The organism is Achromobacter sp. B7, from assembly GCF_003600685.1.
Taxonomy (GTDB): Bacteria; Pseudomonadota; Gammaproteobacteria; order Burkholderiales; family Burkholderiaceae_B; genus Achromobacter; species Achromobacter spanius_B.
In genome coordinates this window covers 2,166,917-2,224,587 of the sequence record NZ_CP032084.1, presented here as the reverse complement: position 1 = coordinate 2,224,587, position 57,671 = coordinate 2,166,917, and the positions used below count along the sequence as shown (strand labels likewise).

Here is a 57,671-nt window from a genome sequence, read left to right as displayed (position 1 = left end):
CCATGCCGCGCCTGGCGCCCGTGCGCGCGTCGCGCTGGCGGCCCGTGTGGCGCTGGGGCGCGGCGGCGGCGGTGGTCTGGATTGCGGGATTGAATCTTTACGCCTCGCGGCTCAGCGCTGAAGCCGACGCGCTGACGGCGGGCATGCGTCAACAGGTGCTGGCCGCCTTTCCGGACCTGCCCGTCGTGCTGGACCCGGCGCGGCAGGCGCAGCAAGGCCTGGACGCGCTGCAAGCCAATCGCGGCGCGGCCAGCGCGGGGGACTTTCTGCCCCTGGCACGCGCCGCCGCCCAAACGCTGCCCTTTGCCGCCGACAAAGTCGCGCGGCTGACGTACGCCGATCAAGCGCTGACCCTGCAACTGGCCGACGCCGGTGCCGACGCGCAGCGCGTCTCCGAAACGCCCGCGCTGATCCAGCAAGCCGCGGCCCTGGGCTTGAAGCTGGAACGCGGCGACACCGATAACACCTGGCGCATCACGCGCAAACAACCATGACCGCCATTGAACGCCTGCATCGCCATTGGCAAACCGCCGCCGGGACGTTGCGCAAAACCGTCGACCCCACGCTGACCCGCGCGCGCCAGCGCTACCAGGCGCTGGCGCCGCGCGAGCGCCGGCTGGTCACTGTCGCGGGCGCGCTCGTCGGCGTCGCCGTGATCTTCGTCACGCTGATCGAACCGCCCCTGAAAACCGTGCGCAAGCTGCAAGCCGAGCTGCCCGCGCTGCGCGGCCAGGCCGCGACCGTGGCCGACTTGACGATGCAAGCCCGCGCCCTGCGGCAACGCTCGGCCACGCCGGTCGCCGTTGCCCCCACGCCCGCCGAATTAAGCGCCAGCCTGGAAGGCGCGGCGCTGCCGGCGGCGATGTGGTCGCTAGGCCAGCCCGAATCCGGCAAGGGCGTGCGCTTGACGTTGAACCAGGCGCCCTCGTCCGCGCTGCTGCGCTGGCTGGATGGTGCCGCGCGCGATTGGGGCCTGCAAACACAGCAAGTGGAATTGACGCGTGCGACCAATCCCAATGGCCGCCCACTGCCGGGCTTGGTCAATGGCCACATCACGTTAACCACCGCCGATGCGGGGGCAAGCCACTGATGCCGATCCTTTCATTTGCCATGCCGGGTGCCCGCTGATGGCGCGCATCCCTTTCAACAAGCGGACTGCCGGCCTGTGGCTGGCCGGCGGCGTGTGTTTCCTGGCGGCCGCCGCAAGCGTGCTGCCGGCACGTTGGCTGTTGGCGATGCAGCCGGATGACTCCCTGGTTTCGCTCGCGGATGCCAGCGGTACGTTGTGGCAAGGCAGCGCGTGGGTGGCGCTGGGGCCACCGGGGTCGCAGCGCGTGTTGCCGCAACCCGTGCAATGGCAGTGGCGCTGGGATGCGATGGCGTTGGACATCACGCACCCGTGGTTGCAAGGCCCGCTGCGCGCGCGCGTGGGTTGGGCCGGGGTGTCATTGCCCGCGCAATCGCTGCGTGTGCCAGCCACGGTGTTACCCGCGCTGGGTGCGCCCTGGAACACGCTGGCGCCCGACGGCATGCTGGAGATCAATTGGCAAGCGCTGCGCCTGGGCGGGGATTTGCCCGCGGGCAATATCGCGGACCTGCGCTGGCGCAACGCCGGCACCGCGCTGACCTCCATCAGCCCCGTGGGCACCTACCTGTTGCGTCTGCAAGGCGCGGGAAAGTCTGGCGCAACATTGGCGCTGACGACCGAAAGCGGGCTATTGACGGTAACGGGCCAGGGCACGGCCGGCCCACGCGGTGTGCGCTTCGATGGCAAGGCGACGTACGCGCCCGGGGCCACCGACGCTCAGCGCGCCGCGCTGGACGGCCTGATGTCCACCCTGGGCCGCCGTTCTGGCGATACGGTCGTCTTCAGCACGGGTAAATAGCAAAAAGCAAAAAGCAAAAAGCAAAAAGCGAAAGGCGCCATCAAGCGTCGCGCGTCACCCGCACGATTTCCTCGGGCGACGTCTGCCCGCTGTCGACCCAACGCTGGCCGTCTTGCCGCATCGTCCGCATGCCCGAGGCCATGGCGGCCTGGCGCAATTCGCGTTCGTCGCGGCCTTCGTGGATCAAACGGCGCGCGTCATCGTCCACCGTGAACAGTTCGTGGATGCCGGAACGGCCGCTGTAACCCGTGTGATTGCACGTCGGGCAACCCACAGGGTGAAACACGCGCACGCCATCCTGCATCGACGGCTTCTTGCATTCCGGACACAGCTTGCGCACCAGCCGCTGCGCCAGCACCCCCAGCAGCGACGAAGCCAGCAGAAAGGGTTCCACGCCCATGTCCGTCAGCCGCGTCACGGCCGAGACCGCGTCGTTGGTGTGCAGCGTCGCCAACACCAGGTGACCGGTCAGCGACGCCTGCACCGCGATCTGCGCGGTTTCCAGGTCGCGGATTTCGCCGATCATGATCACGTCCGGGTCCTGCCGCAAGATGGCGCGCAGCGCCAGCGCGAAGCTCATGTCGATCTTGGCGTTCACCTGCGTCTGGCTGATGCCCGACAAGTCGTATTCGATGGGGTCTTCCACCGTCAGGATATTGCTGGTGGCAGAATCCAGGCGGCTCAATGCCGCATACAGCGTGGTGGTCTTGCCGCTGCCCGTCGGCCCCGTCACCAGCACGATGCCGTGCGGCTGCCGGATCAAGCGGTCCAGCTGCGTCAGCACATCGGGGCACATGCCCAGGCGTTCCAGCTGCAAGCGCCCCGCCTCTTTGTCCAACAGGCGCAGCACCGCGCGTTCGCCGTGGCCCGTGGGCAAGGTCGACACCCGCACGTCAATCGGCCGGCCGCCCACGCGCAGCGCGATGCGCCCGTCTTGCGGCAAGCGCTTTTCGGCAATGTCCAGGTGCGCCATGATCTTGATGCGCGAAATCAAAGCCGCGTGCAGCGCCTTGCGCGGCGACACCACGTCGCGCAACGTGCCGTCCACGCGATAGCGCACCACCGAGTGCGTCTCGAAGGGTTCGATGTGGATATCGCTGGCGCCATCGCGCGCGGCCTGGGCGAACAGCGCGTTGATCATGCGGATCACCGGCGCATCGTCCTGCGCTTCCAGCAGGTCGGCCACTTCGGGCATGTCCTGCAACAGGCGGTCCAGGTCGATCTCGTTTTCCGCCACGCCCATGACGGACGCGGCATCCTCCGAATGGCTGTAAGCCGCCGTCAACAACGTTTCCAGCGCCTCGTCATCCACCTGCGCCAGCGCCACCTCGCCATGGCAACGGCGTATCTCGCGCACCGCCCATTCCGGCGTGCGCGGGCTGACGGTCAGCTGCGCCTGCCCCGCGCGCAGCGACAGCACGGCGCGCTGCGCCCGTGCCCAGGCATAGGGCAAGGGGTGCGCGCTCATAGCAACGACTCGGGGTCCACCGCCACGCTGTGCATCAGCGCGCCGGACACGCGGATCGGGCGCGCGGCATCGCGCGTGGGGTTCGCGCCGGGATACTGCCGCACGGCAAACGACTGCACCGTGGTGGGCGGCGGGCGGCGCAGCGTGTCGGCCTGTTGGTCGGGGCGCAGGTCATAGGCGTTGTTCGACACCGACGGCGCCGAGCCCGGCGGCGGCAACATCGGCGCCTGCATATCGGGCAGCGCCCAGTGCTGGCCCGGTTGCGCCGAACCCTGTGCGCGGCGCATGTAGTCGTAGCGGTCCATCGTGACGCTGGCGCTGCGGTTGGCGTCGCGCACCACGTAGGGGCGCAGGAACACCATCAGGTTGGTCTTGGTGCGCTTGCGCGTGTCGTAGCGGAACAGCGAACCGATCACCGGCAGCGAGCCCAGGCCGGGCACGCTGTTGGACGTCAACGTCACGTTGTCTTCCAGCAAGCCGCCCAGCACGATGATCTGGCCATCGTCGATCAGCACGCTGGTGTCGATGGCGCGCTTGTTGGTCACGATGCCCGTCGTGGCGTTCGAGCGGCTTTCGTCGATGCTGCTGACTTCCTGGTAGATGTCCAGCTTGACCGCGCCGCCTTCCGAAATCTGCGGGCGGATGTTCAGCTTCAAACCCACGTCTTCGCGTTCGATGGTCTGGAACGGATTCGAACTGCCGTTGCTGCCCGACGTGACATATTGGCCGGTCACGAACGGCACGGTCTTGCCCACCAGGATGCTGGCCGACTGGTTGTCCAGCGTCAGCAGGTTCGGCGTGGACAGGATGTTGGCTTCGCCCGTGTTCTGCATGGCGCGAGCCAGCACGCCCAGGTTGATGACCTGGTTGCCCAACACGTCCACCGTGCCCTTGACCACCCCCAGGCTCAGGCCGCTGCCCAGGGCGTCGATCGACGTGGGCCCGGTGCCCGTGATGCCGCTGCCGCCCAGGTTGGTGCCGCCGATAAAGCTGGTGCCGTTGCTGTTGATGTTGCCCGCGCCCGTCATCCACTGGATGCCGAATTCAGCGGCCTTTTGTTCGCTGACTTCAACGATCAGGCTTTCCACCAGCACTTGCGCGCGACGTTGGTCCAGCTGGTCGATGACTTCACGCAGGCTGCGGTACAGCGGTTCCGGCGCGGAGATGATCAGCGAATTGGTGGCGGGGTCGGCCTGGATGGTGGCGCCGCCGGCCGAATACGACACCGCTTGCGAGCTGTTGTCTTCCCGCGCGATGCGCTCTTGCTCGCCCGACAAGCCGCCCTTGGATGAGCCCGACATTGCCCCCATGCCCTGCCCCGCCGGCACGTTGCCGGCAGACGTGTTTTGCGCCCGCGCGCCGTTCTGCGCGCCGCCCGTGTTGCTGCTTGCCGCGCCGCCCGAGGCGCCGGGCGCCGCGTTGGCCTGTCCGGTCAGCAAGCCGCCCAACACTTCGGCGATGCGCGTGGCCTGCGCGTTGCGCATGTAGACCACGTGCAGATTGCCCGCGCGGTTTTGCTGCGCGTCCAGCTTCAGGATCAGGTCGCGCGCCAGCCGCGTGCGCGCCGGGCTGCCCGAGCGCACCAGCACGCTGTTGCTGCGCGGGTCGGCCACCACGGCGATGCGTTGCGTGGGGTCGCTGCTTTGCGTGTCCAGCAATTGCGAGGCCAGGATGGCGATGTCGGTGGCAATGCCGGACTGCACCGGCACCACATCGGTGTCGATGGAGCTGGGCACGTCGATGCGCGCGATGACTTGCGCGATGCGTTCCAGGTTGTCGGCGTAGTCGGTGACTACCAAGGTGTTGTTGCCCGGGTACGCGTTGATCGGGTTATTCGGCGGCACCATGGGGCGCAGCACCGGCACCAGGTTGGCGGCGTTTTCGTACTTCAGCGGGAACACGCGCGTCAGCATCTCGCCGCTGCTGCTCGAGCCCTTGGCGAACGCGGACACGGGCACCGGGCCACGCGCGGCGTTGCCGGCCGGCGCGCCTGCTGCCGCCTGTGCGGGACGCGCCTGAGCTTGCCGCGCCTGGGTCGGCGGCGTGTTGCCCACCACCGCGCTGCCTTGCAGCTTGGCGTCGGCTTCGGGCACCACGCGCGTCACGCCGTCCACATCCACGATCGCAAAGCCTTGCAGTCGTAGCGCACCGGTCAGCATGGCCAGCGCCTGTCCGCTATCCACGGGTCGGTCCGACACCAGCGTCAGTTTGCCCTTGACGCGAGGGTCCACCAGAAAGTTGCGCTGCGTGAACAACGACAGCGCGCGCAACACGGCGGGGATGTCGGTGTCGACGAAATTCAAGCTGACACGGTTGTCCGTTTGTTGAGCATGGGCCGTGCTGATCGCCGGTCCGATTTGGCTTGCGATGAGCAAGGCGGCAAGGCTGAATTGCGCGATGTGACGCATGACGAGATAGGTGCCTTCAGACGTGAATGCAAGTGTGAAAAAACGTGAAATCGCGTCGGAGTATACGGGGTGACAGTGCAACACTACGGTCATATTTGACATGCAACATACGGGCTGCAAACCCTTTAAATTCGGGGCTTTTGCGCGTTTTTGATTCGCGCGGCGCCCCCTGCTTTCGCCATGCCTTCCTATCGATACGAAGCCACCGACGCGCTGGGCAAAATCGTGCGCGGCACGATCGATGCCGACACCGAGCGCGGTGCCCGCAACCAGCTGCGCGGCCGGGGCTTGCTGCCCTTGTCCACCGCATCGGCGGCGCGCGCGCAAGGGCTGGGCGCCAGCTTGCGCACGCGTTTGTCGGATGCGGACCTGGCTTGGTTGACGCGCCAGTTGGCCAGCCTGCTGGCCGCGCGCCTGCCGCTGGACGCCGCGCTGTCGGCCACGCTTGAACAAGCCGAGAAAAAACACATCGCGGCCACGCTGGGCGCGGTGCGCGACGACGTGCGCGCCGGCCATCGCTTGTCTACCGCGCTGGCGGCGCGGCCGCGCGACTTTCCCGAGATCTATCGCGCGCTGATCGGCGCCGGTGAAGAATCCGGCGACCTGGCGCAAGTGATGGAAAAGCTGGCCGACTACATCGAGGAACGCAACACGCTGCGCAGCAAGGTGATGACGGCGTTCATCTACCCGGCCGTGGTCGCCAGCGTGTCGGTCATCATCGTGATCTTTCTGCTGGGCTATGTCGTGCCGCAAGTGGTGTCGGCGTTCAACCATGCCAAGCAGCAGCTGCCGATGCTGACCCGCGTGATGCTCGCGCTGTCGGACTACGTGCGTGAATGGGGTGCGGTGACGGGCGCGGTGCTGGTGGCCGCCATCGTGCTGTGGCGCTACACGCTGCGCGCGCCGGCCGCGCGCCGCGCCTGGCATGCCCGCGTGTTGCGGCTGCCGCTGGCGGGCCGCTTTGTGCTGGGCGTGAACGCCGCGCGCTTTGCGTCGACGTTGGCCATTCTGTGCGGCAGCGGCGTGGCCTTGTTGACGGCGCTGGAAGCGGCGCGCCGCACCTTGGGCAACGATGTGCTGCGGCTGGCGGTGGATGAGGCGTCGGCCCGCGTGCGCGAAGGCGCGGCGCTATCGGCCTCGTTGGGCGCGCAGAAGGTGTTCCCGTCGCTGCTGGTGCACCTGATCGCCAGCGGCGAGAAAACCGGCCGCTTGCCGGAATTGCTGGATCGCGGCGCGCAGAACCTCTCGCGCGACCTGGAGCGCCGAGCCATGGCGATGACGGCGTTGCTTGAGCCGGCGCTGATCCTGCTGATGGGCGGGTTCGTGCTGCTGATCGTGCTGGCGGTGATGATGCCGATCCTGGAAATGAACCAGCTGATCCGTTAAAAAAACAGAGGGCTAAAAAGACCAAGGCGCCCGCCCCGGTGATGGGGCGGGCGCCTTGGACGTTCAGCCGATGGCGGTCAACCGGCGGCGCGGATCACAATGCCTCTTCGTCGGCTTCGCCGGTACGGATGCGGATGGCTTGCTCGACGGGCGACACGAAGATCTTGCCGTCGCCGATCTTGCCGGTGCGCGCGGCCTTGACCACGGCTTCGATGGCGGCTTCGACCTGGTCGTCGGGCAGCACGACTTCAACACGGATCTTGGGCAGGAAGTCCACCACGTATTCCGCGCCCCGGTACAGTTCGGTGTGGCCCTTCTGGCGGCCGAAACCCTTGACTTCGGTGACGGTCAGGCCGCTGACGCCGACTTCGGCCAGCGCCTCGCGGACTTCGTCGAGCTTGAAGGGTTTGATGATGGCGGTGACTTGTTTCACGTTGGGCGTCCTGGGTTTTTGATGTGTTGCGGCGCCCTGCCCACCGCTTGCGAGGCAGCCAGGGCGCGATGAATAAGAGAATACCACCGGGGCCCGCCCTGCAAACGGGCGGCCGGCGTCATTGCGGGAGAACCCCGATCAGGCGTCGGGCGCGGCATCCGGGATGCGTTCGGCGTCGCGCATCCACACCACCGATTCCGAATCGCTGGGCGCGCGCCAGTCGCCGCGCGGCGACAAGGAGCCGCCCGAACCGACCTTGGGCGCATTGGGCACGCAGGTGCGCTTGAACTGGGTTGTACGGAAAAACCGGTCCAGGAAAATCTTCAGGTTGCGCTTGATGGCGGCCAGGTCGTACTGGTTGCGCGCCACGTGGCCGGCGTCCGGCCAGGCGCCCGCTTCGCGGTCACGCCAGGCGGCCAGCGACAGGAAGGCCACCTTCGTGGGCGCAAACCCATAGCGCAGCGTGTAGTACAGGTTGAAGTCCTGAAGCTCGTACGGGCCGATGGAGTCTTCGCTTTTCTGCACGGGCTTGTCGTCGGCGCCACCCGGCACCAATTCAGGGCTGACGTCGGTGCCCAGCACGTCCAGCAGCACGCCGGCGCCGTCATCGCCCAGCCGGCCGGATTCCGCCACCCAGCGCACCAGGTGCGTGATCAGGGTCTTGGGCACGCTGGCGTTGACGCTGTAGTGCGACATGTGATCGCCCACGCCGTACGTGCACCAACCCAGTGCAAGTTCGCTGAGGTCCCCGGTGCCGATGACGATGGCGTTGCTGAAGTTGGCGATGCGGAACAGGTGATTGGTGCGTTCGCCGGCCTGCACGTTTTCAAAGGTGATGTCGTAGACCGGCTTGCCTTCCGCGTACGGGTGGCCCAGGTCTTTGAGCATTTGCAGGCAGCTGGGGCGGATGTCGACTTCGGACGCGGTGCAGCCCACCACCGCCATCAGGCGGCGCGCCTGTTGCAGCGTGCGGGTGCTGGTGGCAAAGCCGGGCATCGTCACGGCCAGGATGTTGGACCGGGGCAGGCCCAGCGTGTCCATGGCCTGCGCGCACACCAGCAGCGCGTGGGTGGAATCGAGCCCGCCGGAAATGCCGATGACCACCTTGGACATCTTGCTGGCCGACAGGCGCTGGGCCAGGGCCTGCACCTGGATGCTATAGACCTCTTTGCAGCGGGCGTCGCGCTGTTGCGGATCGGCCGGCACATACGGAAAGCGCGCCACGCGGCGCTCAAGCGGCAGTTCGGCATCGTCCAGCGGCGGGTTTACCGGCACCGGCACCGAACGGAACTTGCGCACTTCGTCCTGATGGCGGCGCACGGACTGGCCGAACGTGGTCTGGCGCATGCGTTCGCGCGACAGGCGGTCCAGGTCCACATCGGAAAACAGCAGGTGCGAATGGTTCAGGAAGCGTTCGGATTCGCCCAGCAGTTCGCCGTTTTCATAGATGATTGCCTGGCCGTCCCAGGCCAGGTCGGTGGACGATTCGCCCCGGCCGGCCGACGTGTACATATAGGCCGACAGGCAGCGCGCGGACTGCTGCGCCACCAGCTGATGGCGGTATTGCGATTTGCCGACGACGATATTGGACGCCGACAGATTCACCAGCACGGTGGCGCCGGCCAGCGCGGCGAACGAGGACGGCGGGATCGGCACCCAGACGTCTTCGCAGATTTCGACGTGGAACTGGAACAGCGGCAGCTTTTCCATCTGGAACAGCAGCTCGGGCCCGAAGGGCACGGTCTGGCCCAGCAAGACGATGTCGGTGACGGCCGCGCAGTCGGCGGCGCTGAACTGGCGGGCTTCGTAAAACTCGCCGTAGTTGGGCAGGTAGCTCTTGGGCACCACGCCCAGCACGCGCCCGCCCGCGGCCACCACGGCGCAGTTGAACAGCTGGTGGGATACGCGCAGCGGCGCGCCCACGATCACGGCGATATCCAGTTCGGCCGTGGCCGCCACCACCCGCGCCAACGCTTCTTCGCACTCATCCAGCAAGGCTTTCTGGTGGAACAGGTCGTCGCAGGTGTAGGCCGACAGGCCCAGCTCGGGAAACGCCACCAGCACCGCGCCGCCCTGGGCGGCCTGCTGGGCCAGTTCTATGGTTTGCGTGGCGTTGAAGGCCGGATCGGCGATGCGGCATTCGGGCACGCCGACCGCCACCCGGGCGAAGCCGTGGGAATACAGGTTGAAGAACGGGTTCGACATCGGGGGTTCGCCTGGGGTCAATGAAGACTAAATTCCAACGCGCGGATTATCTCATGGCGACTGGGCCGGCTACGGCTGGCCGGGCACCTTGCCGTCGCTGGGGCCACGCTGCGCCGACGCCGCGCCGTGCCCGTCGGGCAAGACCAGCCCGGGGCGCTCGCGTTCGGCCGCCAGCGCGGCCTGGATCGCGCTTTCGCGCAGCTGGCTGCCCATGGCGCCAAAGTCCGCGCCCGACGGCTGCTGGTACAGGCGCAGGCCCAGTTCGGGCAGGATGGCCAGCAGATGGTCAAAGATATCGCCCTGGATGCGCTCATATTCCACCCAGGCGGTCACGGCGGTAAAGCAATAGACCTCGACCGGGATGCCGTCGGACGCCGGTTCCATCATGCGCACCATCATGGCCATGTCCTGGCGCACTTCGGGGTTCTGTTTCAGATAGGCCAGGCCGTAGGCGCGGAACGTACCGATGTTGGTCAAGCGGCGGCGGTTGGCCGGCACGCTGGCCAGTTCACCCATGGTCTGGTTGGCTTGGGCGATGTCCAGCGTCTTGGCTTGCAGATAGTCGTGCAACAGGCGAAACCGCATCAGTTGCCGGGCTTCTTCGTCGGTCAGAAAGCGCACGCTGGCCGCATCGATGCGCAGCGTGCGCTTGATGCGACGGCCGCCCGATTCAAACATGTGACGGTAGTTGCGATAGCTTTCCGAGAACAGTTTGTAGGTCGGCACCGTGGTGACCGTGTTGTCCCAGTTCTGCACCTTGACGGTATGCAGCGCAATGTCCTTGACGAAGCCGTCGGCGTTGGACTGCGGCATTTCGATCCAGTCGCCGATACGCAGCATGTCGTTGCTGGTCAACTGCGTGCTGGCCACCAGGGACAGCAGCGTGTCCTTGAATACCAGCAGCAGCACGGCCGACAGCGCGCCCAGGCCCGAAATCATCCACAGCGGCGAGCGGTCGATCAGGATGGAAAGCACCAGCACGGTGCACACGGCCATCAGGACCAGCTTGCCGATCTGGATATAGCCCTTGATGGACCGCGTCTGCGCCCGGGTGGTCGCCGAATACGTGTCCTGCCAGGCGCTCAACACGCCCGAGAACGCCACGAACACGCAGATCCACGCGCCCGCATGCGCCAACCGGCCCACCACCGACACCGCCCGCTCGGCATGCGGCACCAGGCCGATACCCATCGACACCACGGCAAACGGCACGGCGTACCACAGGTTTTGATACGCGCGGCGGCGTTGCAGGGCCTTGTCCCAGTCGCCCCGGCCGCTCAGGACCAGCACCCGGTGCGCCAGCAGCAGCACCACGCGCGCCACCACCCACTGCACGAACAGCGCCGTCAGGACCAGCACGCCGGCGCCGACCAGCGTCTGCGCCCACGCTTCGTGCGGCATGTGGGCGTCCAGCTGGGTCACCAGTTCTTCCCATTCCATGGGCATATGTTTTGTACTCGCTCTACGTTCTTGAAACCAACGGGGGATTATCCGACAAGTGGCGTGCGACGCGCGTTCCCGTCCCCAAAAATCGCGGCCCCGCCGCCAACGCGTGCGCCGGCTTGTCGGCAGGCCCTATAATTCCGCCCATCATGGCAAACACTCCCTCCCCCGATCAAAACCAGTTCGCCAACAAGGCGCAGGCCTGGTCCGCCCGGTTCTCGGAACCGGTATCCGAACTCGTCAAACGCTATACGGCGTCCGTGGATTTCGACAAGCGCCTGGCGCGACACGACATCCAGGGCTCGCTCGCGCATGCGGACATGCTGGCCGCCCAGGGCATTATCGGCGCCCAGGACCTGGCCGACATCCAGCGCGGCATGACGCAGATCCTGTCTGAAATCGACGCCGGCAGCTTCCAATGGCTGCTGGATCTGGAAGACGTGCATCTGAATATTGAAAAGCGCCTGGTGGAACTGGTGGGCGATGCGGGCAAGCGCCTGCACACCGGCCGGTCACGCAACGACCAGGTCGCCACCGACATCCGCTTGTGGCTGCGCGACGAAATCGATAACCTGCAAGACCTGCTGCGCCAGCTGCGTCATGCGCTGGCCGCCGTCGCGCTGGATAACGCCGGCACCATCATGCCCGGCTTCACCCACCTGCAAGTTGCCCAGCCGGTCACCTTCGGCCACCACCTGCTGGCCTACGCCGAAATGTTTGGCCGCGACGCCGAGCGCCTGGCCGACTGCCGCCGCCGGGTGAACCGCCTGCCGCTGGGCGCCGCCGCGCTGGCCGGCACGTCGTTCCCCATCGACCGCGAACGTGTCGCCAAGACGCTGGGCTTTGACGGCGTGTGCCGCAATTCGCTGGACGCCGTGTCCGACCGCGACTTCGCCATCGAATTCTGCGCCGCCGGCGCGCTGATCATGACGCACGTGTCGCGCCTGTCCGAAGAGCTCGTGCTGTGGATGAGCCCGCGCGTGGGCTTCATCGACCTGGCCGACCGTTTCTGCACCGGCAGCTCGATCATGCCGCAAAAGAAAAACCCCGACGTGCCCGAGCTGGCCCGGGGCAAGACCGGCCGCGTCAACGGCAACCTGGTCGCCCTGCTGACCCTGATGAAGGGCCAACCCCTGGCCTACAACAAGGACAACCAGGAAGACAAGGAAGGCCTGTTCGACACCGTGGACACCGTGCGCGACACGCTGACCATCTTCGCGGACATGGCTGCCGGCATCAAGGTCAAGGCCGACAACATGCGCGCCGCCGCCCTGCAAGGCTTTGCCACCGCCACCGACCTGGCCGACTACCTGGTCAAGCGCGGCGTGCCGTTCCGCGACGCCCACGAAGTGGTTGCCCACGCCGTGCGCGACTGCGAACAACGCAACTGCGACCTGGCCGACCTGTCCACCGACGAGCTCAAGGCCTACCACGCCCAGATCGGCGACGACGTCCACCACGTGCTGACACTGGAAGGCTCGGTTGCCGCCCGCAAACACATCGGCGGCACCGCCCCCGAACGCGTAGCCGAAGAAGCCCGCCGCGTGCTGGCGGAAACGGCCCAAGGCTGATTCCACCGCCCAGCGGGTTGCGGTAAAGACAAGGCCCCCGGTTGGGGGCCTTGTTGCGTTCAAGGCATGCAGGCGTATCGGCTACGCGATGGACACGTCCAGCCTGCGGCCCAGGGTTTCCAGCGCCGCTTCTACCTGTTCGATGCGCGACGAATGCCGCAGATTCAACAGGCGATCAACCTGGGGCGTATGAACGCCCAGACGTCGAGCCATCTCGGCTTTGCGAACCCCTTGGCGAATCATTTCGTTGGACAGGAACACTTTGCTGGTAACCACGGCGGGCAAGGTGACAGAGTGCTGCCCGTTCATCGGTTGCGACACTGGCAGCCTCGGGAAAATCGGGAAAGAGCACCAACAACGTACCGTTCGTGTCGGGAGTCAGCGTGGGACCGATTCACCCCCCCCCCGGCTCACACGCTTGGCCACACCTGGAAACATCCCACTACGGGCCGGCGTGGCCGCTCCGATATGATCGCAACCTCTTGCGATCCGCCTCCTTTTTTGATGCGCCCTGCTCCTTGATGCGCCCCACTGCCGCCTTACGTCGTCCTGGCCCGCCGCGCCGGCCGAAACTGCTTGTGCTTGCCTTGGCCGGGCTGCTGGCCGCCGGCTGGGGGCTGGCTGCCCAGGCGCAGACGGCGCGCAAGCCGTCGCCCTACGAAAACCAGCGCCCGTTGCGCCCGGATGAACGCGAAGCCAGGCTGGCGGAAAGCGCCAAGCGTGGCGGGCCAGGGCTTCTGGGCCAGATCCGCACAGAGGCCGAATTCCGGCAGTTGGCGCGCGTCTACAACGCCGGGACGCCGCTGGAGATTCCCCATGTGTTGTTCGTGATTGATCGACAGCGCGGCGACCGCATCTACTACCTGGACACGCCGCGCTACACCTTGCACGAGAACTTTGCGCGTGAACGCCAGCTGCTGCCCGGCATGGACAAGGCCACGTTGATTGCGCAGTACAAGGACCCCGACCGGCGCCTGCTGTTCGGCACGCTGAGCTGGCAGCGGGACCTGCCGGGCTACACCTATGAATTTTGGGAAGGCGACCGGGTCACGCCCACGCTGCTGCGCCTGACCCAGGACAAGTTGCACAGCACCTTTTACGAGCCGGTGCGCTTCAAGGCGAATTCCACGATGCATGAGCAGACGGCGCAATCGGCCGGACTGGCTTTCGTGACGCAAGAGGCGCTGCTGCGCGAGCAGACCTTTCTGCCGCTCAATACCGGCCGCGCACAGGGGCGTCTGCGTATTGTGAAGTCGGTGGAGGATACGCCCGACCTGGCGCCGACCGACATCGTGGTGCTGGACGAAGTGCCGGTTGCGCTGCCGCCTGTCGCCGGGCTGGTCACGCAACGCCCGTCCACCTTGTTGTCGCACGTGAATCTGCTGGCCAAGGGGTGGCGCATTCCCAATGCGTATGTGCGCGATGCCGTGGCCGTGCTGCGCGAGCATGATGGCCAATGGGTGCAACTGACGGTGAACAGCAACGGCTATCACGTCGAGCGCATTGCGCGTCCGGACGCGGGCTCGTTGCCCCCGCCGCGCGCCGCCGTGGCGCTGCCCAAGCCCGACCTGTCGGTGCGCGCCATCAAGCCGCTGACCGGCATGGCCACGCGCGACAGCCGGCATTGCGGCGTCAAGGCCGCAAACCTGGGCGCGCTGAAAGCCGCCCTGCCGCCGCTGGCCAGCGTGCCGGACGGCTTTTGCATACCCTTCGCGCAGTACGCCGGGTTCATGGATCGACTGGGCGTGCCCGAACGCATCGCGGCGCTGGAACAGCGGCCCGACTTTATCGGCGACGCCAATGTGCGCCGCGCCGAACTGGCCGCGTTGCGCCAGGACATCGTCAACGCCCCGCCCGACGCCGCGCTTGCCGACGCCTGGCGGGAACGCTGGAGAACGCAGTTGAAGGGGCGCGGCGTCTTCGTGCGTAGTTCGTCCAATTCCGAGGATTTGCCGGGGTTCAGCGGCGCGGGCCTGTACACCACGGTGCCGAACGTGACGCAGCCGGATGCCTTGGCGAAAGCGGTGCAGACGGTATGGGCGTCGGTCTACAACTTCGAGGCGTACGAAGCGCGGCGCGCGGCCGGCATCGGCCAGGGTGGCGTGGTGATGGCGGTGCTGGTGCAGTCGGCGGCGGCCTCGGACAGTTCCGGCGTGATGATCACGCGCGACCCCTTCGATGCCTCGCGCCGCTACGTGACGTACATCTCGGCCAAGCGCGGCCTGGGCATCAAGGTGGTGGAAGGCAAGCGCCAGGCTGAACAGCTGATGTATTCGACGTGGTCCAAGGCGGTGCAGGTGCTGAGCCGGTCGGCCGAGGACACGCAGTTGGTCGCGGACGCGGCAGGCGGCGTGCGCGAGGTGCCCATCGAAGGGTCAAGGCAGGTGTTGAACGATGCGCTGGTCGCGCGGCTGGCGGCCGTGGGCAACCAGATCAAGCTGCGCTTGGGCAACGTGGACCAGGACATCGAATGGGCCGTGCAAGGCGACAACATCATCGTGCTGCAAGCCCGGCCGTATATCGACGGCGGCCGTTGAATTGATTACGGCGGGCAGCAGCCGGTAAAAAAATGACGCCCGGCAACGGCCGTTAAGGACGACTACGGCCGGCAGCGGCGTTTGCCCCTACCGGCCGTGCATCTATCCGCGCACCAGGCCACGTCAGATGTGCAGCGCGTGGCCCAGCGCTTTCAACGCGGCTTCCTGAACGGCTTCGCCCAGCGTCGGATGCGCGTGGATGGTGCCCGCCACGTCTTCCAGCGTGGCGCCCATTTCCAGCGACTGGCCGAACGCCGTCGACAATTCCGACACGCCGCGCCCCACCGCTTGCCAGCCCACAATCAGATGGTTGTCGCGCCGTGCCACCACGCGGACAAAGCCGTCGGTGGACTCCAGCGTCATGGCGCGGCCATTGGCGGCAAACGGGAAGGACGCGGCCAGGCAGTCCAGCCCCGCGGCCTGGGCATCATCGGGCGACAAGCCCGCCACCACGACTTCCGGGTCGGTGAAGCACACGGCGGGAATGGAGGCCGGCTGAAAGTGGCGGCGCTTGCCCGCCACCAGTTCCGCCACCATCTCGCCCTGCGCCATCGCGCGGTGCGCCAGCATCGGTTCACCGGCGATATCGCCAATGGCCCAGACGTCGCGCATCGACGTGCGGCATTGGTCGTCGATACGCAGCGCATTGCCCTTGCGGTCCAGTTGCAGGCTTTCCAGGCCCCAACCCTGCGTGCGCGGCCGGCGGCCCACGGCGATCAGCACGCGGTCGGCCGGCAATAGGGTTTCGGCGCCTGACGCATCCTGGATGCGCACCGCATCGCCCGCGCCGTTCAGGCCCAGCACCTTGCGGCTCAGATGCAGCGACACACCCATCTTGGTCAGCGCGGCGGCGACGGGCTTGGTCAGTTCGGCGTCGTAGGTGGGCAGGATGCGGTCCTGCGCTTCCACCACGGCAACTTGCGCGCCCAGTTTGCGGTACACGGTGCCCAGTTCCAGGCCGATATAGCCGCCGCCCACCACCACCAACTGCTTGGGGATGGACGTGGGCGACAAGGCCTCGGTGGACGACACCACCATGCCGCCAAACGGCATCGACACCAGCGGCGTGGGTTCGGACCCGGCCGCCAGCAGCAGGTGTTCGCACTGGATGCGCAAGGTGCCGCCGTCGGCGGTGGCCACTTCGGCCGTCTTGCCGTCCAGCAGGCTGGCCCAGCCCTGCACCACCTGCACGCCGTTTTTCTTCAGCAGCGCGCCCACGCCGCCCGTCAGCTTGCCCACGATGCCGTCCTTCCAGGACACCGTGCGCGTAATGTCGATGGCGGGCTGGGATACCGAGATACCCAGGGCAGACTCGCCTGCGTAGTGACGTGCCTTGTCGAATTCCTCGGCCGCGTGGATCAGCGCCTTGGACGGGATGCAGCCGATGTTCAGGCAGGTGCCGCCCAGCTGCGCGCCTTCGACCAGGATGGTCGGCACGCCCAGCTGGCCGGCGCGGATGGCGGCCACGTACCCGCCGGGGCCGCCGCCGATCACCAGCAAGGTCGTTGTCTTTGTGATCTGGCTCATGCTTACTCCACGAAAAGCAGCGCGGGTTGTTCCAGCAGCGCGCGCACCGCCTGGATGAAGCGCGCCGCGTCCATGCCGTCCACCACGCGGTGGTCGAACGACGACGACAGGTTCATCAGCTTGCGCGCCACCACGGCGCCATTGCGGAAGGCGGGCCGTTCAACGATCCGGTTCACGCCGACGATGCCGACCTCGGGGTGGTTGATGACCGGCGTCGTGACGATGCCGCCCAAGGGCCCCAGGCTGGTGATGGTGATGGTGGACCCGGTCAGCTCGTCGCGCCCGGCCGTGCCGCTGCGCACCGCTTGCGCCAGGCGTCCGATCTCGGCGGCCATGGACCACAGGTCGCGCGCTTCGGCGTGTCGCATCACGGGCACCATCAGGCCGCCATCGCTTTGCGTCGCGATGCCGATATGCACGGCGCCGTAACGCGTCACCACGCCACCTTCGTCGTCATAGCGCGCATTGATCTGCGGAAAATCACGCAACGCCACGACCATGGCGCGCGCCAACAACGGCAGCAAGGTCAGCTTGCCGCGCGACTCGCCCCATTTTTGGTTGAGCTGCACGCGCAGGTCTTCCAGTTCGGTCACGTCGATTTCCTCGACGTAGCTGAAGTGCGGAATGCGGCGCTTGGACTCGGCCATCTTCTGCGCGATCTTGCGGCGCAAACCGATGACGGGCACCACGTCCTGGTCATGGCGTTCCACATACGCCGACCCGCCGCGCACCGCGTTGCCTGTGCCTTGCGATTGCAGATAGGCGTCCAGGTCTTCGTGCATGACGCGGCCGGCCGGGCCGCTGCCGGCAACAAAGCGCAGTTCGATACCCAAGTCCCAGGCGCGCTTGCGCACGGCGGGCGAGGCCAAGGGTTTATCGCCCGGCTGGCGCGGCACGGCGGGCGCGGTGGACGCCGCGGATGCGGACCGCGCGGCGTGTTGCCCGGGTTGATGCCCCGCTTGTCGAGAAGATTGCGCACTGGCTTGTTGATTGCCTTTGGGCTGGGCCGGTGCAGCAGCCGAGGCAGACGCCGGCGCCATGGACGCGGCGATCTGGCCCGCGATGCCGCCCGCTTTCGCGCCAGCAGCCCCCCCGGCATTCCCGCCAGCTTCAGCTTGCGTGGACGTGGACGTGGACGCCGACGCGTCGCCGCCTGCCGGCTTGGCCGCTGCCGATGCGCCCTGCCCCGGCGCGCCCTGCCCCGGCGCGCCCGAGCCCGGTCGCACATTGCCCTCGCCTTCCACTTCCAGGCGAATCAATTCCCCGCCCACGGCCATCACCTGGCCCACGTCACCACCCAGCGCGAGCACTGTGCCGACGACCGGCGACGGGATTTCCACCGTGGCCTTGTCGGTCATCACATCGGCCAGCGGCTGGTCTTCGGCAACCGTGTCGCCCACCTTGACGTGCCAGCCCACCAGTTCGACCTCGGCAATGCCTTCGCCGATGTCGGGCATCTTGATGATATGAATGCCCATGTCACACCTCCATCGCGCGTTTGAACGCTTCGCCAACCCGCCGCGGGCCGGGGAAGTACGCCCATTCCTGCGCATGCGGATAGGGAGTATCCCAACCGGTCACGCGCTCGACGGGCGCCTCCAGGTGATGGAAGCAATGCTCTTGGACCAGCGCAATCAATTCCGCGCCATACCCGCAGGTGCGCGTGGCTTCGTGCACCACGACGCAGCGGCCGGTCTTCTTCACGGAATTGACGATGGTCTCCAGATCCAGCGGCCACAGGCTGCGCAGGTCGATGACCTCGGCGTCGATGCCGGTTTCTTCGGCGGCGGTCAGAGACACATAGACCGTGGTGCCGTAGGTCAGCACCGTCAGCGCGTTGCCGGGGCGCACGATGGCGGCGGTGTCCAGCGGCACGGTGTAGTAACCGGTGGGCACCACGCTGCCCGGGCGGCCGGTCCACGGCGTCACGGGGCGATCATGGTGGCCGTCGAAGGGGCCGTTATACAGCCGCTTGGGTTCCAGGAAGATCACCGGGTCATCGTTCTCGATGGACGCAATCAACAGGCCCTTGGCGTCATAGGGGTTGGACGGCATTACCGTGCGCAGCCCGCAGACCTGCGTGAACATGGCTTCGGGGCTTTGGCTGTGGGTCTGGCCGCCGTAGATGCCGCCGCCGCAGGGCATGCGGATCGTCATCGGGGCGATGAATTCGCCCACCGAGCGATAGCGCAGGCGCGCGGCCTCGGACACGATCTGGTCGGAGGCGGGGTAGAAATAATCCGCGAACTGGATTTCGCAAACGGGCCGCAAGCCGTAGGCGCCCATGCCGACGGCGACGCCGACGATGCCGCCTTCGGAAATGGGCGTGTCGAACACGCGCGAGCTGCCGTACTTGGTTTGCAGGCCTTCGGTGCACCGGAACACGCCACCGAAATAGCCGACGTCCTGTCCGAACACCACCACGTTGTTGTCACGCTCCAGCATCACATCCATGGCCGAGCGCAAAGCCTGGATCATGGTCATCGGCGCCGAGGCCGGACCAGCGTTGTTATCGATTGCCATGGTCAGACTCCGAGCTGCTGGCGCTGCCGGCGCAGATGCTCCGGCATGTCCTTGTAGACGTCTTCAAAGATGCTGGCGGCGCTGGGGACGTGGCCGTCCACCAGGGTGCCGTAGCTTTCCGCTTCCTTTTGGGCCGCAACGATCTCGGCGTCGAGCTCGGCGCGCACGGCGTCGTGTTCTGCGTCGGACCAGATGCCAAGCCCGATCAGGTGCTTCTTGAAGCGTTCGATCGGGTCGCCCAGCGGAAAGTGCGCCCAGTCATCGCCAGGCCGGTATTTGGAAGGGTCGTCGGAAGTCGAGTGCGGGCCGGCGCGGTAGGTCACCCATTCGATCAGGGTTGGGCCCAAGTTGCGGCGGGCGCGTTCGGCGGCCCAGCGCGAGGCGGAATACACCGCCAGGAAATCGTTGCCGTCCACGCGCAGCGACGCAATGCCGCAGCCCACCCCGCGCCCGGCGAAGGTGGCGCCTTCGCCGCCGGCAATCGCCTGGAACGTCGAAATGGCCCACTGGTTGTTCACCACGTTCAGGATGACCGGCGCGCGATACACGTGCGCGAAGGTCAGCGCGGTGTGGAAGTCGGCTTCGGCGGTGGCGCCGTCGCCGATCCAGGCCGAGGCGATGCGGGTGTCGCCCTTGATGGCCGACGCCATCGCCCAGCCCACCGCCTGGATGAACTGCGTGGCCAGGTTGCCGGAAATCGTGAAAAAGCCGTTGGGTCGGTCGGAATACATGACCGGCAGCTGGCGACCCTTGAGCGGGTCGCGCTCGTTGGACATCAGCTGGCACATCATCGTCACCAGCGACACATCGCGCGACAGCAGGATGCTTTGCTGGCGATAGGTGGGAAAACACATGTCGCCCTGTTCCAGGGCCAGCGCGTGAGCGGAGCCGATGGCTTCCTCGCCCAGGCTTTGCATGTAGAACGAAATCTTCTTCTTGCGCTGGGCCGTCAGCATGCGCCCGTCGAAGATACGCGTCTTCAGCATGGCCCGCATGCCGGCGCGCATCAGATCGTTGCTGATCTCGGGCGCCCATGGCCCGACCGCGCGGCCGTCGTCGTCGATCACTCGCACCAGGCTGTACGCCAGCGCGCCGGTATCGACCGGGGCAACATCAATGGGGGGTTTGGGCACCTCGCCGGGCGGCGATAGATGCAGATAGGAAAAGTCGGTCTTGCAACCCGGACGCCCTGTAGGCTCGGGGACGTGCAACTTCAACGGCCCATACTGGCTCATATATTGTCTCCACGCTTGATCGTGTCACGCGTTTTCTTCCTACCAAGGCATTGCCAAGGGCGTGTGACCCCAAGCGCAGCCATCGTCGGCACGCGCATAGGGATAAATATGCGTGGCCGTCGACGAGATTAGCACAGGGGACAGGGTCGTTGAGCGGGCCTGAGCGGCATGCCGGCCCGCGTTGCGCTAGGGGTTTTCCACGGTTTACCAGCGATAGCTCAGGGTGGCATACAGCGTGCGCGGCTCACCATAACGGCACCCTGTCGTGCCGGCGCACGCCAGGTACCCGCGGTTGAAAAGGTTGCGCGCGTTCACCGTCAACGACAACCCTGACATGGACGGATCCAGGGCGCCGAAGTCGTAAGCCGTCATCGCGTCGACCAGGAATTGCCCCGGCACGTTGGCGGGATAGCCGGGCAGGTTCGTCGAACTGGCGTAGCGCACGCCCGCGCCGACGGTCAGACCGGTCACGCCGATGGCGCTCAGGTTGTAATCGGCCCAGACCGAAGCGCTGTGCAGCGGCACCAGCGCGATACGCTGATCCACCAGCGAGGGCACGGTGCTGCGCGTGGTGCGCGCATCGGTGTAAGCGTAGCTGGCGGTGAGGTTCATGGCGCCCAGGCGCGCCTTGGCCTCCAGTTCCAGGCCGCGTGATCGGGCCCGCCCGCTTTGCACGGAATACGTGGCGTCGGTCGGATCGCTGGTCAGCGCATTCGTCTGCGTCAGGTCGTAGACGGCGGCGCTGTAAAGCATGTTGCCGCCCGGCGGTTCATAGCGCAGGCCCAGTTCGAATTGCGTGCCTTTGGTGGGCTTGAAGGCGTTGCCCGCCCGGTCCACACCCACGGTGGGCGCGAACGACTGGCTGGCGCTTGCGTATGGCGCCAAGCCGTTGTCGGCCACATAGACCAAGCCGACGCGACCCGTCGTGGCGGTATCTCGCAAGCGCGTGGTGGCGCCGGTGGTGTAGCTCTTTTGGTCGGTATTGGCCCAATCCTGGCGGCCGCCCAGCACCAGCACCCATTTGTCCTGGATCTTGATCTGGTCTTGCAAGTACAGGCCCAGCGAATCGCCGCGCGTATTGATCCCGTAATCGGCAGCGGTGTTGATGATGGGAACCGCGCCGTAGACGGGGTTGTATATGTTCGCCAACGGGGCCACCGTTCCCGCATGACGGTGCGAATCGTAGCCGCTGCGGTAGTAGTCCAGGCCAGCCAGGACCGTGTGTTGGAGGGCTCCTCCGTCCAGCTTCAGTTCCAGCGACGTATCGGTCGCAACGCCGTAAGAATGTTCGTCGCGGCTGACGACGCCGCGGCGCAAGGTCTGGCCGTTGGCCTGCAACGCGCCAAAACTCAGGTAGTCCCACTTGCCGTCCGCCGTGAAGTAGCGGGCGCTTTGACGCAGTTTTACGCGATCGTTGAAGGCGTGTTCGAACAGATAGCCGACCGTGTAGGTGTCGGTGTCGTAGCGGTCGAAATCGGGCTCGCCGATGAACAGGTCGCGCGGCACCTGGCCGTTCAAGGTATTGGCCGCGGGCATCGGCGCGGCAAAGCGCGTGCGGATGCGCTGATAGCTGGCCAGCAGGGTCAGCGAGGTGGCCGCCGAAGGCTGCCATGTCAGCGCGGGCGCCAGATACGTGCGATCGTCGGGCACATGATCCACCCAGTTGTCGGCATTGCGGGCAAGGCCGGTCAAACGGTAGGTCCATGCACCGTCTTCAGACAGCTCGCCGGCGAAGTCGCCCGACACCTGGCGGCGGCCGTAGCTGCCGGCCTCTACGTTCAGTTCGCGCAGCGTGTCGGCCGTTGGCCGCTTGCTGACCGTGTTGACCACGCCACCCGGGCTCAACTGCCCATACAGCACGGACGATGCGCCGCGCAGCACTTCAACACGTTCAAGCCCATAGGGCTCTTGACCGCCATCGTAGACGCTGGATTGCAGCTTCAGGCCGTCGCGCAGCTGCCCCGAGTTGCCGGCCGCCACGTTGAAGCCGCGCAGCATCAGGTCGTCCACCATGCGGCTGAACGCGGGCGATTGCGCCGACACGCCCGGCGTGTAGCCCAAGGCGTCCGCCACCGAAGCCGCCTTGATGATGCGGATCTGGTCGCTGGTAACGACCGACACCGATTGCGGTGTTTCGATCAGCGCGGTATCGGTCTTGGTGCCGGACATGGCGCGCTGCGCCACGTAGCCGTCAACGTGACCGGTGGGAGACTCCAGCGACCCGGTGACCCGCACGGGCTCAAGCACCGTGGTGCCTTCGACTACGCGGCGGGCACTCAGGGTGCCGTTGGCCGTTACGGCCAACTCCAACCCGCTGCCGGCTAGCACACGCCGCACGGCGTCTTCCGCCGTGAAATCGCCCACGATAGCCGGCGCATTGCGGCCGGCTACCAAGACAGGGTCGACGGACACCGCGCGGCCGCTCTGGCGCGCGATGCGGGTCAGCGTGTCGCCCAGCGCGGCCGCCGGCAAATCAAAATGCAGGACGGCCCGGGCCGACGCGGCGGCCGGCGTCGTCTGGGCATACGCCGTGGGAAGGGTCAGGGCAATGAACAGCGCGGCGGCCAGCGGCCGCAGCGGGGGACGATGAAACATGGATTCTCCTGCAACAGTGTGGTGTTTCAGGAGGGATGTCCCACGACGGGGGCAAAAGTGTTCATTTATTTTCAGGACGCGCGAGGCACCACGTCGATACCGACGAACCAGCCGCCCAGCGAACTGACACTGATGGGCAAGGTCTGCCGCAACGATTCCAGCGAGCGGTCGGTGTCGTCCAACGGAAACGCGCCCAGTACCCGCAGCCGCGCGGCCGCCGGCGTTATCCGGATGATGCCGCGTCGGTACGGCCGCAGCGCATCGACCACTTCGCCCAAGGACCGGTCATGAACGACCAGCATGCCTGCGTGCCACGCGGCGGCGTCCCGCAGGGCGTGGTCCGGGGAGCCCAGGCCACGCGAATCAAAGCGCAGGCCCTGCCCCGCTTGCAGGATCCTGCGCTGGCCCGCCGCGCGCACCTCGACGCTGTGTTCGACCACGCTGGCGACGCATGCCTCAGCCTCGCGCGCCACGCTGAAGACGGTGCCCAGCGCCTGCACTTCGCCATCGCGGGTGGCAACGATGAAGGGGCGCGCCGCATCTGGCGCCACCCGCGCATAGACCGCGCCCGCCGCCAAGCGCACCAGACGCACGCCCGCGCTGAAATCCACGTCCACGGCCGACCGCGCGTTCAACGTCAGCTCACTGCCGTCCGGCAAGGTATAGGTACGGCGTTCGCGGGTGCCCGTGCGTAAGTCGGCGGTCAGCGTGCGCAGGGGAATCTGGCGGTCAACCAGCGCCGCCATACCGCCCGCGGCCAGCGCCACGGCCAACGCATTACGCAACGCCCGGCGCCGGCCCGGCGCGGTAAGCAAGGCCGCGCCGGCAGCTTGCCGCTGCTCAACGTCGGCCAGCGTGGCAAAGGGGTCTTTGACGGCGGCGTTGACAGTTTCCCAGGCCGCCTCGTGCCGGGGATCGGACGTCTTCCATTGTTCGAAACGCGCCCGGTCGGCGCGCGGCACGCTACCGGAGGACAGCAGCACCATCCAGTCCACGGCCGATTGCAGGTCGGCGGGCAACTGCTGCATGGGGGACGTCATGCAGACAGACGCACCGTCACGCACAGCGTGATGGCCTGCTTCATATAGCGGCGCACCGTCATCACCGACGTGCCGATGCGCGCTGCGATCTCGCTATAGCTCAGTTCATCAAGCTGGCTGTACAGGAAGGCCTGGCGCGCCTTGGGCGGCAGGCGTTGCAATGCGCGGTCGATGTGCATCAACGCGTCGATCACCTGGGCGCGGGATTCTTCGCTGGGTGCGCTGGCTTGCGGCATGGCGCTCAGGCTATCCAGATACGCGCGTTCCAGTTCGCGGCGACGCCAAAAACTGAACAGCGTGCGCTGGGCCAGCGTGGTCAGGAAGGCGCGAGGTTCGCGGATGGTGTCGGTATGCCGGCCAGCCAACACTCGCACGAAAGTATCGTGCGCCAGATCGGCGGCATCATGGCGGCATCCCAGCCTGCGCCGAAGCCACTCTTGCAGCCAGGAGTGATGCGCTTGATACAACTCGGTAGGAGAATGCTCCGAGGGCCGCGCGGTGGAGGACATGGAAAAACGCCAGGCAATAAATAACAATAAGAATTATTGTTATTTATTGCCTGGCGCGCAAGCGCCCCGTGGGGCGCCTGGCCAAACAACCCGCCCTTAGACGGGCCCGGTCCACTCCGAGACGAACTCGCGGAAGTCCGGGCGGTTGGCCGGCGGCACGGCGCAACCCGGCGTGCCGATGGCCAGGTAACCCAGGAAGCGGTAGTCCAGCGAATCCAGCCCCAGGGCGTTCTGCACGTCTTCAACGTAGGTGCCCACGCCGGTGCTCCAGAACGCGGCGTAGCCCAGCATGTGCGTGGCGTTCAGGATGTTCATCACCGCGCAGCCGGTGGCCAGCAATTGTTCGTGTTCGGGGATCTTGGTGTTGCCGTGGGCGATTTTCTGCGCCACGCCGATAAACAGCGGCACGCTGGCCATCCATTCGCGCACCGACTTTTCTTTCTCGGGCGTCATGCGCGGGTCGCCGCTGCGCTTGACGGCATCCAGCGCTACGTCCGCCAGCTTGCCGATGGCCTCGCCTTGAATCACGACAAAGCGCCACGGGCGCAACGCACCGTGATCGGGCGCCGACATGGCGGCTTGCAGGATCTGTTCCAGCTCGTCCGGCTTGGGAGCCGGCGCGCGTAGGAACTTGAAGGAACGGCGCGAGGTCAGCGCGTGCAGCGGGGTGGCGGTGGGGGTGGTGGCAGTCATTGAGTCGGGCGCTTTTGTAAAAAAGACAGATTCTCATATTAAGCGATGCCGTCCGGCCGATAGGGGTATCCCCTGACCGGCGGCAAGGGCATCGGCGTGAATGGGTGGCGGTCAGGCCGGGGATTCACCCGAGATGCGTATGCCGTTCCTGGCGCTCTTCCACCTGCATTTCGGACAAGCCGTGCAGGATGCCGCAATCGTCCGTATCCGGGCGCGCAGACAGGCAACGCTGGCGCAATTCGGTCAGTTGGGCTTTCAGTTGCAGAAGCTCGGCGATGCGTTCATCCACATGCGAGATGTGTTCGTCGAACAGCTCATTAATAGGGCCACAACCCTTCTGGTGGTTGTCGGCCAGGGACAGGATCGCGCGGATTTCGTCCTGCGTCATGTCCAGCGCCCGGCAATTGCGGATCAGGCGCAGACGTTCCAAATGGGCCTGGCCGTAACTGCGGTAATTGTTAAGCCCGCGGTCGGGCGCGGGCAGCAGGCCTTCTTTTTCGTAATAACGCACGGTTTCGACCGTAGTGCCGGCCGCCGTCGCCAATTCGCCGATTCGCATCACGCCTCCTGGAACGCATTCCGAGTGAAATTTTGGGCTTGACCCTATAGTAACTCCAAGGTGTGCAATGGCGTCATCCGTTTCAACAAGGCGCAGAAGATGGCTTTTCCTCCGACCAAATCGCACGATCACCGCGCTGGCGGGCAGGCCGACGCCTGCTGCAGCGGGCATGACCACGCCCACGGGGACCACGAGCACGACCACGCCACGCATGACCACGCCGCCCACGACCGCGGTCAGGGCGGCCATGACCATAGCCATGGCACGGGCGGGCACGATCACAGCCAGCGCCATAGCCATGGCTCGGACAAGCACGGGCACGATCACGATCACAGCCACGGCCATGAGCACAATCACGCCCCCGCCCCCACCGCCTGCTGCGGCCATGACCATGGCGGGCAAGCATTTACGGCGTCGGCCAGCGGCGCGGCGACGCTTACGGCCGGCCCCGGCCAGGCGCTGGCGCGGTTGCGCATCGGGCAGATGGACTGCCCCACCGAAGAAACCCTGATCCGCAAAAAGCTCGACGGCCTGGACGTCGTGCACGCGCTGGACTTCAACCTGATGCAACGGGTGCTGACGGTGGTGCACGCCGAGGGCGCGCTGGACCGGGTCATCGCGGCCATCAAGTCGCTGGACATGACGCCGGAACCCCTGGCGGACGGCGCCGCGGGCACCCCCGCCGCCGCCAGCCGCGTGAACTGGTGGCTGATCGGCGGGGCCGGCGTGCTGGCCGGGCTGTCCGAGTTTTCGCATTTCGCGGGCTGGCACTGGGGCGTCACGGCCGCGCTGGCCGTGGCAGCCATCCTGGCTTGCGGCGTCACCACTTACCGCAAGGGCTGGATCGCCGTGCGCAACGGCAACTTGAACATCAACGCGCTGATGAGCATCGCCGTGACCGGCGCGGTGCTGATCGGCCAGTGGCCCGAAGCCGCCATGGTGATGTTCCTGTTCAACGTGGCCGAGCTGATCGAAGCCCGTTCGCTGGACCGCGCCCGCAACGCCGTGCGCGGCCTGCTGGACCTGGCGCCCGAAACCGCCACCGTGCGTCAGGCCGATGGCGGCTGGCTTGAGGTGCCGGCAGCGCAACTGAGCGTGGGCGATGTGGTGCGCGTACGCCCCGGCGAACGCATTGCGGCCGACGGCATCATCGTCAGCGGCCGTTCCACCGTGGACCAATCGCCGATCACCGGTGAAAGCCTGCCCGTGGAAAAGGCGCAGGACGACCCCGTCTACGCAGCCACCGTGAACGCCGCGGGCTCGTTCGAATACCGCGTCACCGCCGCAGCCGGCAACACCACGCTGGCCCGCATCATCCATGCCGTCGAGCAAGCGCAAGGCGCTCGCGCCCCCACGCAACGCTTCATCGACCGCTTCTCGCGCATCTACACGCCCGCCGTGGTGGCGGTGGCGCTGCTGGTGGCAACCGTGCCCCCGCTGCTGTGGGGCCAACCTTGGTTTGACGCGATCTACCGCGCATTGGCGCTGCTGATCATTGCCTGCCCCTGCGCCTTGGTGATTTCGACGCCGGTCAGCATCGTCAGCGGCCTGACGGCGGCCTCGCGCCGGGGCATCCTGATCAAGGGTGGCGTGTATCTGGAAGAAGGCCGCAACCTGAAGTGGCTGGCGCTGGACAAGACCGGCACGCTGACCCACGGCAAACCGGTGCAGACCGACCTGCAAGACTGGGACGTGTCCGACGCCACCCGCCACCCCGCCACGTTGATCGCGGCCAGCCTGGCGGCGCGCTCGGACCACCCCGTGTCGCTGGCCGTGGCGAACGCGGCACGCGAGGCCGGCAAGACGCTGCTGGACGTGGACGCCTTCACCGCCCTGCCCGGCCGTGGCGTCAGCGCGCGGATCGATGGCGTGACCTTCCAATTGGGCAACCGCCGCCTGATGCGCGACGCGGGCGTGTCCAGCCCCAAGCTGGAAGCCCGCATGGACGAATTGGAACGCCAGGGCAAAAGCGCCATCGCATTGACCGACGGGCAGCGCGTGCTGGCGCTGGCCGCTGTGGCCGACACGGTCAAATCCAGCAGCGCCGAGGCCATCGCCGACCTGCACGCGCTGGGGGTGCGCACGCTGATGCTGACCGGCGACAACACGCCCACCGCGCAAGCCATCGCGCAGCAGGTGGGCATAGACGAAGCGCGGGGAGATCAGTTGCCGGAAGACAAGCTGACCGCCATCGAAAGCAAGCTGGCGGCCAACGAGGCAAGCGCCGGCAAGGTGGGCATGGTGGGCGACGGCATCAACGATGCCCCCGCACTGGCGCGCGCCGACATCGGTTTTGCGATGGGCGCGGCCGGCACGGGAACGGCAATTGAAACGGCGGACGTCGCCCTGATGGACGATGACCTGCGCAAGATCGGAACATTTTTGCGCCTGTCACGCGCCACCCACCGCGTGCTGATCCAGAACATCGTGCTGGCGCTGGGTATCAAGGTGGTGTTCCTGGCGCTGGCCATGACGGGCAACGCCACGCTGTGGATGGCCGTGTTCGCCGATGTGGGCGCCAGCCTGCTGGTGGTGGCCAACGGCCTGCGCCTGCTGCGCGCGGCGCAGTGATGCGGGCGCGGCAGTGATGCAGTGACGCAGTGATGCAGTGACGCGTTGGCGGGACGGGCTTGCTTAGCCCGTCTGCTCTTCCTGCGGCCAGTCGCGCAGCACCGGTGCATCGGGTGCACCGGGGCCGACGTCGCGCAGGTGTTCGTGTTGCAGCAGCGCCATACGGTAGGCGTCGCGATAGGCGCCGTTGGAAAAGAACTCTTCTTTCATCAGCCCTTCGATCTGGAAACCGCAGCGTTCGTAGACGTGCACGGCAGCGGTATTGTCCTTGTCGACCACCAGATAAACCTTGTGCATGTTCAGCACGCGAAACGCATAGCCCACGGCGATGCGAGTGGCCGCCTTGGCGTAACCCCGGCCCTGGTAGCTGGGCGCAATGATGATCTGGAATTCGGCACGGCGGTGGATGTAGTCGATTTCAACCAGTTCGACCAGGCCGGCGGGCTGCCCGGTATCGTGCTCGATGATGAAGCGCCGTTCGTTTTGATCGTGCAGGTGGCGGTCATAGAGTGCGACCAGTTCGTCATAGGCCTCGTAGGGCTCTTCGAACCAGTACCGCATGATGACGTCGTTGTTGTTGATCTTGTGCACAAAGTGCAGATCGCCGCGCTCTAGGGGGCGAATTTTGATATCGGATATGACCGACATAAGAACCTCCGAAAGTGTCGCCATTGTATTCCGATTCGCCTCGAAACGACCGTCTTATGGGAATTTCAGAAATTTCTTGAACGTTCATGCGGCTTTCCAGCCATTTTTGCCTGGAAAGCATTGCCATTGCTGCATTTGAATATCAAGACTTTCTAAAAACACCTTGCACGCCGGTCTGGCCCGGCGGCCAGCCCCCCCGGGCGGCGCGGCCCGGTTTTGCGCTATTGCCAAACCCTGGTACGTCTCCAATAATCGTCCCGTCGGCAACGGCTACGCCGCAAGACCACGACACACATTCAAAAATCCAAGAGGAAAAAACATGCACATCCTGGTGGCTGGATTCCAGCACGAGACCAATACCTTTGCGCCATCCAAGGCCGGGTATGACAACTTTGTCCGCGGCGAAGGCTTTCCCGCGATGGTGCGCGGCCAGGACATGCTGGCGCTGCGTTCGGTCAACATTCCCGCCGGCGGCTTCATCAACGCCATCCAGGCGGCCGGGCACACCGTGCATCCGGTGATCTGGGCCGGCGCCAGCCCATCCGCGCACGTGACGCGTGACGCCTTCGAACGCATCGCCGGCGAAATCCTGGACGCCGCGCGCGCCCGCCCCTACGACGCCGTCTACCTGGACCTGCACGGCGCGATGGTGACCGAACACCTGGACGACGGCGAAGGCGAACTGCTGGCGCGCCTGCGCCAGATTGTCGGCCCCGCCGTGCCCGTGGTCGCCAGCCTGGACCTGCACGCCAACGTCACCGCGCAGATGCTGCAACAGGCCGATGCGCTGGTCGCCTTTCGCACCTATCCGCACGTGGACATGGCCGACACGGGCGAACACGCGGCCCGCCTCTTGCTGGCGCGCATTGCGGCGGGCGACCACTGGACGATGCACGTGCGCCGCCTGCCCTTCCTGATCCCGATCAACGGCATGTGCACCATGCTGCAACCGTCCAAAGGCGTGTACGACGCGCTGGCGCACCTGGAGCAAACGGCGGGCGTCACATCGATATCGTTCGCGCCGGGTTTTCCGGCAGCGGACTTTCCGGAATGCGGCCCCGTTGTGTGGGCGTACGGCACCGACGCGGCGGCCGTGGAACACGTCACTGAAACGCTATACCGGCAGGTGCTTGAGCTGGAACCGCAATGGTCGCCCGACTTCCTGGAACCGGCCGATGCCGTGCGGCGCGCCCAGGATCTGGCCGCGGGCGCGTCTCGCCCCATCGTGATCGCGGATACGCAGGACAACCCCGGCGCGGGCGGCGACGCCAATACCACCGGCATGCTGCGCGCGCTGGTCGAGGCGGACGCGCAGAACGCCGCGCTGGGCCTGCTGTACGACCCGGACGCCGTGCGCGCCGCCACCGCCGCCGGCATCGGCCAGACCGTCACGTTAAGCCTGGGCGGGCAGTCCGGCGTTGCGGGCGATTCCCCGTTTACGGGGGACTTTGTCGTGGAAACGCTGTCGCCCGGCAAGCTTCGTTTTGATGGCCCGATGATGCACGGCATGGACGTGGACCTGGGCGCCGTGGCGGGCTTGCGTATCGGCGGCGTGCGCGTGGTGGTCAGCGCCAGCAAGGCGCAGATGCTGGACCGCAACCTGTTCCGCGTGGGCGGTGTGCAGCCTGAGGAAATGGGGATATTGGTCGTGAAAAGCTCGGTGCACTTTCGCGCCGACTTCCAGCCGATTGCGCACGACGTGCTGGTGGCCAAGGCGCCCGGCCCGATGCAGGCCGACCCGGCCGACCTGCCTTGGACGCGCTTGCAACCGGGTATGCGCGTACGCCCCGAGGGACGGCCCTTCGGGCAATAACGCTGGGGGATAAACCGTCCGGGGTACGCGCCCCGGACGCGTTATTTCAGCTTGGCCCCCGGGCTGACAAAGTCTTCAAGTGTCAGCCCCTTTTCCTTCAGGATGGCTTCCAGCAGCGGTTGCAGCTTGCCCAGGCTTTCCTGCACCGTTTCGCGCACGGTATCGACCATGACCTGCGTGCTGCGCTCGATTTCAATGTTGACGAAGGCGCCCACCTGCTTGTCTTCGAACACCGTCATGCGGCGCGTTTCGGGAATCAGCCACACTTCAAACCAGCCTTCGGCGCGGTTCACGTCCGACACAGTCAGGCTGGCGCCGTTGATGGCGATATAGCCCTTGGCGAACACGTATTTGCGGAAAGCTTCGGGAATGCTGAAACGCATCAGGCGATTGGTGTCGGACGACTTCACCATGATGACTTCAGACGTGAAATCGACGTGCCCCGACAGCGGATGCCCGCCGATCTCGGCCCCGTCCTTGGCAGCGCGCTCGACGTTGGCGCGGTCGCCTTCGGCGTAGCTGCCCAGCGTGGTGATGGCCAGGCTTTGCAGCATCACGTCGAACGTGGCCTGGTTGTCGGACAGCAGTTCAGTGACGGTCAGGCAGACGCCGTCCGTCGATACGCTGGCGCCGATGGCCAGGTCTACACAGAAACCAGGGGGGAAATCCAGCGTGAAGGTGCGCAGGCCTTCGCGGTCCGCGATCTTTGCGATCGTCGCGGTGCCTTGAACAATACCGGTGAACATACTGATCCTGAATACGGGGCGGCGGGCCCCAGAAGCAAAACATCAACGTTAACCGATATTTTGCTCCGGACCGCCGCGCCGCATGCGGGTAACTGGCGTCACCCGCCAGCCATCAATGACGGATGGCGATGGTCTTGAGCGTGGTGAAGCCGTACAGCGCTTCAAAGCCCTTTTCGCGGCCATAGCCCGACTGGCGCGAGCCACCAAACGGCAGTTCCACGCCGCCGCCGGCGCCATAGTTATTGATGAAGACCTGGCCGGCGCGCAGTTGGCGGGCCAGACGCATCTGGCGGGCCCCGTCGCGCGTCCACACGCCCGCCACCAGGCCGTACAGCGTGCCATTGGCGATTTCCAGCGCTTCTTGCTCGGTGTCGAACACCATGGCGGCCAGCACCGGGCCAAACACTTCTTCCTGCGCCAGGCGGCTGTTGGGCGGCACGTCGCGGAACAGCACGGGCGGCTGGTAGTAGCCCGACTCGGGCGCACCGTCCTGAAGCTGGCCGCGCGCGGCAACCTTCAAGCCTTCCGCTTGCGCTTCGGCCAGAAAACCGCGCACGCGATCGTGCTGGCGGCCGCTGATCAGCGGACCCACGTCCAGGTCCTTTGCGGCCGGGCCGGTAACGGTTGCGGCGAAGGCGTCCGACAGGCGCTTGAGCACCGTTTCGTACACGCCACGCTGAATCAATACGCGGCTGCCCGCCGAGCACGTCTGGCCGGCGTTCTGGATGATGGCTGCCAGCAGCACCGGCATGGCGGCGTCCAGGTCGGCGTCATCGAACACGATCTGGGGCGACTTGCCGCCCAGTTCCAGCGTCACCGGCACGTGGTTATCGGCGGCGGCATGGGCCACCATCTTGCCGGTCTGCGGCGAACCCGTGAACGAGATATGGTCGATGCCGGGATGCGCCGACAGCGCCGCGCCCGCTTCATGGCCGTAGCCGGTGACGATGTTCAGCGCGCCCGCGGGCAGGCCGACTTCAGCGGCAATCTCGGCCAGCTTCAGCAGCGACAGGCACGCGTCTTCAGCGGGCTTGACCACGCAGGCGTTGCCGGCGGCCAGCGCCGCGCCAACGCTGCGGCCAAAGATCTGTAGCGGGTAGTTCCAGGGCACGATGTGGCCCGTCACGCCATGCGCTTCGCGCACGGTCAGCACGGTGAAGCCCGGGGTGTAGGGAATGGTCTCGCCATGCAGCTTGTCGACGGCGCCGGCATAGAACTCGAAATAACGCGCCACCGCGGCGGCGTCGGCGCGCGCCTGCTTGATGGGCTTGCCGGTATCGGCGGATTCCAGTTGAGCCAGCTCTTCCTGGCGGTCCAGCAGGGCAAACGCAATCTTCATCAGCAGGCGGCTGCGCACGGCGGGCGCCATCTGGCCCCACTCGCCCTCAAACGCCTGGCGCGCGGCCTGCACGGCGCGGTCTACGTCCGCCTCGCCGGATCGGGCAATCGCCTCGAAGGGCTTGCCATCGGACGGGTTCACGACGGCAATGGTTTCACCGGTGGCAGAGGCCACCCATTGATTGGCGATAAAGTTCTTCTGAGTCACGGTGTGCGGAGTAAAGTAGCGGCCGAACGGCCAGTTGCGGAAAAGGCGCCGACGCGCGCGCAACGTTCCCGGCACGATAAAAAGTGCAAGGTAGCGGTAGGTGTGCGGCAGCCCATATTGGCGGTGGTCGTGTTGTCTCGGATGCGGCCAGGCGGTCATTCCGGGTTTGCCGGTTCTTGCCGATGGCCGGGCGCCACGGGAAAGCCCGGGTCGCCGTCCGCGCGTCAGCGGCGCGGGCGATGTCGTTTGTGGCAAATTACGGGAGGCCGGCATAACTTGTCAATTGAATTGACAGCTTTCTATCCAAGGCTCGGAATTTTTGACTGAGGATTCGGGTAATCCCTTATCTATCAGACGGTTACTGATCTGTATCTACCCTGGAATTTTTCCCGGATACCGCGATGTTGTCATGGCGACTGACAAACTTCCACTTTCTTCACGCTATTCACTTTCAGGAACGCGCCAATGAGCAACGAGCGTGACCCGCAGCTGGACGCACTACTGGAATCCGCTTCCCGTCCCCGCCCCGAATTGGACGTGCTGGCGGACGTGGCCTCTGGCCTGGGCTATGTCCGCGCCGAGCGCTTTGCCGAACGCGTCTACGAAAGCCTGTTCTACGCCATCGCCACCGGCAAGATCGCGCCGGGCAACAAGCTGCCCACTGAATTGGAATTGGCCGCGCTGTTCGAGGTGTCGCGCCCGGTGGTCCGACAAGCGCTGGACCGCCTGCGCGAAGACCGGTTGGTGGACTCGATCCGAGGCTCCGGCACCTACGTGCGCGCCAAGCCCGACCTGATGGGCGGCATGCCCGCCGTTGACCCGGCGCGCCGCGTCGGCCACATCCTGGAAGGCCTGGAACTACGCATGGTGATCGAGCCCGAATGCGCCTACCTGGCCGCCCTGCGCCGCAGCAGCGACGACTTGCACGACATGGACCGCATGCTGACGGGCTACGAAGAAGCCGACGCCTCCGGCGCCATCGCGCATCACTACGACTACGGCTTTCACCAAGCCATCGCCGCCGCCACCAGCAACCAGCGCTTCGTGCAAGTGCTCAAGTCACTGGAATACGACGTCAGCCACGCCGTCAACGTCATGCGCCACCTGGTCCACAGCGAACCCTGGAAACGCACCCGCGCCGCCATCGACGAACACCGCCACCTGTACCGCTTGATCCAGGCCCAAGACGCCGACGGCGCCCGCAACGTCATGCGCTCCCATATCGAAAAGGCCAAGAGCCGGATGCTCAATAGCGGGTCTGAGCATTGATACGAGCGCAGGCAAGCCAGCCACCGCGAGTCGCGCCTGCATCCGAAGCTTCGCCGTCGCCACGGTATCATCTGCCCCTATTCCTGGCGCCCGCCGACGCCCCTACCGGAGAACTGGCCAGACAAGTTGCTGAGCCGGCCTCGGCAGGGCGACCTCGCCAAGACTCGCATGAATAAATAAAGGCCCTACCAGACACATGAAATTAGCTACTTGGAACGTGAACTCCCTGAATGTACGCCTGCAGCAGGTGCTGGATTGGCTGGCTGCCAATCCTGTCGATGTGCTGTGCATTCAGGAACTGAAGCTGACCGACGACAAGTTTCCGGAGGCGGCGTTCAAGGAAGCCGGTTACCACGCGGTTTGGGCGGGGCAGAAAACGTATAACGGCGTGGCGATTGTGTCGCGCGTGCCGGGTACGTCGATGGTGCGCAATATTCCCGGCTACGACGATCCGCAGCAGCGCGTGCTGGCGCTGACGTTTCCCAGCCCCGAAGGCGACGTGCGCGTTGTTTGTGCGTACTGCCCCAATGGTCAGGCGGTGGATTCGGACAAGTATTTGTACAAGCTGGCCTGGTTTGACGCCATGCGCAACTGGCTGGCCGAGGAAATCAAGCAGTATCCGCGCTTGGCGGTGCTGGGTGACTACAACGTCGCCCCGGCCGATGAAGACGTGCACAACCCCGAGAAATGGGAAGGCCAGGTGCTGGTGTCTGAACCGGAACGCGCGGCCTTGCGCAGCCTGATGGAGCTGGGCCTGACCGATTCGTTCCGCCTGTTCGAGCAGCCCGAAAAGTCGTTTTCGTGGTGGGATTACCGGCAATTCGCCTTCCGTCGCAATGCCGGCCTGCGGATCGACCACGTGTTGTTGTCGGCCCCGCTGGTCAAGCGCTGCGTGGCCTGCGTCATCGACAAAGAGCCGCGCCGCAACGAGCAGCCGTCGGACCACGCGCCGGTGGTGGCCACCCTGGAATTCGTCTGAAAATAATTGCGCCGCGCCGTATTGCGCGGCGCTTTATTGTTCAGGTATAGTTTTGCTCTTGCTTCATTGGGGCGGTAGCTCAGCTGGGAGAGCGTCGCGTTCGCAATGCGAAGGTCGGGAGTTCGATCCTCCTCCGCTCCACCAATATTCCAGACAAGAAAGCCTTGGACACCGCAACGTGTTCCAAGGCTTTTTTGTTTTGGCTGGCGGCGCGGGATCGGGCCGGATTTCAGGCCGGATTTCAAGCCACCATCAGGCCGGGTCCTTGTCCAAACGGCGCACCGCCGCGCTCAGTGTCGACAGATCAAACTCCTTGACGCCGCGACGCATCCCGCGCATCAACACGGTGACCAGCACCGGGGCAAAGGCGGCCAGCAGGAACGATTCGAGCAGAAACGTAGGCTTGTCGCCCGGCGCCGGAAAGAAGAACAGCCCGGCCGCCAGCCCCGCGACCGTCGCGGTCGTTGCGGTGACGCCATCGTGCTTGCGGCTGAACAGGCCATAGAACACCGGAAACGCGGCGGCCGAGCACAGCAGGTCGGCCAGTAGGAACAGGTACAGCACGCTATAGCCCTGCGAGGCCACGATCATCACCGGAATCGCCAGCAGCAACACCGCCCAGCGCGCCAGACGCTTCATGTCCATGCCGGTGGCGCGCGGCATCAGGCGGCGCATATCCACCGCCACGATGCTGGACACGGCGCTGATGGCGGTGTCGGCCGTGCTCATGACCAACGACAGGCCCAACGGGATCAGCGCGATCACGAACCAGGCGGGCGCGTGCGGCATGATGACGCTGAACAGCGCGATGGAACTATCCCCCTGCGGCGCCAGCCCGACAAACGCCAGGCCGAACAAACCCATCAGGAAGATGAACGGCGCGGCCAGGATACCCCCCAGCAAAAAACCATTGCGCATCGACCGCGTGTCTTTGGCGGCATAGATGCGCTGCCAATTGCCCTGGTGGAAGATGCCGGTCAGCAAAATCGCCACGAAGAAGGTCAGGCCGGCTTTGACGCCCACGGGATCGGTCAGATCCAGCAGCTGTGGCGCCTTGGCGCGTAAAGCCTCGATCGTCGGCAACGCCCCGCCCGCCGCCTGCCAGCCCACCACGCACAGAATCACCAGCAGCGGCACGATGACCATCATCTGCACCTGATCGGTGAAGATCGATGATCGCAAGCCGCCATACGTGGTGTAGAGCAGCGTCGTGCCCATCACGATGGCGGCCGTGGCCCACAGCGGCACCGGCGCCAGCATGGTGACCAGCTTGGCAATGGCCGTGACCTCGGCCGACAGCGCGATGAACAGGTAGAACAGCATGATGAACAGCGCCAGCCCGTACATAGGCCGCCCGTACCGCGCCATCAGGAATTCCGTCAGCGTGTGACCGTGCGGGATCAGTTCGCGCATGCGCCGGCCCAGCGGGATCATGACCAGGCGCGGCGACATGGACCCCAGCGCGTAGCCGATAACCGCCGCCAAGCCGCCCCAGGTGGCGGCCTGCGCCGGCGAAAACAGAATCCAGGCGCCCAGCGTGGACGCCATCAGCGTCAGGATGGTGCCAAAAGCGCCCTGGCTGTTGCGCGCCACGATGTAGTCTTCCAGCGTGCCGCGCTTGCGTCGCGTATACAGCACGCTGGCGGCGGCAAAGCCACCCGAAAAGAGCAGCAGCCACATCAAGGCGGTGGTTTGGGTCAGCATGGAAAGCGGTCCTCCCTGGCCCGGCAAACGGCCGGGCGCGCGTTGCGGCACCGTCCGCAAGGCGGGCCGCTGATGAATCAAAGCACTAGGGAGGGCGCGCGAATGGCGCGATGTCCTTCCCTTCGCCGGCATTACCCGGATCAGGTTCAAAGGGTTACCGCGACAACGCGGAATCTCAGCCAAACAGGCTCCCCCAGGAATTGCCGCAAGATTAGGGTCGCGGCAAGCCAATGTCAACGCATCGATTTATGCTAAGTTCGCCCGCTTGCGGCACCTGATTGCACGCGTGCCGGTGAACCGACGAGCCCACCATGCCCATTGCCCACCCCGCCCCCGCCTTGAATGAACAACTGGTAATCGTGACGGGAGGCGCCCGCGGATTGGGTGCGCACATCACGCGGGCCTTTTTGCGGGAAGGCGCAAAGGTGGTGATCAATTACCTGAACAGCGCCCAGGCCGCGCAGGCGCTGGCCGCCACCGCGCCGCAACGGACGCTGGCGGTTCAGGCCGACGTGCGCGACGCAACCGCCGTCGCCGCCATGATCGCCCAGGCGCAAAGCCACTTCGGCATGCCCGTCACCACGGTGGTCAACAACGCCCTGCCCGCCTTCGCCTTCAACGGCGACGCGCGCCCCCATGCCGACACGCTGACCTGGGACCACTTGAATCAGCAGATCGAAGGCAGCGTGCGCGGCGCGCTGAACACGACGCAAGCCGCCCTGCCCGGCATGCGCCAGGCTGGGGTGGGCCGCATCATCAACATCGGCACCAACCTGGTCCAGAACCCGGTGGTGCCGTATCACGACTACACCGCCGCCAAGGCCGCGCTGCTGTCGTTCACGCGCACGCTGTCGCAGGACCTGGGGCCCGACGGCATCACGGTCAACATGGTGTCCGGCGGCCTCTTGCGCACCACTGACGCGTCGGCCGCCACGCCAGAAGCCGTGTTCGACCTGATCGCCGCCAGCACGCCGCTGCGCACCGTCACCACGCCGGAACAGTTTGCCGATGCCGTGCTGTTCTTTGCCAGCCCCTGGTCGCGCAGCGTCACCGGCCAGAACCTGGTCGTGGACGGCGGCCTCGTGAAGAACTGATCGCCATGTTGCACCTGAACCTGTTCATCTTCGGCTGCGGCCACCACCGCGCCGCCTGGCGGCATCCGGACTCGGCTGCTGAACGCCTGGGCGATATCCGCTATTACGAATCGCTGGCGCGCACGGCGGAACGCGGCAAGCTGGACGCCATTTTCTTTGCCGACGGCCAGTCCACCGACAACATCGGCGACGGCCCGCGCTGGTACCTGGAGCCGCTGACGACCATGGCCGCCATCGCGCGCGCCACCACGCACATCGGCTTGATCAGCACCGTGTCCAGCACCTTTTTCACGCCGTTCCACGCGGCGCGCATGGTGGCGTCGCTGGATCACATATCGGGCGGACGCATGGGCTGGAACGTCGTCACGTCGATGTTCGACGCCGAAGCCCGCAACCACGGCTTTGAAGCCATGCCGGGGCACGACTGGCGCTACGCGCGCGCCGAAGAATTCGTGGACGTAGCGTTGCGCTTGTTCGATTCATGGAAGGACGATGCCCTGACCATCGACCGCAACGGCGTCTATGGCGTGCCCGAGCGCGTGCGCCCGATCCACCATCACGGCGACCACTTCCTGGTGGACGGCCCGCTGACCGTGCCACGCCCGCCGCAAGGCCACCCGGTGCTGTTCCAGGCCGGTGCATCCGACCAAGGCCGCGACCTGGCCGCCCGGCGAGCCGAGGCGATCTACGCCGTGGCCTATGACCTGCCGGCCGCGCAATCGTATTACCGCGACATCAAGCAGCGCGTACGCGACGCAGGGCGCACCGCCTTCGTGCCCATCATGCCGGGGCTGGTTACATACGTGGGGTCAACCGAAGCCGAAGCCCGCGCCAAGCAGCGCGAGCTGGACGTGTTGCTGCCCAGCGACGCATCGCTACGGCAGTTGGGCACCTTCGTGCTGCAAGATTGCAGCACCTGGGAGCTGGACGCCCCCGTGCCCGCGCTGGTGCCGCTGCATGAATTCAAGGGCCCCAAGGGCCGCTACGCAACCATTTTGCGCATCATTGAAACCGAGCAACCCACCGTGCGACAACTGCTGGGCCGCCTGGCGGCGGGTGGCGGCCATTGCACGATGGTGGGCACGCCCGAGCAAATCGCAGACCGGATGGAACACTGGTTCCGTAACGAAGGCGCCGACGGCTTCAACCTGATGCCGCCGTCGTTGCCGGGCGGCATCGATGACTTCGTGGACCAGGTGGTGCCCGTGTTGCAGCAGCGCGGCTTGTTTCGTACGGAATACGAACACACTACGCTGCGGGGGCATCTGGGGCTGGAGCGGCCGGCGGGATAGACGCGATAGACGCTGAAGCAACGTGCGCGGACGTCCGCGCAAGCGCCTTCAAGCGACGAGCAACTAGCCGACAGAAGGCGCCGGTGCCGGATGCGTGTGCGCATGCGTGGGCAATTGCGCAAGACGCCGCCGCTCTTGGGCAGCCGCTTTTCGGTTGACTTGGCGCGTTGCAAGCCAGTCGTACAACACTATGCCCGGATGACGGGACAGCACGGCGCCGACGGCGACCGCGAGAATGAAGGTAATAACCAGCGTCAGCCAAAGCATCTGACGCACTCCTTAAAAAACCTACCGGTTCGGATACCGGATGAAAGATCGCGTTCAGAAAACTAACATCTGCCGCAGCTGGAAGGTAATTTACTGCACAAGCGTGAAATTGGCGTGAAATGCGCACTGGAAAACACTGTTCCGTAATTACGAGAAACAGGTGTATTCCGCTGGGCCGAAAACGCCAGCCTGCTGCCGTTCAGCGCCGAATCCGCCTCGAAAACGCCACCGGATTCTCCTCCGGCGTCGTCAGCGCCCCCACCGCCGCCCGCTTGCGCAGCGCGTCCAGCGGCACACTGGTGTCCAGGCCGCCCTGTTCGTACAGGTATTCGGGCAGGTAGCCCGACAGCAGCAGGCGGTAATCCAGTGGCAGGCCGGGCACGATGGCGTTGACCATGTGATAGACCAGCGTGGTGCAGTTGGCGGTGACCGTGTGATAGAAGCGCGGCGTGGTGGTCAGGGCGTTGGCCGTGTCCACGTAGGACAGGAACAGCCGGCGCATGGCGTCTGGGGGCATGTGGACCGGGTACAGGTAGACGTTTTCGCCACGCGGCCCGGCGCGGACATACAGGATGTCGCGTTCTTCGGCGGCCACAACGCTGAGTTCGAACTGCTTGAAGAAGCCGCCGATTTCCGAGAATTGCTCGCCGCGTTCTTTGCGGATTTCAACCGAGAAGACAACGTGGCGGCCGTCGGCAAAGCCGAAGGACACCAGCGTATGGGCAATGGCCGGGCCGTCCCAGTAGGACAGCGCCATGTCAACGGAGACCAGCTGGTCCAGATCGTATTGGCGCGCTTCCCAGCGGACGGTGTAGTCGTCGTCCGCGCGCCAGTCGAAATTACGGACGTTTTGCAGGGTGACGACGGAACCTTGCACGGACCCGCGCAACATGCGGGCCACGTCGTCGGCCCAGATGCGGTCGTTGGATGGCGCCAGCGTTTGCCACCAGGCGCACAGCAACGCCAGCCCGACTACGTAGGCCCAGCCCGCGCGCCGTCGCCACGGTGCTGCCCGCCACACGGCCACCATCGCCACCACGCAAAGCGCCGTCCATGCGACGCCCGCAGCGCCCTTGCCCCAGTTGCCGCCGGGCGCCTGATAGGCCAGCGCCAGGCATCCCCACAACGCTGACCCCGCCAACAGCAAGGTCAGCAACACACGTCCCACCATGGCCGCCGCCCTGCGCACCGCCCTCTTAGCCACCGGCATGAACGCCCACGATTTCCATAACGCCGTTGATGACGAATTGCACGCCCATGCACACCAGCAAAAAGCCCATGACGCGCGAAATGGCCTCAACGCCGCTTTGCCCGATCACGGCGACGATACGGCCCGCTGATCGCAGGCACACCCAGAACAACAGGCCCAGCAGCGCGAACACGATGACCGGCGTCACGGCAACGACCCACGGCGCGTATTGCGGCGTGATGGTTGCGTCCACCGAGGCCGCGCCGCTGATGATCATGGCGATGGTGCCGGGCCCCGCCGTGCCGGGCAACGCCAGCGGCACGAAGGCGATGTTGGGCGTCTGCCGTGTCTGTGCGTCGGCAGCGGCTTCGGCGGCCAGCGTGCGCGGCTCAGCGGGCGGAAACAGCATGCTGAAGCCGATACTGACCACGATCAGCCCGCCCGCGATGCGCAATCCGGGAATCGAAATTCCAAAGGTATGCATGATCCACGCGCCGGCGTAGTAGGTGACCAGCATCACGCCCACCACGTAAAACGCCGCTTGCGTAACCTGGCGTTCGCGTTCCTTGTAGGGAATCTGCGCGCCCAGCGACAGCAGCAGCGTCATGGAAGTCAGCGGATTGGCCAACGGCAGCATCAGCGCCAGACCCAGGCTGATCAGCTTGCCCAGTTGGATCAGGTCATCAATCATGGAACTCCCGATAAAAGGACGCGCAATTCGCGACAGGCGCCTTGCCGGGCGCGACGGTTCAATCATGCAATGCCCGCTACCTTACACACTTCCTGCCGCGTTCGGCGCGATGCCAGGCGCGATGCCGGGCGCAATGCCGGGCGCGATGGCAGCCCGCCTCACACCGATCTGCTTCACGACTTTCTGATTATCAACGTCTATTAAACTGCTGCAATTGTCGCGGTGGCGTGCGTTGCCCAGGATACAGGCGCTGAACAGGCGCGAAACACATGGGCTGAACACAGGCGCTGAACACAGGCGCAACGCAAGGGCGCCACACCAAAGCGCCCTACATATAGGCGCCACGCCGCGGCCGACGCATTTGCCGCACCTTTATTTTGTGACCCGGAGTTTTCCCTTGAGCGATCTTTTCCATTTCAGCCGTGGCACCGCCCCGCTGCTGATCTCCATTCCCCACCTTGGCAGCCACATTCCCGACGCGCAGCGCCCGCAGATGACGCCGCTGGCCTTGCAGTCCGGCGACACCGACTGGCATCTGGACACGCTGTACCAATTTGCCCAGGCGATGGGTGCGTCGGTGCTGGGCGCGCGTTATTCGCGCTACGTGGTGGACCTGAACCGCCCGCCCAACGATGAAAGCCTGTATCCCGGCCAGACAAAAACCGGCCTGTGCCCGACGCAGACCTTTCGCGGCGAAGCGCTGTACCAGAACGAAGGCGTGCTGACCGACGCCGAACGCGCACACCGCCTGCAAGCCTATTGGCAGCCGTATCACGCCCAGCTGCGCAGCGAGCTGGATCGCATCAAGGCCGAGCACGGCACCGTGCTGCTGTGGGAAGCGCATTCCATCGCCAGCGTGCTGCCGCGCCTGTTCGAAGGCAAGCTGCCGGACCTGAACATCGGCACGTCCGATGGCGCGGCCTGCGCGCCCGACATCCTGGCCGCCGTGCAGGCGCAGCTGGACACCTGCAAGGACTACACCTGGGCGGTGAACGGCCGCTTCAAGGGCGGGTACATCACGCGCCACTATGGTTCGCCGGCCGACAACGTGCATGCCATCCAACTGGAAATGTGCCAGTCCACCTACATGGACGAAACGTACCCCTACGGCTACCGCCCGGATCTAGCCGACAAGGTCATCCCGGTGGTGCAGGCGATGGTCGGCGCTGCGCTCAAGCAGACGACGGCGCGCCGGGGATGAGCCCCAAGAGCCCTACTAACTAAAGCAGCGCAATCAGCCCCGGCCCGCGCGCCTGGCCGGCGTGCGCAGCCGGCCCATCCCATGCACGGGATGTGGCGCCGCGGGGTGCGCGCGCCTGACGCCGACGTCGGACCGGCGTTAGGGGCTTTTGCGGACGATGCCGACGCTGACGTTGAAGCTGGGAATCTGGTCCCACTGTGCGCGCGGCAAGCGTGGCGTTTCGACGCCCATGCCGATGTCGTAGGCGACGCCGCCGGGTCCCGCGCGCCAGGCGAACGGCGCCGGGCTGGCCCAGCCGCAGCAGACGTATTCCAGCGCGGGCATGCCGAATGCCTGCATCAGATAGGCCTCCAGTCTGACGGCGGATGAACCGCTGACGCGGTAGTTCGCCCGCATCGGCTGGATGTAGGAATCGTCGTCCTGCTCGCAGCCCAGGTACTCAAGATAGTCGGGCTTTCTACCCAGGGTTTGCAGAAAGTCCTGGCACGGCGTGTCGGGCGGCGCGATGCCGGCAGCCCGGTCATCGGCTTCCCACCGTGCCAGCGTGGCGCCGGAAGCCCCGGCGGTCGACGCTGCGGCAGCCGATGCTGCGGCAGCCGATGCTGCGGCAGCGTCGGCTGCGGCAGCCGTCATCCCCACAGCCATTGCCCCGCCCGCCGCAACGCTCAGCCATAACCCCAGACACACGCCTGCCACACCCGCGCGACCCGGCCCGGTCCCATACCCCTTCCATCTCATCGTCATGTCCTTGCGGCGTCCGCCACATCCCCCGCGCGCAAGCCGGGCGGAACTCCATGATTTTGCGCGTCCACCTTGCCGCGCCCTTCCTCGGCCAGGAATTCCACCAGCGCGGGTAGCGATGCGTCCATGGGACGGTTCGCGTGCACGCGCATGACATAGCCCCACGACCCCGGCATCCGCAATTGCGGCACCAGCGGCACCAGCCGGCCACTGGCCAGGTCTTCGTCGATCAGCGGCGCGCGTCCCAAGGCGATGCCCACGCCCGCGGCGGCGGCGGCCACGACGGTGCTCAGCCCGCTTAGCACCATCGGTTCCTGCCAATCGGAATCAGCCAGCCCCAGGCGCGGGCTCCAGGTTCGCCAGTCTGTTTCCGGGCTATCGATGTGCTTTTCCTCCAGCCAGCGATGCCGCAGGAACACGCGCGGGTCGTTGCGGTCGGCTTCGGGGATCAGGGCCGGGCTGCACACGGGCACCACGGTTTCGGTCATCAGCGCGATGTCGCCGGCCTCGGCCACATGCGGGCCGCCGGTGCGCACGTGTAGAAAAGCCAGGTCGATATCCTGGCTTTTCCAGGCGGGATCCTGGCTGGCGTGCAGATAGACCTGCACGCCGATGTCCGGGTGCAGTTCGATGAAGCGGCCGATGCGCGGCGCTAGCCACAGCGCCGCCAGCGACGGGTTGGCCGACACGTTCAGCGTGTAGCGGCGCTTGCCTCGCGCCGTGGCGCGAACCTGGCGGCAGGCGGTGTCCAATAGGGTCAAGGCCTGTTGTACGGAAACCAGAAGCTCGCTGCCCGCCTGGGTGGTTTCAGCGCGGCGCACGGTGCCACCCCGTCGCAACAGCGGCACGCCCAGATCCGCCTCCAATGACCGCAGCTGATGGCTGACCGCGCTCTTGGTGACATGCAGTTCGGCGGCGGCGCGGCTCAGGCTGCCCAGGCGGGCAACGGCTTCAAAGGCGCGCAGGGCCGCCAGGGGTGGCGTGTGGCTGGGCTGATCGGGCATCGGTTGAGTTTATCTCAACCCATGATTGAAAAACACTCGCTATCGCGAAGCCGTCGGATCAGCGACCATGCTGGCTCTGGATGGAGCACTGATATGTATTTCGACTCTCGATTGTGGCGAATGACGGCGGGGTTGCGCGCCGGCATGGCGGGCGGCATTTTCCTGGGCCTGTTGGCGCTGGGCGCGGGCATTGCCCGTTATGTCTTCCTGGGCCAGCTGCTGGCCCGCGTGTTCAACGGCGCCCCTTGGCAAGACTGGATCACGCCCGCGCTGTGCGTGGGCGCGATGGTGCTGCTGCGCGCGCTGTTCGACCACTGGCGCACCGTGCAGGCCAACCACACATCGGCCCAGATCCAGCAAAGCCTGCGCGGCAAGCTGTATGACCGTATCGTCGCGCTCGGACCCGCGTGGTTTGCCAACCAGCGCACCGGCGGCGTCATGCTGACGGTGGTCGATGGCGTCGAGCAGCTGCAAACGTTTTTCGGCCAGTACCTGCCGCAAGTGGCCATCGCGGCCGTCGCACCCTTCGCGATCTTTGCGGTGATTGCATTCTGGGACGTGCCCACGGCGCTGGTGTTTCTGGCGGCGGCGCTGTTCGCCCTGTTCGGCCCCATGGCCGTGCACATGCTGGACCGGCGCGCCAGCCAGGCGCGCACCCGCGCGCTGAATGCGTTCGGCGAAGACTTCCTGGATGCGGTGCAAGGCCTGCCCACCTTGAAGTCCTATGGCCAGGGCAAGGCGTGGGGCCGGCGTTTGGCCGCGCGCGCCCGCAGCTTGTCCGACAACACATTCTGGGTGTTGTCCGTCAGCTTGCTGACGCGCGGCATCAGCGATCTGGGCGTGGCGCTGGGCGCCGCGCTGGCGCTGACCCTGGGCGCGTGGCGCGTGGCCGCTGGCGACATGAGCGTGGAAGCGCTGCTGATCGTGCTGATGGCCGGCACCGAGATCTTCCGACCGTTGCGTGACCTGCGCTCGGTCTTGCATCGCGGCATGCTGGGCCAATCCGCCGCCGTCAGCATCCATGCGCTGATGGATGCGCAACCGCTTACGCCCGTGCCTGTGTCCGTGTCGGCTTCCGTGTCGGCTTCCGTGCCCGCGTCCGTGGCCCGAGACGGCGCACAAGGTGGCCACGCTGTTGCCGCGCCGCCCACATCAGGCAAGCTGGCGCCCACCATCGAATTCGACAATGTGGCGTTTGCCTACACGCCCGAACGCCGCGCGCATCAGGGGCTGGCGTTCACCATCGCGGCCGGCGAACGCGTTGGCGTGGTCGGCCCAAGCGGCGCGGGCAAGTCCACTATCGTGCGCCTGCTGCTACGCGAATGCGTGCCGCAGACGGGGGTTATCCGCGTCGGCGGGCACGACGTGAACACGCTGGACACGCAAACGCTGCTGTCGCAGATCGCGCTGGTCAGCCAGGACATCACGCTGTTTCACGGCACCATCGACGACAACCTGCGGCTGGGTCGGCCGGACGCCACGCATGAACAGGTGCGCGCCGCCGCCCGTGCCGCCAATATCGATGACTTCATCATGGCGCTGCCCGCCGGATATGCCACGCGTATCGGCGAGCGCGGCCTGCAATTGTCGGGCGGCCAGCGCCAGCGCGTGGCCATTGCCCGCGCCCTGCTGCGCGACGCGCCAATCCTGATCCTGGACGAAGCGCTGTCGTCGGTGGACACCGAAAACGAAGCGCTGATCCAACAGGCGCTGGACCGCCTGATGGCGGGCCGCACCACGCTGATCCTGGCGCATCGGCTGGCCAGCGTGATCGGGGCCGATCGCAACCTGGTGCTCGACCACGGGCGCATTGTCGAAGCCGGCCCACACGCGCAGTTGATGCAGCAGCGCGGGCTGTATTACCGGCTGATGCACGAACAGGCCGAAGCGCATGAGAATCCGTCGGCCGGGGTGGCGGTGGCATCGATCAACACGCCCCTCAACGCGCTGAACGACGCGTCCGTCAACGCAACCGCTGACGCCCCCGTCGACACCGCCAACACCCGCACGGCCGACGCCGCCAAATCCCTGCAAGACAACGACGACCGCGCCCAGGGCCCTGCCCTGCGCCCGCTGGACGCCGACGCCGAACAGGTCGGCTGGCGCGCCACGCTGGGCACCTTGTTGGCCGTGGTCCGGCCATGGCGTGGCACCTTGACCGCCACCATCTTGCTGGGCGTGGCGCGCGTGGCGGCCTTTATCGGCGTCGGCGTATTCAGCGCCCTTATCGTGGCCGCTATCCGCGATGGCAGCGATATTGGCGGCCTGGTCGCCGGCCTGCTGGTCTGCGCGCCGCTGGCCGCGCTGTTCCACTGGCTGGAGTCGTGGTTGGCGCATGCGATGGCGTATCAGTTGCTGGCCGACATGCGCGTCAAGCTTTTCGACAAGCTGGAACGGCTGGCGCCCGCCTATCTGTTGCAGCGCCGTTCTGGCGACCTGGTAGCGCTGGCGACGCAGGACGTCGAAATGGTCGAGTACTTCTACGCGCACACCATCGCCCCGGCCATCGTGTCGGTGCTGGTGCCGCTGTCGGTGCTGGGCTTTTTGGCCGTCTACAGCTGGCCCGTGGCGCTGGCGCTGCTGCCCTTTCTGGCCTACGCGCTGGTCTCGCCCGTGCGCGGCCGCCGTCATGTGGACGCCCTGGGCGACAAGGCGCGCCAGGCCTTGGGCGAAATGAGCGCGCACGCCACGGACACCATCCAGGGGCTGGCCGACCTGACCGCGTTCCAGGCCACCGGCCGCCGCCGTGGAGAATTCCTGAAAGTGGCCGACGCCTACCGCGTCCGGCGCCTTGCCATCCTGCGCGACCTGTCCAAGCAGAACGCCTGGTTTGAAGTGGCGATGGGGCTGGGCGGCTTGGCGGTTGCGGTGGTGGGCGCGTTGCAGGTGTCGGCCGGCGCCTTGTCGGCCGGGATGCTGCCCCTGCTGGTGCTGATCGCCATGGCGACCTTCCTGCCCGTTTCCGAAATTTCGCAAGTCAGCCGCCAGTTGGCGGACACCATCGCGGCCACGCGCCGGCTGCATGTGGTCAGCAACGAACCCGAGCCCGTGACCGACGGACCGCTGTCGCCGCCCGTGGCCACGCACGGTCTGGCGCTGGCGTTTGAACACGTGACCTTCGCGTATCCGGGCAAAGAGGAAGACACGCTGAAGGACCTTAGCTTCAAGGTGCCGGCCGGCGCCACGGTCGCCATCGTGGGCGCATCGGGCGCGGGCAAAAGCACGGTGGCCAGCCTGTTGCTGCGCTTCTGGGACCCCCGCCTGGGCGCGGTCAAGCTGGACGGCATGGACGTGCGCCAACTGCAACTGGACGGCCTGCGCGACCGCGTGGCGCTGGTCACGCAGGACACGTATTTGTTTAACGACACGCTGGAGGCAAACATCCGGTTGGCGCGCCCCGAGGCCACGCCCGACGAGGTAGCGCGCGCGCTGGACCAGGCGGCGCTGACCGACTTCGTGAAGCAACTGCCCGACGGCCTGGCAACGCCCGTCGGCGAGCGCGGCATGCAGTTATCCGGCGGCCAGCGCCAGCGCATCTCGATTGCGCGCGCCTTTCTGAAAAATGCGCCCGTGCTGATTCTGGACGAAGCGACCTCGCACCTGGACACCTTGTCCGAGCTACAGGTGCGAGGCGCGCTGGATGCGCTGATGCAGCACCGCACAACACTGGTCATTGCGCACCGCCTGTCCACCATCCGCAATGCCGACCTGATCCTGGTACTGGACCGGGGCACGCTGGCCGAGGCCGGCACGCACGACCAATTGCTTGCCAGGCAAGGGGCTTATGCGCGCCTGGCCAGCCACCAGGGCGGCTACGCGGTCAGTAGCGCAACGTCTCTACCGACTTAGCGTTGGCGCGCACTTCGGCGGGCGTGAACCAGACACGCTTGCTGCCGAAGTCCCGGTACATGTCGAACTGGTCGCGCGAGTGGACGGACGCTGTGCCGTCCGGGGCGACAAAACCGCTTTGCCCCGGCGCCACCACGTCCACCGCGCGCACGCCCTTGCCGTCGAACACCGTCATGTTGTTCTCGGTGCCCCGGTTCTGGGTGGACGGAAAGCTCAGCACCGCCTTGTCGTCCGCCTGCGGCACGCCCAGGAAGTTCTTGGGCGCAAACACCATCGGCGCGGCCGGAATGCGCCACGCGGCCGGGTCCTGGCCATAGGTCTTTTGCAAGGTGGCCAGGGCATCGTCCAGCGCGGCCAGCGTGACGGATTCGCGGCGCTTGCCGTTGAAGAAGTCGTAAGTCTGCGGCACGCCGGCATCGGGGCCGGCCAGCGCGTTGAACAACACCTTCACGCCCACCGTCAGGTTCAGCGAACCCACGGCCGGCGCGGCCGGTGTGGGATAGCCGGTGGCGCTGTACCACTTGAAGAAATCGGCCGGCATGTCGTCGGCCAAGGTCGCGCGCAGCATGGCGCGCAGCCACGCGTCCATCACCGCCGGGCCGACGTTGTCGTAGTAACCCGGCTGCTTATCGCTGGTGCCCATGCCGTCCCAGGCGGTCAGCCCTGCCACCAGTTTGGCGCGGGCATCATCGGCCGGCAGGCCCGCCACCGCGCGTTGCAGGAACGGCAGGAAATGGCGGCGGTTCACGTCGGCGTAGCTGGTGGTGCGGATCAGGTCCCACATCTGCTGCGCGCTGACCTTGCCGCCGTTGGCCATCATGGCCTTCAGGCGCGTTTCGATTTCGGCGTAGCGGTCGGCCTGGCCCCACACGATGGCGAACAGGTCGGTGGACGGATAGCCGCGCATGGGCTGGTTGTTCCAGTTGCCGATGAAGCCTTGGCGCGGGTTGTAGACCTGTGGATTGGTGGCAAACGGCAGCATGCCGTCCCAGTCCATTTCGCCGGTGCCCGGCACGGGCAGGCGCGGGTCGTGGCCGGGTTTGCGCTTGGGATAAAAGCCGGTGTGGGCGTAGCCGATATTGCCGCGATCGTCCGCGTAGTACCAGTTGATGGTCAGCGCGTGGCGCGCGGCCTGCTGCTTCCATTCGTCCCAGTTGCGCACCTGCGCCTTGTGCGTCCAGGCCATCAGCGATTGCAGCTCGTACCCTTCCCACGCGCGCGCCTTGGCGTAGGCCACATGCTGCTTGTCGTCGAAATTGGTGACGATGCCGTGCACCGTGCGGTACACGTCCATCAGCACCGGCTGGCCGCCCTTGACCGGGATCAGCTCGGTGCGCTTTTCCATCGTCTTCCACTGGCCGTCATGGAAATAACGGGTGCGGTCGGCGGGGTCGAGCTTTTCGGCGTAGATGTCCACGTCGTCGCCAAAGCCGGCCGTCGAGCCCCAGGTGACATGGGCGTTGTGGCCGAACAGGATGCTGGGATAGGCGAACGGGGTGTTGCCCACCACGTCGAACCCGGCGCCGTGCAGGCCGATGCCGTAGGTGTAGGCGGGGTTCCACCAGCCGAATTGCGGGCCGTTCAGCAAGATGGACCTGGCGTCCTTGGCGTGCTCGCGACCCACGATCCACATATTGCTGGTGGTGGGAAAGCCGGCGATGCCGGGTTGGCCTGATTCGGCGAACTGCGCCAGCATGCGGGCAGGTGCATCGGCGGCGGGGTCGGTGGCGTTGTCGGTGGGCGTATCGGACAGCACACCGCGCGTCTGAGGGTCGCGCGCCACGCGTTCGAGCATGGGCGGTGTGCCGTCGTAGCGCGGCAAGGCATACGACAGCTTGGCCGGTGCCGGCGCCGAGGCCGACGGGGCTCCCGGCCGATACACGCCCTCTTCTTCGGGCACGGTGGTAGGCGCGCGGCTATCGGTCATCCAGCGCAGCTGGTTGAAGATCTGCATCGCGCGCGCCTCGCCGTGCCTGTCCTTCAAGGCGGTCAGCAGGGCCAGGTTGTCGACCTCGCTGTTGGCATCCGAAAACCGGTTGGCCATGGTGCCCACGAACACCATGGCGACGTCATAGGCTGTCCAGTTGGTCGGCTGAAATTGCAGGTCGTTGAATTCCTTGGGCATCAGCGTGTCGGGCTGGGCGCGCACGCGCGCGATCCACGCGTTCATGCCGGCGGCATAGCCGTCCAGAATCTGGCGTTCGGAATCGGGCAGCGCGGCCAGCTGGCGCTGGATGCGTTCGGGCGAAAAATTGCCGCGTATGGACTTGTCGAACGCCACCATTTTTTCGCCCAGCACTTCAGCGACCTGCCCCTGCGTGCTGCGGCGCGCCATCTCCATCTGGAACAAGCGGTCTTGCGCCACCGCGTAGCCGTAGCCATAGAACAGGCCGTAGACCGTGTCGGCGTACACGTGGGGCATGCCGTAGCCATCGCGGCGGATGGTGACGGCCTTGGATGCAGCGTGGGACGCCTGGCCGCCGGTGGCGGATACGGGCGCCGAGCCTTGCATGGCAGGCTGGGCGGAATTCGCGTTCCGGGATGTTTCCAAGGCCAGGGCCGGGGCCGCGCCCACGCTGGCGCAGGCCGCCAAGATGGCGGCCGACAACAAATGCTGCTTCATTGAATCTGTCTCCGAATTGATAAGCCGCGCCCATCGTGCGAGTGCCCAGGCGCGGGATGCGGCGCCTCTGTCGGGCGCCGTCGGGGACCATGATAAGAAGGCATTACTTATAATGCCAATGCATTTATGTCATGACTTTGATGCGGAAAGGTTATGGATTTTCAAAAGCTTAAACACCTGCTGGCGGTGGTGGAATACGGCACTTTTTCGCTGGCGGCGCAAAAGGTGAACTTGTCGCAGCCCGCCTTAAGCCGCAGCATCCAGGCGCTGGAGGCCGAGCTGGGCTTGCCGTTGCTGGACCGGGGCACCCGCCAGGTTCACCTGACGCCCTATGGCGCTTGCGTGGCCGAACGCGCGCGTCGCATGCGCTTCGAAGAGGCCGAGCTGCAACGCGAACTCAAGGCGCTGCACAGTGGCGATTCCGGCACGTTGACGATCGGCCTGAGCCCCACGCCGGCCTCGTTGCTGCTGTCGCCTTTTCTGGCGCACATGGCGGCCAATCGCCCGCAGGTGCGCGTGGGTGTCGAACTGGGCGCCACCGCCGCGTTGCTGGACATGCTGCGGGCGGAACGCATCGACGCCATGGTGTGCGATGCGCGCATGCTGTATGACGCCGCCGACATCGTCACGCGCCCGCTGGCGCCGCTGCGCGCCGGCATGGTGTGCCGCCCCGGCCACCCCATCCTGGCGCACAAGCAGGTTGGTATCGAGCACGTGCGGCAGTACCCGGTGGCGTCCAGCACGCTGAGCCCCGAGGTCTCGCTCCGGCTAGCCGAGACGCTGGGTCCGGGTGGCGCGCCCGAGCAGATGGTCACCTTGCGTTGCGAAAACCTGGAGCCGCTGGTGGATCTGGCGCTGCATACCGACACGCTGCTGCTGGGCGTGATCTGCGTGACGCAGCGCGAGCAAGAGGCCGGGCGGCTTGTCGAAGTGCCCTTGCCGCCCGACCCGCAGCGCCAAGGCCATTACGTGCTGGCGCGCCTGGCCGGGCGCACGCCGTTGACGGCGCAAGATGCGCTGTACGACTTCACGCAGCAATGCTGGGCCGGCTTCGCCGCCTTCCGGCCACGCAGCCGCCCGCGTTGAAAAAAACCCACATCGGCGGCCCGCGCGCGCGGCGCCCCGTTGATTCCCTTAACTCATCTCTATAGAATCAGCAATTCGGGCGTTTGCCCATTTCTTTTTCACTCACTTCACTTACCGCCAGGGAGGCCGCATGATGAATCACCCCATGCCGTACGCCGTCCCGCGCGTGTCCCCGCGACGCCATTAAGTCGTCGCCCGCGCGGACCCATCGCTAGACCGTTACCTAGCGACTGGTCCTCCGTGCCCGCCCCAAAAACATAAACGCAGTCGCCGGCGCTCATTGCGCCCGGCATGTCATCCCCGCTTTCATCACAAGGACATCCTGGCGTGTCTTGTGCCGCCAGGCCATTGTTATGGCTAGAAAAAAAATCGACTTACGAGGACAGGCCTTCAAGGACGTCCTGGGCTTTACCTTTCGGCATTGGGCCTTCCAGCCGTGGCGCACGCTCGTCATCGTGCTGCTGGCCTTGCTGTCGGCCGTCGCCGACATCCTGACGCCGATGTATGCCGGCCGCCTGGTCGACGCCGTGGCGTCCGGCTCGTCCGGCGATGCGCTGGCCTGGAGCGCCGCCATCACCGCCTTCTGGCTGCTGGTGGCGCTGGGCGTGGGCGGCACGCTGCTGCGTCAGGCGGTGTTCCAGAACATCATCACGTTTACGTTGAAGATGATGAACGGCATCGTGTCCAACGCCTTTTATCGGGTGCAGCGCTTCTCGACGGATTGGCACGCCAACAGCTTCGCGGGTTCCACCGTGCGCAAGATCACGCGCGGCATGTGGGCCGTGGACATCCTGAACGACACGCTGCTGATCGCGCTGTTGCCGTCGGTGGTGATGCTGGTGGGCGCAACGGCGTTGCTGGGCGCGCACTGGCCGGTGATGGGGCTGGTGGTTGGGCTGGGCTCGGTGCTGTACATCGCCGTTACCGTGGCGCTGTCGTTGGGCTATGTGGCGCCGGCCGCGCGCCTGGGCAACGCCTGGGACACGCGCATGGGCGGCGCGCTGGCGGACGCCGTCAGCTGCAACGCGGTGGTCAAGGCATTCGGCGCCGAAACGCGCGAAGAAGTACGCCTGGACCGCGTGGTGAACAAGTGGCGCAACCGCACGCGCCGCACCTGGGTACGCGCCACGCTGAACGGCGGCATCCAGGGCGCGATGCTGGTGGCGATGCAGGCAGCTATCCTGGGCGCCTCCTTGCTGCTGTGGTCGCGCAACCAGGCCACGGTGGGCGACATCACGTTCACGCTCACGATGTTCTTCGTGCTGCAAGGCTATCTGCGCGACGTGGGCATGCACATCCGCAACCTGCAACGCTCGGTCAACGACATGGAAGAACTGGTGGCGATGGAACGCCAGCCCCTGGGCGTGGCCGACCGGCCGGGCGCGGGCGCCATCCGCGTCAGCGCGGGCGAGATCCGCTTTGAGGATGTGACGTTCCGCTATGGCGCGCACAACACGCCGCTGTACGACAAGTTCTCGGCGCGCATCGCGCCGGGTGAACGCGTCGGGCTGGTGGGGCATTCCGGGTCGGGCAAGACCACGTTCATCAAGCTGATCCAGCGCCTGTATGACGTCAACGAAGGCCGCATCACGATCGACGGGCAAGACATTGCCCAAGTGAAGCAGGCGTCGCTGCGCAGCCAGATCGCGATCGTGCAGCAGGACCCGGTACTGTTTCACCGCACCTTGGCCGAAAACATCGCCTATGCCCGTCCGGGCGCCACGCAGGCCGAGATCGAGAAGGCCGCCCGCTTGGCCAGTGCGCATGATTTCATCATGTCGCTGCCCAAGGGTTACGACACGCTGGTGGGCGAGCGCGGCGTGAAGCTATCGGGTGGCGAGCGCCAGCGCGTGGCCATTGCGCGGGCTTTCCTGGCGGATTCGCCCATCCTGATCCTGGACGAAGCCACCTCCAGCCTGGATAGCGAAAGCGAGGTACTGATCCAGCAGGCCATGGACCGCCTGATGGTGGGCCGCACCACGCTGGTGGTGGCGCACCGGTTGTCGACGGTGCGCGCGCTGGACCGACTGCTGGTGATGGACCATGGCCGCATCATTGAAGAAGGCAGCCATGACCAGTTGATCCGCTTGAAGGGTGGCCTGTACCGGCGCCTGTTCGAACGCCAGGCCCTGGAACTGACCAAGGGCATGACGCCGGCCGAAATGCTGCAAGACGGCGCCACGCCCCCGCCCGTGAAAGAGCAGGTGGACAACGACGACGTGGACGCCGGGGAGTTTGCGTTCGGCAAGTAAAGGGGCAGGACGCGGCGTGCGGTTGGGGATGGGCGTCTGGCCAATGCCTGGCGTCCGCCCCTGCCGGCATCACGCCGGGCGCTGCGCGAAGGTCAGGCGCAGGCCGAAGGCGATCAGCGCCGTGCCGAAGACCACGCTTTGCACTTTCTGGGCGCGGGGGCTGGCAGACATCCAGCGACCCACCGCCCCGCCCGCCAAGGCGCAGATCACATCGAACGTCAGCCCCAAGCTGACGAGAATGACGCCCAGCACCGCAAATTGTTGCCCGATGGACCCCTGAGCGGGCGACACGAATTGCGGCAGCAGCACCGAGCAAAACAGCAGGGCCTTCGGGTTGAGCACATTGGTCAACACGCCGCTTAGCAAGGCGGCGCCCAGGCCCTTGCCGCGCGCCGCCTGCGGGCCAGTGGCGTCAAGCACGACCGGCTTGGCCCGCAACAGCTTCACGCCCAGCCACATGAGATAACACCCGCCCACCGTGCGCGCGGCGTCGAAGGCCCAGGGATGGGTCTTGAACAAGGCCGCCAGGCCCAGCGCGGCCAAGGTAACGTGCGCGGCGCGTGCAATGGCCAGCCCGACCGCCACCGCCAGCGCCTGCCCGCGCCCGCGCAGCACGCCGGTTTCCAGCAACAGGATCATGTCCGGGCCGGGCACCACGTATACAACCAGCAAAGCCCCAAGAAACAACGCCATATCGGCCATATCCGCGCTCCCACGCATGCTGTTTAACGCGGTGATTCTAGGGAAATCGGGCTGGCATGTGCTTGCGATTCATGCCAAGGGAACTATGATGATTGGCACATCAAGCCAATATCCCCCCCCATTTCCATCACCTATGCCAAAACACGAACTGGACGCTTACGACCGCCGCATTCTAGAGGCCTTGCAGAAGAACGGCCGCCTGACCAATGTAGAGCTGGCCGAGCAGATTGGCCTGTCGCCATCGCCCTGCCTGCGGCGCGTGCGCATGCTGGAAGAATCGGGCGTCATCCAGGGCTACGAAGCGCGGCTGGCGCCTGACGAAGTGGGCCTGGGCCTGACGGTGTTCGTCGGGGTGAAGGTCGAGCGACACCACGAGCGCGACGCCGAGCAGTTCCGCAAGGAAGTCAGCGCCCTGCCCGAAGTCATTGCGGCGCACCTGGTATCGGGCGAGTCCGACTTCCTGCTGCAAGTGGTGGTGCCGGACCTGCGCGGCTACGAGCGCTTTTTGCTGGGCACGCTATTGAAGCTGACCGGCGTGAAAGACATCCGCAGCAACTTCGCCATTCAAACCGTTAAACCGCAAAGCCCGCTTCCGCTGGACCACCTGAGCAAGTAGCCCCGCCTGTTTTCACGGCGGCATGTTCGCCGCCGCCTGATCCACCCGGGCGGCGCGACGGTCAAAGCGCGCCTGCGACATCGACAAATAACGCTGGACCACGGCGGGCTCGGAGGTGGCTGGCGTGCCGCCGGGAAACGGCGGCTTGGGGTCGTACTCGATTTGCAACTGGATCAGCTTGGCGACGTCTTCGCCGCATAGCGCCGCCACCACCTTCAAGCCCATGTCGATGCCCGACGTGACGCCACCGGCCGTATAGGTGTTGCCGTCCACGCACAGACGTTCTTCGCTGGGAATCGCGCCAAACCGCGACAGCAGTTCGCGCGCGCGCCAATGGCTGGACGCCCGCTTGCCGCGCAGCAACCCCGCCGCGCCCAGCAACAACGAACCGGTGCAGATGCCGAATACATAGCGCGCCGCCAAGCCCTGCCGCCGCGTGAAGGCCACCCAATCGGCGTCCACGATGGCATCATCCGTGCCCGGCCCGCCCGGCACCACCAGCAGGTCGCATTGCCGCGCCGACGCCAGCGTTTGCGTGGGCACGAACTGCAAGCCGCGATCGCACCGTACCGGATCACGCGTTTTTGCGACAAAATCCACCGTGAAGCCCGGCGCGTTCGCCAAGACCTCGTAGGGCCCGGTCATATCCAGCTGGGTCAGCCCTTCGAACAAGAGAAAATTCACATGCATGACGATGCTCCCTTGAAAACGCCAGCGTCCAGCATAGGCGGACGCGCCCGCGCCGGTGCGCCAGAAGCGGATGAATTTGCGCCACAACGCGTGTTGTTCCTGCTGTACGACGGCTTTCAGCCGCTGGACCTGGCCGGCCCGTGGCAGGCGTTCACGTCCGCCAACGAAGAGGCCGGCAAACCGCTCTACCAACTGCGCACCATCGCGGCAACGCCGGTGGTCGCCACCTGGGAACAGGGGCTGCGCATGCAGGTGGACGGCACCTTCGAACACGATGCCGATGCACCGATCGACATGATGTTCGTGCCGGGCGGCCCGGGGGTGGACCGCGCCAGCGCGCACGCCGAAACCATGGCCTGGCTGCGACGTCGCGACGCCCTGGCCCCGCGTACGTGCAGCGTTTGCACGGGCGCCTTCGTGCTGGCCGCCGCCGGCCTGCTCAATGGCCGCGCGGTCACCACGCATTGGCGATCCGCGGACCGGCTCCGGCTGATGTACCCGGCGTTGCGCGTGCAAGACGACCGCATCTTTATCGAAAGCGGCAAGTACTGGACGTCGGCGGGGGTGACGGCGGGTATCGACCTGGCGCTGGCGCTGATCGAACGCGACTTTGGCGCCACGCTATCGCAGCAAGTGGCCCGGCGGCTGGTCGTCTTCATGCGGCGCGATGGCGATCAGCGCCAATACAGCCAAACGCTGCGCTTGCAGGATCGCGTGTCCGCGCCGTTCCGGGACCTGGTCGAGAAGATCGAGGCAAAGCTGTCGGCGCGCTGGACGGTGGACGACATGGCCGATGCCTGCCATATGTCGCGCCGCACGTTCCAGCGAAAATTTGCCGCGCACTTCGGCGTGGCGCCCACCGAAGTGCTGCGGCGGCTGCGCCAAGAGCGCGCCGACGCGTTGCAGGCGACCGGTAAGATGTCGAAAAAATCGGTCCGACGATTTGTCGGGCCACTCCACAACAGGCCCGCTCCATGACCACACCCGCTGTCCCTTGCAAGCCCTTGCGTCGTGCCCTTGCGCTGTTGGCCGTGGGCCTTGCCCTGCCGCTGCTGGCCGGTTGCGACGACCCCGCCGGCC

At 66.1% G+C, this 57,671-nt stretch carries 46 protein-coding genes, 1 tRNA gene and 1 riboswitch (2 of these 48 running past the window's edge); of the genes, 20 read left to right on the top strand and 27 right to left on the bottom strand.

The features are described from left to right. The 3 genes in view from gspL to gspN are tightly spaced (at most 37 nt apart) and all read left to right on the top strand, a layout consistent with a single transcriptional unit that may run on beyond the window. Positions 1–494 carry the end of a type II secretion system protein GspL gene (gspL, locus tag DVB37_RS10020; RefSeq protein ID WP_240434075.1) on the top strand. The gene continues 595 nt to the left of window position 1, outside the view, so the window shows 494 of its 1,089 coding nt (coding positions 596–1,089); its start codon lies beyond the left edge, outside the window; it ends in the stop codon at positions 492–494. Continuing rightward, positions 491–1,090, top strand: coding sequence for a type II secretion system protein GspM (gene gspM / locus DVB37_RS10015; protein ID WP_104144925.1), 600 nt, complete (start codon positions 491–493; stop codon positions 1,088–1,090). The genes gspL and gspM overlap by 4 nt, the downstream gene beginning before the upstream one ends. A 37-nt stretch (positions 1,091–1,127) precedes the next feature. Then, positions 1,128–1,886, top strand: coding sequence for a type II secretion system protein N (gene gspN, locus DVB37_RS10010; RefSeq protein ID WP_104144924.1), 759 nt, complete (start codon positions 1,128–1,130; stop codon positions 1,884–1,886). Positions 1,887–1,926: 40 nt separating this feature from the next. Here gspN and gspE read toward each other — a convergent pair whose 3' ends face one another. Both gspE and gspD read right to left on the bottom strand, forming a co-directional pair. Beyond that, complete coding sequence (gspE, locus tag DVB37_RS10005) at positions 1,927–3,354, bottom strand: type II secretion system ATPase GspE (protein ID WP_046804603.1); 1,428 nt, start codon at positions 3,352–3,354, stop codon at positions 1,927–1,929. Beyond that, positions 3,351–5,762, bottom strand: a complete 2,412-nt coding sequence (gene gspD, locus DVB37_RS10000; RefSeq protein WP_120154906.1) for a type II secretion system secretin GspD — start codon at positions 5,760–5,762, stop codon at positions 3,351–3,353. The genes gspE and gspD overlap by 4 nt, the downstream gene beginning before the upstream one ends. A gap of 180 nt (positions 5,763–5,942) precedes the next feature. Here gspD and gspF point away from each other — a divergent pair, with 180 nt between their 5' ends. Next, positions 5,943–7,148: a type II secretion system inner membrane protein GspF gene (gene gspF / locus DVB37_RS09995; protein ID WP_046804648.1), complete on the top strand. Its 1,206-nt coding sequence runs from the start codon at positions 5,943–5,945 to the stop codon at positions 7,146–7,148. Positions 7,149–7,242: 94 nt separating this feature from the next. On the opposite strand, the gene DVB37_RS09990 is transcribed toward gspF, so the two are convergent. From DVB37_RS09990 to DVB37_RS09980, 3 genes are all read right to left on the bottom strand, one after another. Next, a complete protein-coding gene (locus tag DVB37_RS09990; protein WP_046804601.1) occupies positions 7,243–7,581 on the bottom strand; it encodes a P-II family nitrogen regulator in 339 nt (112 codons plus the stop codon). A gap of 138 nt (positions 7,582–7,719) precedes the next feature. Continuing rightward, a complete protein-coding gene (locus DVB37_RS09985; protein ID WP_046804600.1) occupies positions 7,720–9,786 on the bottom strand; it encodes an NAD(+) synthase in 2,067 nt (688 codons plus the stop codon). 69 nt (positions 9,787–9,855) lie between these two features. Beyond that, positions 9,856–11,226: a mechanosensitive ion channel family protein gene (locus tag DVB37_RS09980; RefSeq protein ID WP_046804647.1), complete on the bottom strand. Its 1,371-nt coding sequence runs from the start codon at positions 11,224–11,226 to the stop codon at positions 9,856–9,858. Positions 11,227–11,378: 152 nt separating this feature from the next. On the opposite strand from DVB37_RS09980, the gene argH reads away from it, so the two are divergent. Continuing rightward, entirely contained in the window at positions 11,379–12,800 is a 1,422-nt protein-coding gene (gene argH / locus DVB37_RS09975) for an argininosuccinate lyase (protein ID WP_104144922.1), read from the top strand. Between the two features lie 81 nt (positions 12,801–12,881). Here argH and DVB37_RS09970 read toward each other — a convergent pair whose 3' ends face one another. Next, positions 12,882–13,121, bottom strand: coding sequence for a hypothetical protein (locus DVB37_RS09970; protein ID WP_319305777.1), 240 nt, complete (start codon positions 13,119–13,121; stop codon positions 12,882–12,884). Between the two features lie 200 nt (positions 13,122–13,321). Here DVB37_RS09970 and DVB37_RS09965 point away from each other — a divergent pair, with 200 nt between their 5' ends. After that, the gene (locus tag DVB37_RS09965) at positions 13,322–15,337 is read left to right on the top strand and encodes a PEP/pyruvate-binding domain-containing protein (RefSeq protein ID WP_120154903.1); all 2,016 of its coding nucleotides are present in this window, start codon (positions 13,322–13,324) and stop codon (positions 15,335–15,337) included. A 123-nt stretch (positions 15,338–15,460) separates the two neighbouring features. On the opposite strand, the gene lpdA is transcribed toward DVB37_RS09965, so the two are convergent. From lpdA to cadR, 9 genes are all read right to left on the bottom strand, one after another. After that, entirely contained in the window at positions 15,461–16,864 is a 1,404-nt protein-coding gene (lpdA, locus tag DVB37_RS09960) for a dihydrolipoyl dehydrogenase (RefSeq protein WP_120154901.1), read from the bottom strand. Between the two features lie 2 nt (positions 16,865–16,866). Further along, positions 16,867–18,342, bottom strand: coding sequence for a dihydrolipoamide acetyltransferase family protein (locus DVB37_RS09955; RefSeq protein WP_120154899.1), 1,476 nt, complete (start codon positions 18,340–18,342; stop codon positions 16,867–16,869). 1 nt (position 18,343) lies between these two features. Then, entirely contained in the window at positions 18,344–19,387 is a 1,044-nt protein-coding gene (locus DVB37_RS09950) for an alpha-ketoacid dehydrogenase subunit beta (protein WP_046804595.1), read from the bottom strand. Positions 19,388–19,389: 2 nt separating this feature from the next. After that, entirely contained in the window at positions 19,390–20,622 is a 1,233-nt protein-coding gene (locus DVB37_RS09945) for a 3-methyl-2-oxobutanoate dehydrogenase (2-methylpropanoyl-transferring) subunit alpha (RefSeq protein ID WP_046804594.1), read from the bottom strand. Between the two features lie 204 nt (positions 20,623–20,826). Further along, on the bottom strand, positions 20,827–23,217 hold the full coding sequence (locus DVB37_RS09940; RefSeq protein WP_120154896.1) for a TonB-dependent siderophore receptor: 2,391 nt from the start codon (positions 23,215–23,217) through the stop codon (positions 20,827–20,829). 71 nt (positions 23,218–23,288) lie between these two features. After that, positions 23,289–24,257 carry a FecR family protein gene (locus tag DVB37_RS09935; protein ID WP_120154894.1) on the bottom strand — a complete coding sequence of 323 codons (969 nt, stop codon included), beginning with the start codon at positions 24,255–24,257 and terminating at the stop codon, positions 23,289–23,291. Then, positions 24,254–24,766, bottom strand: a complete 513-nt coding sequence (locus DVB37_RS09930; RefSeq protein WP_104144916.1) for a sigma-70 family RNA polymerase sigma factor — start codon at positions 24,764–24,766, stop codon at positions 24,254–24,256. The genes DVB37_RS09935 and DVB37_RS09930 overlap by 4 nt, the downstream gene beginning before the upstream one ends. A 96-nt stretch (positions 24,767–24,862) precedes the next feature. Beyond that, positions 24,863–25,459 (bottom strand): nitroreductase, encoded by a 597-nt coding sequence (locus tag DVB37_RS09925; protein ID WP_104144915.1) that lies wholly within the window; start codon positions 25,457–25,459, stop codon positions 24,863–24,865. Between the two features lie 124 nt (positions 25,460–25,583). Continuing rightward, positions 25,584–26,018, bottom strand: a complete 435-nt coding sequence (gene cadR, locus DVB37_RS09920) for a Cd(II)/Pb(II)-responsive transcriptional regulator (protein WP_046804592.1) — start codon at positions 26,016–26,018, stop codon at positions 25,584–25,586. Between the two features lie 99 nt (positions 26,019–26,117). Between cadR and DVB37_RS09915 the strand changes: the two genes are divergently transcribed. Then, a complete protein-coding gene (locus DVB37_RS09915; protein ID WP_120157437.1) occupies positions 26,118–28,589 on the top strand; it encodes a heavy metal translocating P-type ATPase in 2,472 nt (823 codons plus the stop codon). A 63-nt stretch (positions 28,590–28,652) separates the two neighbouring features. Here the strand turns inward: DVB37_RS09915 and speG are convergent, their stop codons facing one another. Then, positions 28,653–29,237 (bottom strand): spermidine N1-acetyltransferase, encoded by a 585-nt coding sequence (gene speG / locus DVB37_RS09910; RefSeq protein WP_006218930.1) that lies wholly within the window; start codon positions 29,235–29,237, stop codon positions 28,653–28,655. 319 nt (positions 29,238–29,556) lie between these two features. Between speG and DVB37_RS09905 the strand changes: the two genes are divergently transcribed. Further along, positions 29,557–31,050 carry a M81 family metallopeptidase gene (locus DVB37_RS09905; RefSeq protein ID WP_120154892.1) on the top strand — a complete coding sequence of 498 codons (1,494 nt, stop codon included), beginning with the start codon at positions 29,557–29,559 and terminating at the stop codon, positions 31,048–31,050. 41 nt (positions 31,051–31,091) lie between these two features. Here DVB37_RS09905 and DVB37_RS09900 read toward each other — a convergent pair whose 3' ends face one another. Next, positions 31,092–31,796, bottom strand: coding sequence for a riboflavin synthase subunit alpha (locus tag DVB37_RS09900; protein WP_120154890.1), 705 nt, complete (start codon positions 31,794–31,796; stop codon positions 31,092–31,094). 112 nt (positions 31,797–31,908) lie between these two features. Continuing rightward, positions 31,909–33,342 (bottom strand): aldehyde dehydrogenase family protein, encoded by a 1,434-nt coding sequence (locus DVB37_RS09895; RefSeq protein WP_046804645.1) that lies wholly within the window; start codon positions 33,340–33,342, stop codon positions 31,909–31,911. 465 nt (positions 33,343–33,807) lie between these two features. Between DVB37_RS09895 and DVB37_RS09890 the strand changes: the two genes are divergently transcribed. The 3 genes from DVB37_RS09890 (at position 33,808) to DVB37_RS09880 (ending at position 35,734) form a co-directional block, all read left to right on the top strand. Then, a complete protein-coding gene (locus tag DVB37_RS09890) occupies positions 33,808–34,611 on the top strand; it encodes a FadR/GntR family transcriptional regulator (protein ID WP_046804589.1) in 804 nt (267 codons plus the stop codon). Between the two features lie 196 nt (positions 34,612–34,807). Further along, complete coding sequence (gene xth, locus DVB37_RS09885; RefSeq protein ID WP_104144911.1) at positions 34,808–35,590, top strand: exodeoxyribonuclease III; 783 nt, start codon at positions 34,808–34,810, stop codon at positions 35,588–35,590. 68 nt (positions 35,591–35,658) lie between these two features. Beyond that, a tRNA-Ala gene (locus tag DVB37_RS09880) sits at positions 35,659–35,734 on the top strand. 108 nt (positions 35,735–35,842) lie between these two features. Here DVB37_RS09880 and DVB37_RS09875 read toward each other — a convergent pair. Continuing rightward, positions 35,843–37,294, bottom strand: a complete 1,452-nt coding sequence (locus DVB37_RS09875) for a sodium:solute symporter family protein (RefSeq protein ID WP_120154888.1) — start codon at positions 37,292–37,294, stop codon at positions 35,843–35,845. A gap of 100 nt (positions 37,295–37,394) precedes the next feature. Next, positions 37,395–37,499: riboswitch (TPP riboswitch) on the bottom strand. Between the two features lie 106 nt (positions 37,500–37,605). Here DVB37_RS09875 and DVB37_RS09870 point away from each other — a divergent pair. Together DVB37_RS09870 and DVB37_RS09865 are read left to right on the top strand one after the other, a co-directional pair. Beyond that, positions 37,606–38,388, top strand: coding sequence for a 3-oxoacyl-ACP reductase (locus DVB37_RS09870; RefSeq protein WP_120154886.1), 783 nt, complete (start codon positions 37,606–37,608; stop codon positions 38,386–38,388). 5 nt (positions 38,389–38,393) lie between these two features. Beyond that, the gene (locus tag DVB37_RS09865) at positions 38,394–39,680 is read left to right on the top strand and encodes an LLM class flavin-dependent oxidoreductase (RefSeq protein WP_205571609.1); all 1,287 of its coding nucleotides are present in this window, start codon (positions 38,394–38,396) and stop codon (positions 39,678–39,680) included. 63 nt (positions 39,681–39,743) lie between these two features. Here the strand turns inward: DVB37_RS09865 and DVB37_RS09860 are convergent, their stop codons facing one another. From DVB37_RS09860 to DVB37_RS09850, 3 genes are all read right to left on the bottom strand, one after another. Continuing rightward, on the bottom strand, positions 39,744–39,947 hold the full coding sequence (locus DVB37_RS09860; RefSeq protein ID WP_120154882.1) for a hypothetical protein: 204 nt from the start codon (positions 39,945–39,947) through the stop codon (positions 39,744–39,746). A gap of 199 nt (positions 39,948–40,146) precedes the next feature. After that, positions 40,147–41,118 carry a DUF4105 domain-containing protein gene (locus DVB37_RS09855; RefSeq protein ID WP_240434074.1) on the bottom strand — a complete coding sequence of 324 codons (972 nt, stop codon included), beginning with the start codon at positions 41,116–41,118 and terminating at the stop codon, positions 40,147–40,149. 25 nt (positions 41,119–41,143) lie between these two features. Next, positions 41,144–41,827: a MarC family NAAT transporter gene (locus DVB37_RS09850; RefSeq protein WP_046804762.1), complete on the bottom strand. Its 684-nt coding sequence runs from the start codon at positions 41,825–41,827 to the stop codon at positions 41,144–41,146. Positions 41,828–42,224: 397 nt separating this feature from the next. On the opposite strand from DVB37_RS09850, the gene hutG reads away from it, so the two are divergent. Then, positions 42,225–43,028: an N-formylglutamate deformylase gene (gene hutG / locus DVB37_RS09845; protein ID WP_120154878.1), complete on the top strand. Its 804-nt coding sequence runs from the start codon at positions 42,225–42,227 to the stop codon at positions 43,026–43,028. Between the two features lie 138 nt (positions 43,029–43,166). Here hutG and DVB37_RS09840 read toward each other — a convergent pair whose 3' ends face one another. Next, on the bottom strand, positions 43,167–43,661 hold the full coding sequence (locus DVB37_RS09840; RefSeq protein WP_120154876.1) for a DUF4952 domain-containing protein: 495 nt from the start codon (positions 43,659–43,661) through the stop codon (positions 43,167–43,169). Between the two features lie 107 nt (positions 43,662–43,768). Next, the gene (locus DVB37_RS09835; RefSeq protein WP_240434073.1) at positions 43,769–44,773 is read right to left on the bottom strand and encodes a LysR substrate-binding domain-containing protein; all 1,005 of its coding nucleotides are present in this window, start codon (positions 44,771–44,773) and stop codon (positions 43,769–43,771) included. Positions 44,774–44,866: 93 nt separating this feature from the next. Between DVB37_RS09835 and DVB37_RS09830 the strand changes: the two genes are divergently transcribed. Further along, entirely contained in the window at positions 44,867–48,622 is a 3,756-nt protein-coding gene (locus DVB37_RS09830) for an ABC transporter ATP-binding protein (protein ID WP_120154874.1), read from the top strand. Here DVB37_RS09830 and DVB37_RS09825 read toward each other — a convergent pair. Next, positions 48,594–51,245 carry a penicillin G acylase gene (locus DVB37_RS09825; protein WP_120154872.1) on the bottom strand — a complete coding sequence of 884 codons (2,652 nt, stop codon included), beginning with the start codon at positions 51,243–51,245 and terminating at the stop codon, positions 48,594–48,596. The two genes, DVB37_RS09830 and DVB37_RS09825, sit on opposite strands and share 29 nt — an antisense overlap. Before the next feature lie 153 nt (positions 51,246–51,398). On the opposite strand from DVB37_RS09825, the gene DVB37_RS09820 reads away from it, so the two are divergent. Both DVB37_RS09820 and DVB37_RS09815 read left to right on the top strand, forming a co-directional pair. Continuing rightward, entirely contained in the window at positions 51,399–52,331 is a 933-nt protein-coding gene (locus tag DVB37_RS09820; protein ID WP_120154870.1) for a LysR family transcriptional regulator, read from the top strand. Positions 52,332–52,684: 353 nt separating this feature from the next. Continuing rightward, positions 52,685–54,583 carry an ABC transporter ATP-binding protein gene (locus DVB37_RS09815; protein WP_046804769.1) on the top strand — a complete coding sequence of 633 codons (1,899 nt, stop codon included), beginning with the start codon at positions 52,685–52,687 and terminating at the stop codon, positions 54,581–54,583. Positions 54,584–54,652: 69 nt separating this feature from the next. Here DVB37_RS09815 and DVB37_RS09810 read toward each other — a convergent pair whose 3' ends face one another. Next, the gene (locus DVB37_RS09810; RefSeq protein WP_240434072.1) at positions 54,653–55,276 is read right to left on the bottom strand and encodes a LysE family translocator; all 624 of its coding nucleotides are present in this window, start codon (positions 55,274–55,276) and stop codon (positions 54,653–54,655) included. A 142-nt stretch (positions 55,277–55,418) separates the two neighbouring features. Here DVB37_RS09810 and DVB37_RS09805 point away from each other — a divergent pair, with 142 nt between their 5' ends. Continuing rightward, positions 55,419–55,901: an Lrp/AsnC family transcriptional regulator gene (locus DVB37_RS09805; RefSeq protein WP_046804771.1), complete on the top strand. Its 483-nt coding sequence runs from the start codon at positions 55,419–55,421 to the stop codon at positions 55,899–55,901. Between the two features lie 12 nt (positions 55,902–55,913). Here DVB37_RS09805 and DVB37_RS09800 read toward each other — a convergent pair whose 3' ends face one another. Continuing rightward, a complete protein-coding gene (locus tag DVB37_RS09800) occupies positions 55,914–56,591 on the bottom strand; it encodes a DJ-1/PfpI family protein (RefSeq protein WP_046804788.1) in 678 nt (225 codons plus the stop codon). 90 nt (positions 56,592–56,681) lie between these two features. Between DVB37_RS09800 and DVB37_RS09795 the strand changes: the two genes are divergently transcribed. Both DVB37_RS09795 and DVB37_RS09790 read left to right on the top strand, forming a co-directional pair. Next, positions 56,682–57,569: a GlxA family transcriptional regulator gene (locus tag DVB37_RS09795; RefSeq protein WP_120154868.1), complete on the top strand. Its 888-nt coding sequence runs from the start codon at positions 56,682–56,684 to the stop codon at positions 57,567–57,569. After that, positions 57,566–57,671, top strand: the beginning of a protein-coding gene (locus DVB37_RS09790) for a hypothetical protein (protein WP_240434071.1). It continues 341 nt past the right edge of the window; the window shows 106 of its 447 coding nt (coding positions 1–106); the start codon lies at positions 57,566–57,568; its stop codon lies beyond the right edge, outside the window. Before DVB37_RS09795 ends, DVB37_RS09790 begins: the two co-directional genes overlap by 4 nt.

Bases quoted from the DNA above. Each gene is read 5' to 3' on its own strand.
- cadR (WP_046804592.1), bottom strand. From the start codon at position 26,018: ATGCGAATCGGCGAATTGGCGACGGCGGCCGGCACTACGGTCGAAACC.
- DVB37_RS09955 (WP_120154899.1), bottom strand. From the start codon at position 18,342: ATGGGCATTCATATCATCAAGATGCCCGACATCGGCGAAGGCATTGCC.
- DVB37_RS09890 (WP_046804589.1), top strand. From the start codon at position 33,808: ATGAGCAACGAGCGTGACCCGCAGCTGGACGCACTACTGGAATCCGCT.
- DVB37_RS09900 (WP_120154890.1), bottom strand. From the start codon at position 31,796: ATGTTCACCGGTATTGTTCAAGGCACCGCGACGATCGCAAAGATCGCG.
- DVB37_RS09820 (WP_120154870.1), top strand. From the start codon at position 51,399: ATGGATTTTCAAAAGCTTAAACACCTGCTGGCGGTGGTGGAATACGGC.
- DVB37_RS09815 (WP_046804769.1), top strand. From the start codon at position 52,685: ATGGCTAGAAAAAAAATCGACTTACGAGGACAGGCCTTCAAGGACGTC.
- lpdA (WP_120154901.1), bottom strand. From the start codon at position 16,864: ATGAGCCAGATCACAAAGACAACGACCTTGCTGGTGATCGGCGGCGGC.
- DVB37_RS09925 (WP_104144915.1), bottom strand. From the start codon at position 25,459: ATGACTGCCACCACCCCCACCGCCACCCCGCTGCACGCGCTGACCTCG.
- xth (WP_104144911.1), top strand. From the start codon at position 34,808: ATGAAATTAGCTACTTGGAACGTGAACTCCCTGAATGTACGCCTGCAG.
- gspF (WP_046804648.1), top strand. From the start codon at position 5,943: ATGCCTTCCTATCGATACGAAGCCACCGACGCGCTGGGCAAAATCGTG.
- DVB37_RS09950 (WP_046804595.1), bottom strand. From the start codon at position 19,387: ATGGCAATCGATAACAACGCTGGTCCGGCCTCGGCGCCGATGACCATG.
- DVB37_RS09850 (WP_046804762.1), bottom strand. From the start codon at position 41,827: ATGATTGATGACCTGATCCAACTGGGCAAGCTGATCAGCCTGGGTCTG.
- gspE (WP_046804603.1), bottom strand. From the start codon at position 3,354: ATGAGCGCGCACCCCTTGCCCTATGCCTGGGCACGGGCGCAGCGCGCC.
- DVB37_RS09945 (WP_046804594.1), bottom strand. From the start codon at position 20,622: ATGAGCCAGTATGGGCCGTTGAAGTTGCACGTCCCCGAGCCTACAGGG.
- speG (WP_006218930.1), bottom strand. From the start codon at position 29,237: ATGTCGGTCATATCCGATATCAAAATTCGCCCCCTAGAGCGCGGCGAT.
- DVB37_RS09835 (WP_240434073.1), bottom strand. From the start codon at position 44,773: ATGCCCGATCAGCCCAGCCACACGCCACCCCTGGCGGCCCTGCGCGCC.
- gspN (WP_104144924.1), top strand. From the start codon at position 1,128: ATGGCGCGCATCCCTTTCAACAAGCGGACTGCCGGCCTGTGGCTGGCC.
- DVB37_RS09865 (WP_205571609.1), top strand. From the start codon at position 38,394: ATGTTGCACCTGAACCTGTTCATCTTCGGCTGCGGCCACCACCGCGCC.
- DVB37_RS09870 (WP_120154886.1), top strand. From the start codon at position 37,606: ATGCCCATTGCCCACCCCGCCCCCGCCTTGAATGAACAACTGGTAATC.
- DVB37_RS09860 (WP_120154882.1), bottom strand. From the start codon at position 39,947: ATGCTTTGGCTGACGCTGGTTATTACCTTCATTCTCGCGGTCGCCGTC.
- DVB37_RS09810 (WP_240434072.1), bottom strand. From the start codon at position 55,276: ATGGCGTTGTTTCTTGGGGCTTTGCTGGTTGTATACGTGGTGCCCGGC.
- DVB37_RS09930 (WP_104144916.1), bottom strand. From the start codon at position 24,766: ATGTCCTCCACCGCGCGGCCCTCGGAGCATTCTCCTACCGAGTTGTAT.
- gspD (WP_120154906.1), bottom strand. From the start codon at position 5,762: ATGCGTCACATCGCGCAATTCAGCCTTGCCGCCTTGCTCATCGCAAGC.
- DVB37_RS09935 (WP_120154894.1), bottom strand. From the start codon at position 24,257: ATGACGTCCCCCATGCAGCAGTTGCCCGCCGACCTGCAATCGGCCGTG.
- DVB37_RS09965 (WP_120154903.1), top strand. From the start codon at position 13,322: ATGCGCCCCACTGCCGCCTTACGTCGTCCTGGCCCGCCGCGCCGGCCG.
- DVB37_RS09800 (WP_046804788.1), bottom strand. From the start codon at position 56,591: ATGCATGTGAATTTTCTCTTGTTCGAAGGGCTGACCCAGCTGGATATG.
- DVB37_RS09985 (WP_046804600.1), bottom strand. From the start codon at position 9,786: ATGTCGAACCCGTTCTTCAACCTGTATTCCCACGGCTTCGCCCGGGTG.
- argH (WP_104144922.1), top strand. From the start codon at position 11,379: ATGGCAAACACTCCCTCCCCCGATCAAAACCAGTTCGCCAACAAGGCG.
- DVB37_RS09940 (WP_120154896.1), bottom strand. From the start codon at position 23,217: ATGTTTCATCGTCCCCCGCTGCGGCCGCTGGCCGCCGCGCTGTTCATT.
- DVB37_RS09805 (WP_046804771.1), top strand. From the start codon at position 55,419: ATGCCAAAACACGAACTGGACGCTTACGACCGCCGCATTCTAGAGGCC.
- DVB37_RS09915 (WP_120157437.1), top strand. From the start codon at position 26,118: ATGGCTTTTCCTCCGACCAAATCGCACGATCACCGCGCTGGCGGGCAG.
- DVB37_RS09855 (WP_240434074.1), bottom strand. From the start codon at position 41,118: ATGGTGGGACGTGTGTTGCTGACCTTGCTGTTGGCGGGGTCAGCGTTG.
- DVB37_RS09840 (WP_120154876.1), bottom strand. From the start codon at position 43,661: ATGACGGCTGCCGCAGCCGACGCTGCCGCAGCATCGGCTGCCGCAGCA.
- DVB37_RS09830 (WP_120154874.1), top strand. From the start codon at position 44,867: ATGTATTTCGACTCTCGATTGTGGCGAATGACGGCGGGGTTGCGCGCC.
- DVB37_RS09980 (WP_046804647.1), bottom strand. From the start codon at position 11,226: ATGGAATGGGAAGAACTGGTGACCCAGCTGGACGCCCACATGCCGCAC.
- DVB37_RS09905 (WP_120154892.1), top strand. From the start codon at position 29,557: ATGCACATCCTGGTGGCTGGATTCCAGCACGAGACCAATACCTTTGCG.
- gspM (WP_104144925.1), top strand. From the start codon at position 491: ATGACCGCCATTGAACGCCTGCATCGCCATTGGCAAACCGCCGCCGGG.
- DVB37_RS09825 (WP_120154872.1), bottom strand. From the start codon at position 51,245: ATGAAGCAGCATTTGTTGTCGGCCGCCATCTTGGCGGCCTGCGCCAGC.
- DVB37_RS09875 (WP_120154888.1), bottom strand. From the start codon at position 37,294: ATGCTGACCCAAACCACCGCCTTGATGTGGCTGCTGCTCTTTTCGGGT.